The sequence below is a fragment of the Paenibacillus lutrae genome (assembly GCF_009757775.1).
Taxonomy (GTDB): domain Bacteria; phylum Bacillota; class Bacilli; order Paenibacillales; family NBRC-103111; genus Paenibacillus_F; species Paenibacillus_F lutrae.
This window is the reverse complement of sequence record NZ_RHLK01000011.1, coordinates 1-57,671: the sequence shown is the minus strand read 5'-3', so window position 1 is coordinate 57,671 and position 57,671 is coordinate 1. Positions and strand designations below refer to the sequence as shown.

Genomic DNA, 57,671 nt, shown 5'->3' with positions numbered 1-57,671 from the left:
ATTCGTTAGAAGTTTCTGACTGTCCATTACAGGGTCTATCGTTATTCTCATTTCCTTGTTTGCCGCATTAGCCGGAATAGCGATGGTAACCTTATTATGCAGACTCACATTGCCTTTTTTACCTGCAGGAAGCGTCAGTTTGCCATCCTTAGCGGTAACGGTGTTGTCACTTGAGGACGAGGAACCCCCGCTGCCACCGGATGAGGACGAGCCGCCGCCTCCCGATGAGGATGATGACCGTGGCGTTACACTATAGACATCCGTTGATACACTGCTGCCAACGCTATTAATCGCCCTTACCGTAAATGTATAGGTCACGCCATTCGACAAGCCTGTTACCGTAATCGGGCTGGATGCTCCCGTAACCAGGAGATTTCCCGGCATAAAAGCTACCTCATAGGCTGTGATGGGACTCCCGCCATTATCCGCTGGAGCGGTAACGCTAATTATCGCTCCACCGTTGCCTGCAACAGTTGTTACGCCTGAAGGCACACCCGGGACGGTCATGGGTGTTGCGCTCACTTGATTGGAAGCCGCACTGTCTCCTCCTGCATTGACCGCTTTTACCACGAAGTGGTAAGTCGTTCCGTTCGTCAACCCTGTCACATCGTAGCTGTACACCGAGCCGCTTACGGTGGCCACTTCGGTTGCATAGGTTGCGGATGCTACAGTCTGGAATACTTTGTACCCGGTTGAACCGTTCACCGGATTCCAAGCAAGCGATACTTGCGCATTGCCTGACACAGGTGACTGCAATACTGGCGCTCCGGGTATTGGAGCCTGCGGCGTAGCGCTTATAGTACCGGAAGATGCGCTATCCCCTACAATATTCGTTGCAACTACCGTAAAGGTATACGCGGTTCCATTGGACAAGCCTGTTACCGTAATCGGACTTGCCGGCCCGGTAGCCGTGATACCATTGGGATTTAAGTCATCCGGACTTGAAGTTACCGTGTAGCTTGTAATGGCGCTTCCTCCATCGCTAACCGGTGCCGCGAAGCTGATCGTCGCTTGTCCGTCCCCCGCTGCTGCCGTTACGTCTGTCGGGACTCCAGGTACCGACGCCATTACCAGCTTCTGTATGCGATGGTTACTTGAATCGGCCACATACACATTACCGGCGCTATCTACCGCCACGCCCCTTGGATAGTCAAACTCGCCCAAGCCTTTGCCATCTCCGCCGCCGCTCTTTTCCCATGCGGTCCAGACTTCCGTCGCTGCGTCTAACTTCTGTACGCGACTGTTATACGAATCTGCCACATACACATTGCCGTGACTGTCTACCGCCACTCCTTCCGGATTCCGAAATTCACCCAAGCCATCGCCGTTCTTTCCCCATGCGGACCAAACATCCGTTGCCGCTGTCAGCTTTTGTATGCGGTGGTTATCTGAATCGGCTACATACACATTGCCGTGACTGTCTACCGCCACTCCTCTAGGATATCTAAACTCACCCAAGCCACTTCCAGTCTTCCATGCGCTCCATGTACCCGTGGCTGCTGTCAACTTCTGTATACGTTGGTTACCGGTATCCGCCACATATACATTACCATGATGGTCTACCGCCACTCCATTAGGATAATCGAACTCACCTAATCCATTTCCGTTGATGCCCCATGTGGTCCATACTCCGGTCGCTGCATTCAGCTTTTGTATGCGATGGTTATCAGAATCGGCTACATACATATTCCCGCTGTCATCTAAAGCTATACTATTGGGATAATGAAATTCCCCTAATCCGCTTCCACCTCCGCCACCGCTCTTTCCCCATACGGTCCAAGCTCCCGCTGCAGTCAACTTCTGTATACGATGGTTTTCAAGATCGGCCACATATACATTACCCATGCTGTCTACCGCCACTCCACTCGGAAAATTAAACCCGCCCGGAGCAGTACCGAAAACAATTCCCTCGGTCCCCCATTGGTTCCATTGACCCGTTGTCACTGTCAACTTCTGAATACGATAGTTATTTTCATCCGTGACATATACATTGTCGTAGCTGTCTACTGTCAATCCAGTTGGATAACTAAACTCGCCCAGGGCAACTCCTTCCCCGCCGCCGCTTTTTCCCCATGCGGTCCAAATCCCTGTCGATTCGGTCAGCTTCTGTATACGATGATTAGCCACATCTGATACATATACATTCCCGACGCTGTCTACCGTCACTCCACTCGGATACTGAAACTCTCCCAAACCACTGCCGCTTTTTCCCCATTCGGACCAAACTCCGCTCGCTGCGTCTAGCTTCTGTACGCGATGATTTTCATAATCAGCCACATACACATTTCCCATGCTGTTTACCGCTACTCCAGACGGATAATAAAACTCACCCAAACCAGTTCCGCTTTGGCCGCCGCTCTTTCCCCATGCGGACCAAACTCCGCTCGCTGCGTCCAGCTTCTGTATACGATGGTTTTCAGAATCAGCCACATACACATTATCCATGCTGTCTACCGCCATTCCAGCCGGATAATAAAACTCACCCAAACCAGTTCCACTTTGGCCGCCGCTTTTTCCCCATGCGGACCAAACTCCGCTCGCTGCGTCCAGCTTCTGTATGCGATGGTTTACATAATCAGCCACATACACATTTCCCATGCTGTCTACCGCCACTCCAGTCGGATAATAAAACTCACCCAAACCAGTTCCGCTTTGGCCGCCGCTCTTTCCCCACTCGGACCAAACTCCGCTGGCTGCGTCCAGCTTCTGTATGCGGTGGTTTCCGGAATCAGCCACATACATATTACCCAAGCTATCTACCGCGACTGCTCTCGGACCATCAAATCCACCTGCTTTTGAATCTTCAACCGTTCCTATTAAGCCATATTGACTCCACTGCTCTGCTGCTTGTGCCGGAACTGCATGCAGACCCATCGTTATAATCAACACGATCAAGCTAAGTACATACCATTTCCCCATAACTTGCCTTCCATTACTTTGATTCATACGTTCCTCTATCTCCCCTCAATCATCTACCGCCTTAAAAGTTAAACACTAATCCAATTACAACGACGACAATTCTCGCAGATTCTTGTTTCCTTTTGTCAACTTTTGACGCAGTATTCTTACTTTAAAACGATTCCAGCAAAAAAAAAATCCCCCGAAAGGGGGAGTTAAAGCGATAAACAGGGTGATCTTTACCCTGTATCATTTATTCTTTTGCATGCTGCAGCGCTTGAACCCGATTGTTTACTCCAAGCTTTCTGTACACATTTTTGATATGGCTCTTTACGGTTTCAGCGGAGATATTCAGACGGTGGGCGATTTCCTTGTTGGACAATCCACCTCCGATTAACTGCAAAACCCTCGTTTCCTGCTCGGTTAGATTATCTTTAATTGACACTTTCGTTTCCTGCGAAACCTGCATAGCTTGAAGCAACTGCTTTGCATAGGTCATAAAAGACGGGGAAAATTCTGTTGAGCGTCCACCTTGCGGCACCTTCAAATAAGCAGACAGCAGCTCCACCATCACAGCCCCTTCGTCAATAAAGCTGCGAATATATCCCTTTGGCTGCGCCAGCTGCAATGCGGTCTCCAGCGGAACAAGTGCGGCCTCCGTCTGACCTAAGCGCTGATGTGCTGCACTCATCAGAATGAGTACCTTGATACGATCCCGGAGACGATCTTCCCTGTCTAATAAGTGATTTAACCGTTCCAATAGATACAGGGCTTCTTCCATTCGTCCACAGGATACCAGAACCCGGGCTAACGCTAAATGCTCCAGCACATGATACAAGGAAACCTCATCGGTATGCGCCAGACCGCATCTTTGCAACCACTCCAGCGCATAGTCGAATGAGCCTTGCTGCAGAGCCAGACAAGCTTGTTCTGCTTCAATGCTCAACATAAATAAGTCATAGTCGGGGGAGTCGATTTGCAGCTTCACCTGCTTAAGTATCTCTGAGGCCCGGTCGGGATTTCCTAATGCCTGCTGAATTCTTGAAGCGCTAATGGCTACTTGAATCAAAATCCGCGCAAAGGGCTTCATATCCTCGCGTCCAAGAGCCTGACTTACACACAACTCGGCTTCTTCCAGCCGGTTCCACTCGTACAGCAGTTTACTATAAGAAGCATACAGGAGGCCGATGAAAGGATATTTTTCCTTTCCCCCCCAAATTCTAATCCACTTCGACAGGAAAGCCTCGCCTGTATGAAGATCGTTGATATACGCGAAATAATCATCAAACGAATCATAGCCTTGATACCGGTTGCGTCCCATCGTTTGAAAGAAGCTGCCTTCCGGCATAAAACGTTCCACCAACTCAAAATATGTAGAGGTTTGCTCCATGTCCTTTCGAAGATAAGAGGCAACTGAACAGAAGAAGTAAATGTTGCCCATGGCCTCTTTCCACTCGGCTTCGTTCCATTTTCCCTTCATCTCTCGAAAGCGGGTGAGGGCTTGCCCTACTCTGCTGAAAGCCGCATCCCATTCTCCAACTCCCAGCAATACCGAGATATAGAACATTTCAATCATCGGCTTCTCCGCAAAGGCGTCTTCCGGTAAAAGAGAGACCCATCTATGGAGCGCAACGCTTTTCGATTGCACCAGCGCATGGAGATTTTTCTCAATCAATCGAACCGCATCGGCCACCTGCTTGCCTTCCAAATAATGCTCTACGGCTTCTTCGTCGTATCCATGCTTCTCCAACCAGGTGCCCGCGCGAATATGCACTTGTATCCATTGATCCGGATCCGTTCTCAGCAATACTTGTTTCAAGAAATCGGAAAGCAAATGATGATATCGATACCAGCTCCTATGATCATCTAGCGGAACAATAAACAGATTCAATTTCTCCAGTTTTTCCAATTGACTCTGACTGTTTATTTGGCCCGTTACAGCCTGGCATAAGGACTGATTCATCCGGTTTAAAATAGACGTTTCCAATAAGAAAGAGAGCATGGGTCCTGATTGATCATGAAGAACCTCCTCCAACAAATAATTGGAAATATCTTGCTGCCTGCCGCTAAATCGTTGAATCGTTTCGGCTATATTATCACTTTGCTTCAGTGAGATAGCTGCCAGCTGCAGGCCGCTGATCCAACCCTCTGTCTGATGAAAAAGCTCGGTCACTTGCTCTTTGGTGAGCAATAAATCGGTCGTATCCCGAAAAAAAACAAGCCCTTCATCCAATTGAAAACGTAAATCCCGCATGAGGATTCGATGGTATTCCCCCTTTGCCAGAAGCCTGGCAGTAGGTATTGTCAGATCGGTACGGCTGGCGATATAGAGATGAACACGGGGAGGCAGATGATCCAGAAGATATAGGAAAGAATGATGGATTGCAGGAAGTTCAATGAAATGAAAGTCATCAAGAATAATGACCAGTTCCTCGGTTAATTGATTCAGCTCATTCAGCAACGCAGGAATCGTATGTTCCAAAGCGACGGAGAGGCCTTTTTCAAGATAATAGAAGACCGTACGGCCAAAGACAGGAATTCTCGCCTGAATCGAAGCTGTTACCAAGCTCCAAAACTGAATAAAGTCGTTATCCAGCTTATCTAGTGAAACCCAGGCTGTACGTTCACCGCATTGTTTTCCCCATTCGCTTAACGCTGTAGTTTTCCCGTAACCGGCCTGCGCGGAAACAAGCGTTAGTTTACTGTCCATTCCCTCATTCAACATGCGCATTAGTCTCGGCCTAATTACCAATGCTTTGCGCACTTGGGGGATATGAAGCTTTGAGCTTATAATCATTGAATTTCCTCCGCATGGAAACTTCTATAGTTAGTTAGTATGCATATTCGACGATTTTCAACATTTTTCCTTTATTTTAAGAGCCTGGTCCGTTATAGCGCAGCCGGTGTTTTTTTATTTGTAAAAAGAACAGCAAACTTTAACAGCAATGACATCATTTACACAAAAAGGAGTCGATCGCCTGTCCGAAATTAACGTTGCATAAGCTTCTACGGTTGTTGTCAAGGATTTGATGTCAACTAGCGGAGGCCCTGATTATCCCTTTATGGGTTAACAAACAAACCATTCCTCCCGTTAAGAATACACTTCTGTATGAACAAAAAGGAGTGACTGACAACAATGACAATATTCCGAGCTTTCCTAAAGGGAAGAAACGAAGTTCCGCCTGTAAAAACAAATGCTTCTGGAGATGCGTTTTTTCGACTTAACAGGGCCCGCAATCGATTACTCTTTAATCTTGTCATCCGAAATATTAAACAAGTAACTCAGGCTCATATTCACCTGGGGCGAAGAGGGGAGAACGGTCCCATTGTCGCCTTTCTATTTGGACCGTCCAAATTTGGCATTTCCGTTAGACGAGGAGTGATTCGAGGTATTCTAAGCAACAATGATTTAGTCGGACCGCTGGAAGGAAAGACAATCCGCGATCTAGTTCGTGAATTCAGAAGAGGTAACGCCTATGTAAATGTACACACTATACAGAACCCCGACGGAGAAATTCGCGGCCAAATTGTAGATAAATAATATATACTCCAAAAAGACACTGACCTTTTGCGGTCAGTGTCTTTACGTTGGTGGAAACAGGGGGAGCAGTGGTATTATACCAAAAAATATTTTTTGTCGTATGGAGTGTCGTTTGCAGACCATTCGTTATCACGTAAACAATATCGCTTTCTGGAATGAAATGGAATGAACACATGATATCTCTGCAAGCACCGCTGCAAGCCGCGTTGCAAGCGCTGGTTAAACCCGGCCTCTCTATTACCGAATCAGGCATCGGGGAAGGGTGCCGTGGCCAATAACCAACAACAAAGCGGGAGAATGGCCGAATGGTCCATTCTCCCCCTTTGTTGTTAAGTATCAATTAATTGCGATCCATCAAACCGAGCTGAATCCCCAGACGCTTCAAGATGACGACTGCTTGCGCACGGCTCGATTGCTCCTGCGGCGCAAATACACCGTCGGAAACTCCATTCATCAAGCCACTGCTGACAGCAAAAGCAGCAGCATGGATCGCCCATTCGCTGATTGCGTCACTGTCCGTGAACGCTTGCAAGTCACTTGGTTTTCCTTGTGCGGACGGATCATTCACAAAGTCATTGGCGCGTGCGGCGAGAATAGCCAGTTCCTCGCGGCTGATCACTTGATTTGGACGGAACGTGCCGTCCTCGTATCCGTCAACCAGTCCTGCCTTGGCTGCTGCAGCTACCGCTGTCTCAAACCAGTCACCTGAACCCACATCGCTGAAAGAGTCGCTGCCTTGCCCATCGACGAGACCAAGCGTACGGACGAGCAGTGCCGCAAACTCAGCCCGGGTAATCGAGCGATTAGGTGCAAATTCATGATCCGTTACGCCTTTCACGAGCAGCTTGGAGGCGAGCAGGTCGATATCAGCCTGTGCCCAATGGTTTTGCGTATCTTCAAAAGATTTGTCGGCAGTAACAACCGCATAGAGACCGTTGCCGGTCCGCTTGATCGTGACGATCGTCTTCCCGTCCGCCTGCTTGAACCTGGCTGGAACGAACGTCGCCTCCTTCGCGGACGAATCAAACATCACCGCAGTGGCATGGCTTGGTATTTGGCCCGAAACGCTAATCGCAGCCTCCACATACCGGTCTTCAAAATCACGAATCTCCAGGGATCGGCCGCCGGCTTGTACGAAGGTACGGAAATCGTAAGCGTCACTTAGCATTTTTCCATTTTCCGCTTTCACAGCATCCGTGAATGCTGCCGCATCCGCTCCGGTTATCTTCTCAACCGCTACCACGACTTGGAGGTCGTCCGTTTTGGCATCGAGCCGCTTCGCCAGCGAATCGACGTCGAGCATGTCGGCAGGTAACCGGTAACTGACATCGCCTGCTTTTACAATCAATACTGCACCTGTTACCGAATCGGCCACCTTAGCGAGCTCTACTGCAGGAAGCGTGACGAGAGCGATCGGTTTCGTGGCAGGCACGTCGACGATCAACTCTTTGACGCCATGCTTCTTCATAACTTCAATCGCTTGAGAGACCATCTTATTGTCCAGCGTCACTTTCATAGCCGGTTGGCCGTTTGCATCTTTCGTCTCAACGGCCGTCGCAGGCAAGATTACAGCGCCGTCAACCAGCTTCGGCTCCGATGGTGTTCCCCCTCCGGTCCCGCTGCCTGGGGAAGAAGATCCTGAACCGCCCGACGAGCCTGAACTGCTCGGCGTGTAGGTCAGTTGGATCGACTTCTCGTTTGTTTTCATCCCATCGATGTACACGGCGAAAGTGACAGTGTTCCTGCCTTGCTGCAGATTAACGGTGCCGGTGAAATCGCCACTGGCAGCGACCGCAGCGGCGGTATCGTTCAATTTTACAGAGACCTCGGTTCCCGGCCCCAGAAGTTTGACATTCCCTTTGATTTGCGGACTGGCTGTCGTTACTGTCTTTCCGTCATAGTCCAGGAAACCGGAAAGAGCTGCCGACCGAATGTCGTCCCCGACATTGTACGAATTGGCCAAAAGCTGGCGCTTCGTACGTACTCCGTTCTCGTCCAGACCGGAGATAACCATGCCACCCTCTGGAATAGCACTGTTATTGTTTTCGGGGGAGCCCCAGTTCCAATTGATCGCTTGCGATTTGTTGACGACCTTGGTTACTTTACCGGTCGCATCGGCTACAACTTCGACACCAAAGCGGTTTCCGCCGGTCGATGAGCCGAATTCTTCGTTGTAGACGTTCAAATCGCCGGAATTCCGGCTGACGTTATAATAGCTGCCTTCGATAAAAGAAGAAGGATCGCCCGGCTTGCTTATGCCAACCTGATAGTTCTTTACGTACTCTTCGTTGTCGATGGACGCTTTAATGATCGGCCAATTGGCCAGAGAAGCGTCAAACAGCATCAAACCGTTCGAACTGCCCAACGCCGTTTGGAAAATTTCCCGCTGCAGGGCAGGAGATTGCAAGTCTACCAGTGCCATCCCGGCATACAGCGGAACTTCGCCGTTCGTTACGATGGAGTCCAGCGTCAAGTACCGCTGTATTTCCGGCGTCGTGCCGTAGTAGGTTCCAACCATCAGGAAATCCATCGTATCGATATAACCGGTTTGATAATACTCATCCGTATAGAGTGAACCGTTCGGCAGCTTCAGTCTGCTGTCGTAGCGGAAGTTTTTGCTTCCCCAATGGACGCCGTTCAAATAGTAAGACTCGAACCAGGCGCCTACGTAAGCGGACATTTGAATCTCTTTGCCTTTGGATGCCGAGTAGCGGTCAACCAGGGCGCGCGATTCCTCCATAAAGCTGGCTATCGTGCCGGAACGGAACTCCCACCAGTCTTGGATAAGCGGACCGTCCACCCGTTTGCCATTCACATAACGGAAAATATCGTCCGGCCAATTCGTAAGCTTCTTGTTCCGCTGTTGCAGGAACGCTTCGAATTTGGCCTTCGTCACATCGCTGAACTCGGCGGTTTCGTTATCATAACGGCCCCGGTCGTGAATAATACCGTCGACGTTATAGTTTTTCATCACTTCCTCGAACGTTTTCAACTGGTAGTCGCGCACTTCGTCGTTCGCAGGATTCACGAACAGCACCGCCGCGCCGCCCGAAGCTCCAGACAAGCCCTTTTGTCCGTAAGCGCTTTCCCTAAGACGTTTGATTTCTCCGTTATCTTCCGGACGGAATACCCGCTCTTCCCAGTCCAGATGCTGATCAATCACGGCAAAGTCATTTACCGCAATGGAGCCTTCGGCAAATACGTTAAATGCTGCGTGTATCTTCAGCCCGAGTGCATGTCCATGCTCCACGAACAATTCAAGCAAATCGAGATCGGGAGCGCCTCTCCGATCGCTATCCACCATCTCGCTGACATATGGACGCTGAGTCAGATCGTTTTTCTTGTATGAGGCGTAGCCTTCGACCCCTTTGACGTCAAACGCGATATCCGTAACGCCCGCTTCCTTCGCTTGGGTGAGGAAGTGTAAGACGCTTTCGCCCGTCTTGAACTTCTTCGCGTTGGACGCTTGGTCAACCCACAGGATGATTTGCTTTTCCTGTGTGAGGGAAGGTCTGCTAAATACGACGATCGATCTGCGGTCCAGCTCCTTCCCGTTCTTGGACAGAACGGTGTCGATATAATTCGGCCCAGCCGCAAGTGCCGCTGTATGGCGGAACGTACCGTCTGCTTGCAGCGTAACCTCTTGCCCGCCGATCGTCAGGGAAGCCTCGGCCGGATTCGTGATTTTACCGGTAATCGTCGTTTGTGTATCAGCTGTTGTAAGCATCGTGAGGCCGTCCAGTTGCAGTCTTGGGACTGCGCCTGTACCGCTCATCAGGTCAGCTACGGGGACGACATTGCCGTTTTTACGCAGCTTAGCCAAATCGCCAACTTTAAATTTGGTCGCCACATATTTTTTGATATCGTAAGTGCCATAGCTGTTATCTTGGGCCATAAGAACAAAGCCGCCTTGCGGAATTTCGAGTTCGCCCCCTACCCACGAAGGCGTACTATTGCCGTTGGCCGCATTGATCATCTTGGTTACTGTTCCACTCGCATCGACCTGAATAGCCACGTTGCTGGCGGGAATTGGAATTTTCGTGCCGTATTCAGTCGTAAACAGGGCAATGATATTCGGAATCCCTGTCACATCCTTGTCGATGTAGTTAATCGTCTTCTTAGGTCCTTCGACGTTAATCGTTATGTCTACAGGAGGCGCCTCGATCTCAATCAAATCGCCGCTCGTTTGCTGATAGACGATCTCAAGCGGAGTTTCCTGTAGAACATCCGCATTTTTGAGCAGCTTGACAGAAATCTTATTGACTCCTTCCTCCAGCGTCACGGTTTGGCTGAACGTTCCATCCGCTCCGATAGGAGCCGCTACGTCGCCTACTTTCACCGACAGCCCGGTGCCGGCTGTGTAGTTAAGCACCTTTCCTTTCACGTCATGCGCAGCTGAAGTTACCGGTGAAACCGGCTGGGCTTCTACTTGCAGGCTGGGCAGTCCCATAAAATCCGCAGCTGTGATCGGTATGCCGCCGCGCTCGAGGATAATCGTATCGCCCGCTTGGAATGCATTGTACAGCGCCTTACGGAAGTCTTTGCCTAACCAGTCGTTGTCATTAGCTAAAATGACAAACCCGCCCGAAGGGATTTCTACATTTTGACTTGCATCCCACCCATTCGGCTTGTTATTGCTTGAATTAATCCCCCCCTTGGGGCCCACCATTTTGAGCACTACGCCTTGCGAATCCACTTGGACCGCAACATTCGTGCTTTTCACAAACACTTCGTTGCTGTTAGCTGTCACATTGGTGACGGGTGTCCCGCTTGTAAAAAGAGCCAAATAGTTACTTTTCTGCGGGACGTCCACATTGGTGTTGATGTAATTTACTTTCAATTGGAGACTACCGTCCAGCGATACCGCGTATACGTCATCGCTTACGCTTGAGCCCCCGCTGCCACCAGCCGCCTGCGCTGTCGTTTCCCATTTCGGAAACAACATTGCGATCAAACATACGACGAGGAACAAGCTCAATCTTGCCAAATTACTTCGCATTAACATCCACCTTTCCAAATCTATTTTTTTGGAACAAATACATTATAATTGGAAGCGTTTTCAATTTATATGGACAATGGTGACAACTTTTGGTACTCAGGTGACATTTTGGGGGAAATTTCCACTAGGTAAGATTGAGCTAGCGGAGGTTTCGTCCTGCCTATTGTAACTTTATGATGAAAACTTAGGCTGATTGTACCCATCTTACTTGTATTGCCGCAAGGTGTGCAGATTAATGAACAAGCGTCGCGAGCTTTAAGATAATAAATCATATCGACCCTGCGCACGGTGCTGACCTCTGTTAGGGGCAATCCCTCTGTTGCTCCATCTACGCAAAATCGACACTTCTAAGGTGTCTTATTGCTGGAGGCGAGGGGAGGTATTGAAATGTATATCCAACCTGCTTACGATAACAACTCAACGTTGACCACCCTAGCGGTACATTTCAATACCGTGCTCCCTTTCGCATATACACTTCGGTCCGCACGGACCGAACCTGCGGTCTTCTCCCTCAGCCTCCCACAGAACAGCAAAAAGGCCCCAGCCTCTCTCGGCTGGGACCTTCTGCTGTAATCGGTATGGAGGCGAGGGGAGTCGAACCCCTGTCCGAAGATAACGACACATAAGCTTCTACGGGTGTAGTCACGGATTTGATGTCACCCTAGCAAGCGCCCCGTAACAGGCTATCGCTAAGGTCAGCCTGATTGTCTTCTTCAGCTCACCCCAGGCGGAGATGAGACAGCGTAGTCCACTACTTGTTAGCCCCTATTCTAGTCACATGGACGATGCTAGATAGAAGCACGCACACAGTTTCTTAGGCTGCGAAAGCGTAGTTTTGTTGTTGTTTGCCGTTTAATAGGCTTTAGCGTTGATAAAGCGGACGCGTCCCCACTACCCGCTACCCATGCTCGAACTACCCCCGTCGAATCCATAAACGCCCCCGTAATAGAAAAGGAACTGCGGATGCAACGGCTCATCGAGCCGGATGCTGTTTGTTGCTGCTTGCCTTACTCCACTTATTATACCACATCTCACGCAAAAAGCAGGTGAAGATCGTTGGAAGTCCGGAAGACGTTTCCCACTACTGGTATAGTATTTACCTCTTACTTCAAGCTTCGTATTACCTGGCGACTTTCTGCTTCTCCCGCAGCACTCGTTGAATGTCCCGCTGAGCATCGCGTTTGGCCGCGGTATCGCGCTTGTCGTACTGTTTCTTACCTTTACCGAGTCCAATAAGTAGCTTCGCGTATCCGTTGCGAACGTAAATCTTCAGCGGAACCAGTGTGTAGCCTTCCTGCTTGGAAGCACCGATCAGCTTGTTGATCTCCGCTTTCTTCAAAAGCAGCTTTCTCGCTCTTGTCGGATCACTCGGATTGTTACGGTTCCCTTGTTCAAAAGGACTGATGTGCATATTGTGCACGAACGCTTCGGAATTGCGGATCGTTGCGAACGAATCCGAAATATTGGCTTTGCCCATCCGCAGGGATTTAATCTCCGTGCCAGTCAGCACCAGTCCGCACTCGTACGTATCTTCGATAAAATAGTCGTGAGACGCCTTCTTGTTCTGTGCAAGCACCTTACTGTCTGCCTTCTTAGCCACGGTTATCCCTCCAGTCGTTCATGCTATTGTTACCCCATCTGTGCCTTTTTGAAAAAGCGGAGTGTTCTTTATTTTATCAACATCTCCGTTAAAAATCAAGAAACGCCCGGACCATACGGCAATTCAGCATAGAGCTGCTGCCGCATAGGCGGGCGGTTATCTTAATTTAAAGCCTATGGCTGTACTAGGTCAGCAAAAAAAGTCTATTAAATAGCTGAACATTCGGAACGAGGCAGTAGGCGACTATTCAAAGTCCATCCGCCGCCCCTCGTTCCAAGGAACAAGCCGCTTCGTCAGTTCGACAGCCCCGGTCCTATCCCGCCAGCCTACCGGCGGCCGCGAGGGCGTCTGTTCTCCGACGGATCGCGCCCGTCCGGCGTGTGCCGATCTCCGCGCACCGTCTTCGTCAGCGCGTTCACCGACTTCGCCCAGTCGCCGGAATACGGCGCCAGTGGACGCGGAGCGCCGTCGCTGCGGCCTCTGCCCGCGCCTCTGCCAGGCGCAGCATCTCCAGCTGCGCCGCGACCCCGCTTGCGCTGTCCCGGCTCGCCAGCGCCATCACGCGCGGTCTCACCGCCAGTGCTAGACGCAGCTGCATCTCCGCGCAGCGAAATGCCGCGGCCGCCCGCATCGCCAGGCGTGACGCTCTTGCGGCCTCTGCCGCCTTCGCTGCGTGCGGCAACGCTCGTACCGGCGTCACCATTCACGCCGCTTCTGCGGCCCGCTCTCTCACTTGCGCCGGCTTCGCCAGCAGCGCCATCCATGCGTCCTGCGCGGCTGCCCTCCGGGCTCGTGGACTCGCCGACATTGCCCGCTTCAGCCGGTGAACCGCCCTTACGGCGTCTGCTCCGTTTACGGCCTCCGCCTTCGCCAGCCTCCGCACTGCCTTCTCTTCTCTCGCCCTGCTCAACACGGCCTTGATCAGCGCCGCTTTCGAGCCCGCGGTCTTCGCGGTTGTCTGATCCTGCTTCTCCAGCCGCTTGAGCGCCGCCTTTACGGCGTCTGCGCTTGCGTCCGGCGGCTGCGCCTTCCTGCGTCAGACTCTCGTCACCAGGTTCCGCTGTTCTTACCGCCGGCGTAATTACCAGAGGTGCGCCTTCAGCTACTGTGCTTTTCTTCTTCCGCTTGCGGCGTTTACGGCCGCTGCCCTCTTCGGCTGCTGCACCGGCAACTGGAGTATCACTCGGCTTTACAAGCACATCGCGCACGCGTCCGCGGTCTTGTCCGCCCTTGCCGCCTCTTCCGCCGGATACGCGATTCTTAGGGCCGCCGCGTCCGCGGTCTCCGCTTTTCTTGCGGTCCAGCATACTGAACTTATTGGAACGCGGTTTCATATCGACCATTTCAAAGTCGATGGTCCGCTCGTCCATATTCACGCGGCTGACGCGGACTTTAACCTCATCACCGATCCGGTAGATCTTAGATGTACGCTCACCGATAAGCGCATGCTGCATTTCATGATAGTGATAATAATCGTCGGTCAGATCACTCAAACGGATCAGGCCTTCAACCGTGTTCTCCAGCTCCACGAAAATCCCGAAGCTCGTCACGCTCGAAATAATCCCTTCAAAATCCTCACCGACTTTATCGAGCATAAACTCCGCCTTTTTCAAAGCATCCGTCTCACGCTCTGCATCAACGGCGATACGCTCACGCTGAGAGGATTGCTCGGCAATATCGTCCATACGTCCTCTCAGGTACTCCTGGCGCTTATCGGACAGACCTCCGCCGTTCTCAAGCACCTCGCGGATCACCCGGTGAATAATCAGATCGGGATACCGGCGGATTGGAGAAGTGAAGTGGGAGTAGAACTCCGCCGCCAATCCAAAGTGACCCAGACTGTTTGCATCATACCGCGCCTGCTTCATCGAGCGGAGCAGAACCGTGCTGATGACCGTTTCCTCTTTAGCCCCTTTAATCTCCTCAAGCAGAGATTGAAGCGCTCTAGGATGTACGGTATTCCCGCGCCCGCGCACCACATAACCGAAGTTCGTAATGAACTCCATAAAATGCGCCAGCTTCTCCGCATCGGGATCTTCGTGGACCCGGTACAGGAACGGCACTTTCATCCAGTGGAAATGCTCCGCAACAGTTTCGTTCGCCGCCAGCATGAATTCTTCAATAATCATCTCGGCAATCGAGCGCTCCCGCTTGATGATATCGACCGGCGTGCCTTCTTTATCCACGATGATTTTGGATTCCTGGAAGTCAAAGTCAATTGCACCGCGCTGAATCCGTCTATTGCGCAGTTTCATCGCCAGCTCTTCCATGAGACGGAAATCGTCAACCAAGTACCCGTAACGTTCGATCAGCTCCGGATCAGGTGTTTCCTCCGTAAGCAGCTTTCGTACATTATTATAAGTCATACGCTCCGCAGTCCGGATTACACTCGTAAAAACATCATGCCGCACGACGTTCATAGCCGCATCGAATTCCATCTCACACGACATGGTCAGGCGGTCTACCTGCGGATTAAGGGAACAGATCCCGTTGGACAACCGGTGCGGGAGCATCGGAATTACCCGGTCCACCAAATAGACGGAACAGCCGCGGTTATAAGCTTCCTGGTTCAGTGCAGATTCTTCCGTCACATAATAACTGACATCCGCGATATGAACACCAAGGAGATAATTGCCGTTGGGCAGCCGTTCCACGTTAACCGCGTCATCGAGGTCCTTGGCATCTTCGCCGTCAATGGTGACGATCCGCTTACCGCGAAGGTCTCGGCGATTCTGATTGACGATCTCCTCTTCACTGATGGAGTCCGGCACGCTTTCGGCTTCCTCCATCACTTCTTCGCTGAACGCTTCGGGAAGCTGGAACTTGCGGATAATCGACAGGATATCTACACCCGGATCATCCTTGTGCCCCAGAATCTCAATCACTTCGCCCTGCGCCGCTGCGCGGCCCTCCGGATACTGAATGATATTAACGACGACCTTCTGACCGTCAGCCGCACCCATAAAAGCATTCTTCGGAATAAAAATATCCCGCTGCACTCTTTTATCGTCGGGAACGACAAATCCGTAACTTTCGTGATTCTGGAACGTGCCCACGATGCGCGTATTCGCGCGAATAACGACACGTACAACCTCGCCTTCGAGCTTGCCGCCGGCCGCGCCCTTACTCGTGACACGCACAAGAATAATGTCACTGTTCATGGCCGTATTCATGTCATTCGCATGAATGTACACATCCGGATGATCCCTGTCGTCGGGAATCAGGAAACCGAAGCCCTTGGGATGAGCCTGCAGGCGTCCACGGATCAAATTCATCCTCTCCGGCACTCCATACCGCTCATTGCGCGTACGAAGTACATGACCGGATTGCTCCAGGTCGTTCAGCAGTTTCACGAAATCCTTAAATTCCGAAGCGCTGCCGATGCCAAAATGCTTCTCAAGCTCCTGATATGTCATAGGCTTGTACGCATTTTCACGCATAAAATTCAAAATATCCTGCTCTGTTACCATAGTTGTCACCTTCTTATTAGGTTGAGCTCCTCCGTATTCATACCCGATAACGTATCCTTTGAACAGGTTTAGCCGCTGCTGGAAGCGCTGTAGTCGCTTGTGCATCAAGATAATCAGCACTTCCAGAATCCTGTTGCTTCCGCGAAGTTCCGATTCCTGCTGCCGGTTACGGGGCATACAGTGGCTGAAAGCGAGAAGGTGTGTTAACTGCGGCTTGTCTTAGTCCAAAGCTAAGCTAGCCAGCAGGGGTAGGGGGCGGCGCATTTACTTGATTGATTCTACTCTTGCAGCTTTCCGTCTTCGCACAAGAACTTTTACCGGATCTTGTGCTGCTGCCTATTCAGTCAAGCCTACGCTGATCCATAACAGCCGGACGTAAGTTACTAATCAGTATAGCCGGAAAGATCTAAATCATAACCTGTTCATAAACCTCGAACATCCTACTCCTACAGCTTACCACAAATAGGCAGTCGAAAAGAGGCATGAAAAAAACAGCAGGAGTAGCATTCCCCTGCTGTCTGCAATTTATTTGCATGTTGTTCAATTGTTACCCGGCTTTAACTACATATGCAACGAGTACAGTCAAGATGATAAAGATAGCGGCCAGGACGGTAGTGATACGTACTAGAACCAAATCCATGCCTCTTGCCTTCTGCTTGCCGAACAAATGCTCAGCACCACCGCTGATGGCTCCGGAAAGTCCAGCACTTTTACCTTTTTGTAGAAGAACGGTTACGATTAAAGCGATTGAAATTATGATCAACACTACTTTAAGGAAAATGACCAATTCGACACCTCATTAGCAAGTACTTATTTTAGAATATGCATAGAAATTCTATCATATTCAGAGGGATTCTGCAAGATAATGGATGGATTTAGAAGAGTCACTTCGCATCGTTACATAAAAATCAGCCCATCTTTAGGTTTTGCAGGTTATATGGCAGTTAATTAGATAGTCAATAACCGGCAGTTTACTCCCGGTGCTGGGGCACATAAACGGAAGAAGATGGAGACGCTTTCCTTCCGCCTCCGCTCCGGCTTCGCGAGCCTTTGGAACCTCCCAGAAAATACTGGATAGCTGTTTTGGCACACCATAACGAGATCGCCAGAAACAGGACGCCCCAGCCTATCGCAGGTACACCTGTAAACGAAGCCAGATTCGTAGCATCTCCTGCTTGGCCGGGTTTACCGGCAGCCAGCATGGTCAACGTCAACGGCCCGTATACAGACTCCTCCAGACACAGGAAGGCAATGATCAGGTAGTAAGCGTTACGTATAAATCCGCTCGTAAAGGCAAGTACGAGAACATTAAGCAGGATGAAGCCGATCAGCCAGCCCACTCCGAAAGTGTTGCGGACAAACAGGATGAGCGACAGAATCGCGACTCCCGTCATCAGCTGAAGACCCAGTCTTTGCTTGCCGCGGGCATAAGCCCAGAAAAGAAAAACCGCAAACAAGGACGCCGCGATATACCCCGCCATTGAAATGGGAAGGAGTTTCCACGAGGAACTGACCGAGGAGTAAGTAACCCCACTGTGGTCGGCATTGAGCACAATCGCCATGACTTTGCCCGATAAGGCCATCGTCATAGCAGCATGCCCGAACTCGTGAATCATGGTGTCCAGGTTGCGGAAATATTCGGAGAAAGGGATGAATTGAGTCAACAAGGCCGAACCGATTAAGAGCAAAATCGTTTTTACCCAAGCACTCATAGACAGATCCCCTCTCCGACCATACAAGGTTAACAATTAACCTTATGAAAGATTGGCTTACTTGAAGTTTTTCAGGTTGTAGAATGCATCTTTACCCGCGTATTGAGCAACGCCTTCGAGTTGATCTTCGATGCGAAGCAGCTGGTTGTATTTTGCAACGCGGTCCGTACGGGACGGTGCGCCTGTTTTGATTTGGCCGGCGTTCGTAGCAACGGAGATGTCAGCAATCGTGCTGTCTTCGCTTTCACCGGAACGGTGGGAGATAACAGCCGTGTAACCTGCACGTTTTGCCATTTCGATCGCATCGAAAGTCTCTGTCAGCGTACCGATTTGGTTAACTTTGATCAGGATGGAGTTACCGATGTTCTCGTTGATACCTTTGGACAGACGCTCTGTATTCGTAACGAACAGATCGTCGCCAACCAGTTGCACTTTGCCGCCCAGTTTCTCTGTAAGCAGCTTCCAACCTTCCCAATCGTCTTCGGAACAACCGTCTTCGATTGTAAGGATCGGGTATTTATCCGCCCAAGAAGCAAGCAGATCAACGAATTCGGCCGGTGTGAAGGATTTGCCTTCGCCAGCGAGTTCGTATTTGCCGTTCTTGAAGAACTCGGTGGAAGCTACGTCCATACCCAGGAATACGTCTACGCCCGGCTTGTAGCCTGCACGCTCGATAGCTGTGATGATAGTTTGAATTGCTTCTTCGTTGGAACTCAGGTTCGGAGCAAATCCGCCTTCGTCGCCCACAGCCGTGTTCAGGCCTTTATCTTTAAGTACGGATTTAAGGTGGTGGAAAATTTCAGCACCCATACGCAGAGCTTCTTTGAAAGAAGGAGCGCCTACAGGCAGAACCATAAACTCTTGAACGTCAACGTTGTTATCCGCATGCTCGCCACCGTTGATGATGTTCATCATTGGAACCGGAAGCGTCTTCGCATTGAATCCGCCCAGGTAAACATACAAAGGCAGTTCCATTGCTTCAGCCGCAGCGCGGGCAACAGCCATGGACACGGCAAGAATCGCGTTAGCGCCCAGTTTGCCTTTGTTATGCGTTCCGTCAAGCTCGATCATTTTCTTATCGATGGATACTTGATCCAAAGAGTTCAGACCGATAATTTCAGGAGCGATAATGGAATTTACGTTATCAACAGCTTTCAGTACGCCTTTACCGAGGTAACGGCTTTTGTCGCCATCGCGAAGTTCAACAGCTTCGTGGGCACCAGTAGATGCGCCGGAAGGAACAATTGCACGGCCTACTACGCCGGATTCCAGATATACTTCTACTTCAACAGTCGGATTACCGCGGGAGTCCAGCACTTCGCGAGCATAAACGTCAGAAATTATAGTCATTTGATTGAACACTCCTTAACAGGTTATGTGTATGAAAAACTTCGGGAACTCATTCCCTTTAAGGGCAGCGCGCATCTTACCGATCAAAATAAGATGCAGGTTCTAAGATGGAATGGTTCCCGAAAGCTTTTGTTGTAGGGTAAATCACAAGGATTACGGTTTACTTCTTCTCTTCGATAATCGAAAGGCCTGTCATTTCCGGCGGCTGCGGCAGCTCAAGCAGGTGCAGCAGAGTAGGAGCAATGTCAGCCAATACGGCGCCTTCACGCAAAGTCACATCATTCGATGTCACGATAAAAGGAACCGGATTCGTGGTATGTGCAGTGAACGGACGATCCGAATCATCCAGTACGAGGTCCGCATTGCCGTGGTCGGCCGTGATGCAGACAACCCCGCCTTTGGCCAGAATCGCTTCTACGACTTGACCGAGGCATTCGTCTGTCGCTTCAACGGCTTTGATCGTAGGCTCCAGCATGCCGGAGTGGCCTACCATGTCCGGGTTGGCAAAGTTCAGGATGATGACATCCTGCTTGTCCTCATTCACTTCTTTGACTGCGGCCGCAGCAACTTCGTAAGCGCTCATTTCCGGCTTCAAGTCATACGTGGCGACTTTAGGCGATGGAATGAGAATACGTGTCTCACCCGGCAGCTCAACATCCCGTCCTCCACTGAAGAAGAACGTAACGTGCGGATACTTCTCCGTCTCGGCAATACGCAGCTGGCGCATGTTGTTCTGGGCCAGAACTTCACCGAGCGTATTATCGAGATTCTTGGGCTTATACGCGACATAGCCTTCAACCGTTTCACTGAACAATGTCAGACAGACATAGTACAGATCCTGCGGGCACTGCTCGCCGCGGTCGAATCCGCGGAAATCTTTATTCGTAAACACCTGGGACAATTGGATCGCTCGGTCCGGGCGGAAGTTAAAGAACACAACCGCATCCCCCGATTCGACAAGCCCGACAGGCTGGTCATTCTCATTCACAATTACGGCAGGCATGACGAATTCATCGAATACCGACTTCTCGTATGATTCCGTGATAGCTTGCACAGGATCTGTATAACGCGGGCCATCGCCGTACACCATCGCGCGGTAGGATTTCTCCGTCCGCTCCCAGCGTTTGTCTCTGTCCATCGCGTAATAACGGCCCTGTACCGTTGCTACCTTACCGATGCCTACTTCTGCAATCTTCGCCTGCAGCTGCTCCATGTAGTTCTTCGCCGAATCAGGCGCTACATCGCGGCCATCGAGGAATGCGTGGATATAAACCTCGTCCAGGCCTTCGTTTTTGGCCAGCTCAAGGAGAGCAAACAGATGCGCGATATGGCTGTGTACGCCGCCATCCGAGAGCAATCCGTACAAATGCAGATTCTTGTTATTCTGCTTCGCATGACGAACGGCACCGTTCAGCGTCTGGTTGTCAAAAAAGTCACCATCGCGAATCGATTTAGAGATCCGTGTGAGATCTTGATAAACAACTCGTCCGGCACCAATGTTCAGGTGCCCTACTTCAGAGTTACCCATTTGGCCTTCCGGCAAACCTACAGCTTCGCCGCAAGCGGTCAGCGTCGTATGAGGAAACTGGCCCCAATAGCGGTCGTAGTTCGGTTTCTTGGCTTGCGCAACGGCGTTGCCGTGCGCTTCGCCCCGAAGTCCGAAGCCGTCAAGAATAATTAACGCTACGGGTTTAGTTGCCATCTTACTTCGCCCCCTCAACCAGTTGGATATAGGATTCAGGCTCTAAGCTCGCACCGCCAACAAGAGCTCCGTCGATATCAGGCTGTGCCATGTATTCGGCGATGTTGCCCGGCTTCACGCTGCCGCCGTACTGAATGCGTACAGCATCCGCAACGGAGGAATCGTACAGGGAAGCAACCAGCTCACGGATGTAAGCAATGACTTCATTCGCATCTTCCGCAGTGGAAGACTTACCTGTTCCGATGGCCCAGATCGGCTCATACGCAACGATAACTTCTTTGGCCTGATCGGCGCTGAGACCTTTGAAGGCACCTTCCGTTTGAACGCGGCACACTTCTTTGGTTTGACCGGCTTCGCGCTCTTCCAGCTTTTCCCCTACACACAGAATAGGTGTCAGATCATGCTTGAAGGCTGCAAGTACTTTTTTATTCACAATTTCATCAGTCTCGTTAAAATAAGCTCTACGCTCGGAGTGGCCGATGATCACGTGAGTTACACCGAGGTCTTTCAGCATAACGCCGCTGATTTCGCCCGTGAATGCACCATTATCTTCGAAGTGGAGGTTCTGTGCGCCGACTTTGATAGCCGTGCCTTTTACAGCCTCTACCAGTGCTGGCAGATTGGTGTATGGAGCACAGATAATGCTCTCTACGCCTTCTACTTCAGCTTTACCTTTTATATCATTCACGAAGCTGGTCGCTTCGGATACGGTTTTGAACATTTTCCAGTTGCCTGCAATAACGGGTTTTCTCATGATTGGTTGAGCTCCTCTCAATCTTACTTATCGTTAAGTGCGACTACGCCCGGCAGAATTTTGCCTTCCATAAATTCAAGGGAAGCACCGCCGCCTGTCGAGATGTGATCCATTTTGTCAGCCTGGTGGAATTTCTCAGCCGCTGCCGCAGAATCACCGCCACCGATTACGGTGTATGCGGAAGTCTCCGCGCATGCTTGAGTCACTGCACGGGTACCGTGGGAGAATGGCTCAATTTCAAATACGCCCATCGGCCCGTTCCAAACCACCAGTTTGGAGTTCTTGATCACATCCGCGTAGATTTCACGGGTTTTAGGACCGATGTCAATGCCTTCCCAGTCGGCAGGAATGGAATCAACGCTTACGATATTGGTGTTCGCGTTGGCGCTGAAATCATCCGATACGACGATATCTACCGGCAGATGGAAGTTCTTGCCCAGCTTCTTCGCTTTCTCGATAAAACCGAGTGCAAGCTCAAGCTTCTCGTTATCTACCAGGGACTGGCCGATTTCATGGCCTTGCGCCTTGAAGAACGTGTAGGAAAGACCGCCGCCAATGAGAATGTTATCGGCAATTTCAAGCATTTTATTGATAACATCAATCTTATCCTTAACTTTGGAACCGCCAATGATAGCAGTGAACGGACGCTCCGGGTTGTTCAGCGCTTTGCCTAGAACCTCCAGCTCTTTCTCCATAAGAAGACCGGATACAGCCGGCAGCAGATGAGCAATGCCTTCCGTCGATGCATGTGCGCGGTGCGCTGCGCCGAAAGCATCGTTGACGAACAGATCAGCCAGCTGTGCAAACTGCTTAGCCAGTTCCGGATCGTTCTTCTCTTCGCCTGCGTAGAAACGTACATTCTCAAGAAGTAGGACGTCGCCGTCTTTCAGCTCGTTTACTTTCGCTTGAACGGCTTCACCCACAGCTTCGTCCGCCTTTGCAACAGGCTGGCCCAGAAGTTCGGATAGACGGGCCGCAACCGGCGTCAGACGAAGATCTTCATTCACTTGACCTTTAGGACGGCCCAGGTGGCTCGCCAATATTACTCTTGCGCCCTTTTCGATCAGGAATTTAATCGTCGGCAGGGTTTGACGGATACGATTGTCATCCGTAATTTGACCATTCTCGAGAGGCACATTGAAATCTACACGTACAAATACACGTTTACCGGCTACTTCCACATCGCGAACACTTTTCTTGTTCATGAAAATTCCTCCTCATAGCCTTCTGGAAGAAGGCTGGCGTCGTAAGCATCAGCTAAGTTTCCCCTTAAGAAAACGGCGTCGTAAGCATGGGCTAAACCCTCTAAAAGGCTGGCATCGTAAGCATGGATTATCCTTCGTGCGAAGGCTACCATTGTAAGCATCAGCAAAGCTTTTCTCTTAAATACGGAGCTGTTCTCCACTCGGGTAAAGTGAAACCACAGGTACACTTTCACCCCGGGAACGGTAAGCGTCCCTCTTGTCTTGTCCTCTACTAAGCATACCTGTTCCATTACACGTTCTCAAATAATGGCAAGCTTCCGTTCAGGAAAACCTTCTTCGCAAGCCTTTTGGCCAGGCTTTCCTGAGGAAAGCTTCTCTAGCGTAAAGCCGGGAACTTCTGACGATCCGTTTGTAACCCGCAAGCAGTGGGAAGAGGAGAATTTCTTCTCCTCTTCTTCCTTGCTTATTTGGGAATTACAGACCTTTTTTAGCGACGAAAGCAGCCAGGTCAAGAACGCGGTTGGAATAGCCCCACTCGTTATCATACCAGGAAACAACTTTCACCATGTTGTCGCCGACTACCATTGTGCACAGGGAGTCGATTGTGGAAGAAGCCGGATCGCCATTGTAGTCGCTCGATACAAGCGGCTCATCGGAGTAGTTAAGAATGCCTTTAAGCGGGCCGTTAGCAGCTTCTTTCAGTGCATTATTCACATCGTCAACCGTTACGTTTTTGTCCAGTTCAACAACCAGATCCGTTACGGATACGTTAGGTGTAGGAACGCGCATAGCCATACCGTTCAGCTTGCCTTTAAGCTGTGGAAGAACCAGGGAAACAGCTTTGGCAGCACCTGTTGTGGAAGGGATAATGTTCTCAGCTGCCGCACGTGCACGGCGAAGATCCTTGTGTGGCAGGTCAAGTACGGACTGGTCATTCGTGTAAGAGTGAACAGTCGTCATCATGCCTTTAACGATACCAAACTTGTCGTCCAGTACTTTCGCGAAAGGAGCCAGACAGTTAGTTGTACAAGAAGCATTGGAGATTACAGTATGAGCAGACGGATCATACTTGTCTTCATTTACGCCCATAACGATTGTGATATCTTCGTTAGTTGCAGGTGCGGAAATGATAACTTTCTTAGCTCCGCCTTTCAGGTGAGCTTCCGCTTTTTCTTTAGCTGTGAAGATACCTGTGGATTCTACAACGATCTCAGCGCCGTATTCGCCCCAAGGCAGGTTTCCTGGATCGCGCTCAGCAAATACTTTGATAGATTTGCCGTTTACTTTGATCTCACCTTCGCCAGCTTCAACTGTTGCATCTAGTACACCATGAGTCGTGTCATACTTGAGCAAATGTGCAAGCGTGCTTACGTCTGTCAGATCATTGATTGCTACGATTTCTACTTCAGCGTTGTTCAGAGAAGCGCGGAACACGTTACGTCCGATACGACCGAATCCGTTAATACCCACTTTAACCATTGTTGTAATTCCTCCCATAGTGAAATATATATTTCAAGACGTGCCTGTGGCCCGTCAAGATAACGCATGTTTGAGCATTTCCACAGCTGCAGCTTCATCCGTTACCAGAATGTCCTCCTGGCCGTATTTTAAAACCGAAGCGACAGCAGCACCTTTACTTGACCCGCCGGCTACACCGATCACGACTTCACAGTGCTGGATATCCTCCAGCCGGAGTCCGACCGTCGGCATCTTGTGTACAACTCTGCCCTGCGGGTCAAAATAGTATCCGAAGGCTTCTGCAAGAGCACCTTCGCTGCGGAGACTATCAATGGAGTCCGAATCTACCTTGCGCCTTCGCGCCATGACTAAAGCATCTCCGATTCCGTGGATAACGATACGGCAGCTCCGTATAACATCCATCATCTCATGAATATTCGGTTCTTGAATCAGGGATTGATAGGCTTCCTCCCGCAGGTGGTCGGGTACATGAAGCAGCCGGTATTTGCCGCCTGTCTTCTTGGCCATCTTCGAGGCGATCATATTCGCCTGCAGCTCTACGCTTTCACCGAGTCCGCCTCTGGCCGGGACGAACAGGCTGCCTTTGAGCGCACTCGTCGTAGACAAGTGCTCGGCTACCTCCGCCATAGTCGAGCCGCCGGTTACGGCGATGACATCGTGCTTGGTGACGTGCTTGCGCAGCATCAGGGCGGCAGCACGGCCGAGCTCCTTCTTGGCGAACGGGGAAGTGTCCGAATCTCCAGCCACGACGACGACCTGCTCGACACCAAAATGCTCGCGAATCCGTTTCTCCAGCTCGCTGAGTCCGAGCATTTCCTTGATAAGCGGCTGCAGCTTCTCCAGCAGCTCACGCCCTGACTCGCTGATGTGCATCCCTGAAGTTTCTGTCTCGATCAGACCTTGACCTTTAAGAAAATCCACTTCGCTTCGCAGCACCCGCTCTGTCATATCCAGCGCACTGGCCAGCGTTCTGCGGCCTACGCTTCCAAGGAGAAGAATATGCTGGAGAACTCGGTACCTTTTGTTCATAACCTCCAGCATATCCGGCAATAGCTGCTTTTGAATGTCGAGAATGTCTCTCATGTAATACACTCCTAAAAAGCTTACTTGGACTCATTATGTCCCGCGAGTGCATTTTAAGTCCCACATAGATTAAAAAAAACTTGCCTTGCACAACATCATTATACCCAGTTCGTATAAAAGAATCAATGCGTGCAAAGTTTGATTTTTTATGAAGGAAGCCATAAAAAAGAAAATGGGCGTAAAGACTTGCTTTTTCTATACCCCTATCATATAATAACCATTGCTGTTACTTATTGAAACAACATGCGCCCGTGGTCCAATGGATATGACGTAGGCCTCCGGAGCCTGAGATCGAGGTTCGATTCCTCGCGGGCGCGTATAGATAGTTAGGAAAGCCCTTGTCCTCGGACAGGGGCTTTTTTAATTTCACCTGCTCTCCTATGAAGTCCAGAGTGGTCATGAATCCTTGTTAAAACTGACCCATTACATAATGGTACTGACTCCCAACGTCTATCTCTCGCTCAATTTTATTAGAAAATCGGACGAGGATAGTCCATTAATCACGGCAAGGCTGCAAATCAGCGGCTCTCTTCTCTAGGAAAGAACACGCATCAAGATGCCTACGGAAGCGGCAATGACGATACACTGCCCGACCCCGAACATCAATCCTGTAAACAGCCGCAACCTGTTGCTGCTGGTTCTCCATCCCCATTTTTGCGTAAACCCGTCTATCAGCAGGGGCAGGCACAATACCAAGCCTATCCCATATTCACACTCCATTCCGTACAGCAAAAAAAGAGGCAGCGCCAGATAGCCAAGCAAGATTCCCATACATCTGGCGCACAGGGGAAGCTGTACACCGCGCAGGTGAAATGAGCGCGAACTCATCCGGTGGCACGGCATGATTGCGAAGAACTTACTTACAACAGTCACAGTCCAACCCACCCTTGCCGGTTCCATCGCAATCCAGGAAGCTGATTACAGGAATATCACCGCAATAATCACTAGCCGCAATTCGTCCCGACCTTCTCCGATAGTAGATCATTTGCATCACCAAGATGAGAAGACCCGCCGCTATAAGGATGATTCCTGCCGTACTGCCGCTGGAGACTAAAGCAATTCCGGCAATCAACAGGATAAGCCACAGCGTTAGAATAAGAAAATACAAAAGCACTCCTCCTTTTTGATATAAGGGCCTCGAAAGCATCTTACTTTTACTACCATGTATTAACGAGTTGCATTAAAAAATGTTTCGTTTATAGTACTCTGGGGGAAAGGAAAGAGAGCTTTTTCCAAATAAGTTTGACCTTTCTTGACCTTGAGACGTTTTTTCGTTATCATATTTGTAGATACTGAAATTTAACGCAGTTATAGTGGCGTATTATCTAAGGAGGGTTCAAGATGAGTTTTATTCCAATGGTTGTCGAGCCTGATGCAAGAGGAGAACGCGCTTACGATATTTACTCCCGTCTTCTTAAAGACCGTATTATTTTCCTGGGTACACCGGTGAACGATCAGGTTGCCAACGCGATTATCGCTCAACTGCTTTTCCTGGATGCACAGGACCCGGACAAAGATATTCATTTGTATGTAAACAGCCCCGGCGGTTCTATCACAGCTGGAATGGCGATCTATGACACCATGCAGTTCATCAAATCAGATGTCTCTACAATTTGTGTAGGAATGGCTGCTTCTATGGGCGCTTTCCTGCTCGCTGCAGGCGCCAAAGGCAAACGTTATGCGCTGCCTAACTCGGAAGTCATGATTCACCAGCCGCTCGGCGGAGCCGAAGGTCAAGCGACAGATATCGAGATTCGCGCTAGACGCATTCTCAAAATGCGTGAGAACTTGAACAAAATTCTTGCTGAACGTACCGGCCAGCCGCTGGAGCGTATCGACAAGGATACCGACCGCGATTACTTCATGAGCGCCGCAGAAGCCGCCGCTTACGGGCTCATCGACAAGGTCATTGAGAAAACGGACGCAGGCGTCGGCTTGTAAGAATGCTTTCTAGTGGCTTTTGCTTTGACAGCATGCAAGATGGGACTGTCCCAAAAGTCATTTCAAGAAAATCCAGTCCTGCTTTTCACGCGATATTCGGTTAAAAAAGAACCTTCAGATCCACTTTATAGTGGTTTTGAAGGTTCTTTTGCACCTATTATAGGATTGCCCCACTCAGGTTTACCCTTTTGAGACAGCCCCTTTCTCGTTATTCATTGGGCGAATAAGGTAAGTATGAATCAATCCAGATCTTCTAGCGGATAGAAAATGAGATCAACCGGGAATGCAGAGCCTGCCGGAGGCGTAAACTCGATATCCAGAGACTTCTCGTTACCCGTAGTTCGGTGCAGAATCTGCATGCCGTCAAAGGCGGTAATTACGCCGGAGTAAGGAATCGACTGGATCTCGCCGTTGATTTTGATTGGCCCCTTGAAGACGCCTCCGCGTGCAAGCAGCATGATTGCCATCTTGCGAGGCTTATCCGCGTGAATTTTGTACACGACGCCGTAGTTGCCGCCGTTCTTCACGTTCTCCTTGCGCATTACGTCATATCCGTCAACAAACGGGTCTGTCTTCCCGTCTCCTATAATGAGCCTGGACGGTTTGGTGAATGATGTCCCGTCTATATCCCATTTAATCTCCGAGACGTCGAAGGTGCCCCTTACATGGCCGTTAAAAGCAAGATGCTTGCTCTGGCTCAGCGTCTCCGCTGACAATTCTTCTGTCGCAACGAATGAGAACTGGACATCTCCGTCCGTTTCCAAATCGTAGAACAGGTTAACGCCGTAACCCGGGTAAAAGTCAGGAAGCTGACGGTACACCAAAGTATCCTTCGGCGGAATCGTCATTTTCTCGTTGTACGTGTTACCCAGCAGAAAATCGACGGAAGCTTCGCTTCCAATCAGATTAGCATAAACGGAAGGCCATACTTCGCCTTTGTTAGTCGTTTTGACAGTAATAGGCTTGTCCGTCGTATTCGTTGCCAGAATGGCAAAGGTCATCTTCTTATCGGTTCCATTAATGTGATCCACATATAGACGGGATTTACCGCCTACTGTGTCCTGGTACAGGATACCTGGCTCCGTAAACGTCTCCGGACTGTCGCTGACAAGCAGCTTACGACCGGTTACATTAGTCACATCTTTAGTCAATTGCGGCAGGTTGTAGAAATAGGAGGTCAGCGTACTCCAATCCAGTTTGTAGAAACTTCCGATGGATTGGTGGTAGACCGGATATTCCGCTTCGGACAGATAAGGTACATCCTCGACAACGATGTTCTTGGTAAACACCTTGCTTACATTGCCGTTGCGGTCAGATACTTTTAGAGAGACAGGATAAGTCCCTGCTTTGAAAAAAGCATCTTTTTTGCCGGTCCATTCAAATTTAGGAAGACCTTCGGCATCAGGGTCATAGCTGAGATCAATATATTTGATCGTCTCCCCAAGCCGGTACTTCTCCTTGTGTGTAGTGAATTTGGCGACCGGATTAGAATTATTCTTACCAGGGTCATAAATGCCGCCAGGATTCGGTACATGTACAATTTCAACCTTACGGGAATCACCGTAGTACGTGTACTTCGCGCCCATGTAATCCGCTACCCAAGTAAGCTTCACGAGGAGCTTTCCGTTCTTGATGGCAGCAACGGTATCAAATGGAACCTCTTCTCCGTTGATGTAGGCTTTTTTGAGATCACTGCTCAGTACGATTTTGTAGCCCGGCGGCTGCATCGTAATGGTACGGGCGGCATCATCCCAGACAACCGGGAAACCAAAACTGTCGCCAAGAAACTTGGCCGGAACGAACGTCTTGTCCTTAATGATGGTTGCAGGGGATTCCAATTCCATCTGCTCCGAATTAACAAAAGCTTGTTTATTGTCCAGATATAAGACAATCAATGAGGACGAGGTCGATACCGCCTTCGCTTGAGCCGGCAGGATTACTGCTGCGAGCAGCACCATTAACGCGGTCAGAAGCGACACTTCTTTTTTCCATTGAACCATTCTCCTACTCCTTTTCCGTGCTTTTTTCTATAAAAAGACATGACAAATAACCTTTTCCGATCATTCGCCCATTTCTTTAGACGCTTTTGGATTGGAAAAGGTTTCTTATCGTGCCAAAATAAAAAAGCTCCCTTGTCAGGAAGCTGCAGGCCTTATTGATTTTCGAGTTCTTCTTTGCTGACTAGAGATACTAAAGCGTTTACAGCCTGTTCTGCATCCGAACCTTCTGCGCTTATGTAAACTTCAGTTCCAGTACTGATCGCCAAACTCATAATGCCCATGATACTCTTAGCATTAACCTTCTTTTCATCCTTTTCTACGAAAATCTCGGACGAAAATTTATTCGCTTCTTGTACAAACAAAGCAGCGGGTCTGGCGTGAAGACCTGTTTTCAACTTCACCACTACTGGGCGTCTCGACATGGAATGGATTCCCCCTACGTTCTTAATTTGCAGTATATACAGCATCCCCGGCATAATCGCTCGGAGGTTCCCCTTACGGTAAACTTTATGTCGGTTAGGCATCAGGCATGATGATTCTATTCATATCTGTATAGAAGGCCAACGAAACTGGGGATCTTGCGTCCGGCGGCGCTTGTCTATGAAATACCGCGAAAGCCGTAAAATGTGTATTCTGCTTTAGATTATACCATTTTAGAACGAAATACTCTAGAAAAAAGTTCCTAAGGCCCATTGTTATCTGGCTGGCGCTCCATTACGTATCTTCTCGGCCATTTCGTCGATTTTACGGAGGCGGTGATTCACGCCAGATTTACTGACGCTGCCGCGCAGCATATCTCCAACCTCTTTGAGGTTCAGGTCCGGGTGCTTCAGGCGAATTTCAGCAACTTCCCGGAGCTTGTCGGGCAAGCTTTCAAGACCAATTTCTCTCTCGAGGAGCCGGATATTGTCGATTTGTCTTACCGCAGCACCGATCGTTTTGTTCAAATTGGCCGTCTCGCAATTCACGATCCGGTTCACTGAGTTACGCATGTCCTTCATAATCCGCACATCTTCAAAACGGAGCAGTGCCTGATGGGCGCCGATTATGCTCAGGAATTCAATAATTCTCTCGCCTTCCTTGATATAGAAAACGAAGCCCTTCTTGCGCTCTATACATCTGGCATTAAGCTCAAAGCGGTTAGCCAGCTGGCAGAGAGCCTCGCAATGCTCCTGATACATGGAAGCAATCTCAAGGTGATAGGAGGAACCTTCCGGATTGTTTACGGAACCTCCCGCAAGAAACGCACCCCTCAGATAAGCTCTCCGGCAGCAGTTCGACTTCACGATACTCTTGTCGATCCCGGGGGTGAACTGGAATCCTTCGAACACAATATGAAGATCCTGAAGCATCTCTTGGACCTGATTCGGAACCCGGACGATATAGACGTTATTCTTCTTCAGCCGCATCTTCTTACGCACGAGAAGTTCCATATGAATTTTGTACCGCTTCTTAAGAAGCGAGTAAATCCTCCTGGCAATCGCGGCGTTTTCCGTCGAAATATCGAGAACAACACGCTGATTGGTAAGCTGTACAGAGCCATTCATCCGGATAAGCGCCGACAGCTCTGCTTTCTCACAACAGTCATCCGCTTCGATTAACGTTAATTCTTTCTTGGTCTGCGCCGCAAAAGACATGGGGACTCACCTCTTCCTGAGCATCCAGCTTTCTACGATCTGGTAAATATGCTCGCTTAATTTATCCGCATCGTGACGCAGATAGGTCCGGAACAGTACCAGCTTGTCGGCAATGACGTGATAACCCCGCTTCGTCACTTCGTCAAGGTCCAGGTGGACGGCCTTGGCACCCTTCTCGGCGTACTTGTTCTGTACCTGGGGAGGGATCTCCCCGTTATTTACAATGACATAATCGAACAGGTGATGGCCCAGATGCTCGTGTACAGCGGCCAAATGGTCCCCTACAGAGTAACCGTCCGTTTCTCCGGGCTGGGTCATCACGTTACAAATAAACATTTTGACAGCGTTTGATTTCAAAATTTCTTCTGCAATTCCCGGTACCAGCAGGTTCGGCAGTATGCTGGTGTACAAGCTGCCAGGCCCGCACAGAATCGCATCAGCCTCCTGGATCGCTTCGATCGCTTCTTCAAGAGGAGTAACGTCCGAGGGCTCAAGCAGAACCCGGTGGATTTTTCCACCTGCCTTGGGAATCTTCGATTCGCCTTCCACAACGGAGCCGTCCTCCATGATCGCTTTCAGGGAGAACGCCTGCCTGGAAGCGGGAAGCACCCGCCCACGGACGGCGAACACGCGGCTCATCTCGCGTATACCGGTAACGAAGTCGCCGGTAATGTCTTTCATCGCCGCGAGAATCAAATTGCCCAGACTGTGGCCGGCGAGTCCGGTGCCAGCCGAGAACCGGTACTGCAGCATCTCGGAAAGCAGCGGCTCGACATCCGCAAGCGCCGTAAGCACATTGCGGATGTCGCCCGGAGGAGGTATATGAAGCTCCGATCTTAGAATCCCGGAGCTCCCGCCGTCATCCGCCACCGTAACAATAGCCGTTATGTCCAGAGGCTTCTGTTTAAGCCCGCGCAGCATGACAGACAGACCTGTTCCGCCTCCAATGACGACAATCCGCGGAATGTCAGCAGGGGAGTATACTTTAGACATCGTTTCACCCTCTTATGGTCGGTCGCGTTCCGCATCTCGATGATTGACTCTGACGAATTCTGTCTCGCTATTTCCCATAACTTTGCCCAAATACTCTGCAATAGCTACGGACCGATGCTTACCGCCCGTACAACCGATGCCCACAACAACTTGGCTTTTGCCTTCTTTTTTGTATTGGGGAACAAGAAAATGAAGCATATCCAGCAATTTAGCCAGAAACTCCTGCGTTTCATTCCACTTCATCACATAATCATAGACTTCCCCATCCTGGCCTGTGTGAGGTCTGAGCGTATCTATATAATGCGGATTAGGAAGAAAACGTACATCAAAAATCAGATCGGCATCAATGGGAATGCCATACTTAAATCCAAAAGAGATGACATTTATAGATATGCTGTCACGTTCCAGATTGGTGAACCGTGAAGCAATTTTTTGTTTAAGCTGAACCGGTTTGATGGTGCTGGTGTCAATTACCTGCGAAGCAAGCCCCTTCAATTCTTCCAGCAGCTTCCGCTCCATAAGAATACCTTCAAGCGGAGCATCGTTCGGAGCAAGCGGATGACGACGCCGGCTCTCTTTGTAACGTTGAACGAGTGTGGAGTCTGTTGCATCAAGAAACAGAATCTCATAGGTCAACGTATAATCTTCTTTGATCGAACGCAGCGATTCCTGCAGCGCCGTAAAAAACTCACGGCCCCGAAGATCAATTACAAGTGCTACTTTGCCGATTTTACCATGAGATTGCTCAATTAACTCTGCAAATTTGGGAATGAGCACCGGAGGCAAGTTGTCCACGCAGAAAAACCCGAGATCTTCGAGGCTTTGTACAGCGATCGTTTTGCCTGCGCCCGACATCCCGGTAATAATCACAAGCTTGGCAGCCGCATTGCTTTCTTCCATGAGTTCACCTTCCCTCATCCGTTTTAGGGGTACCCTGTAGGGCGGAAGCCGTATCGGACCAAAGATCTAGCGCAAGTTCAAGCCCGCCGCACCTACAACACCGGCATCATTGCCCAGAGTGGCCGGGACCACCTCAACACCGCTATACGCACGTTCAGGCGCTAATTTATGGAACGTTTCACGAATCGGATTAAATAGAATCTCTCCGGCTCTCGAAACGCCCCCGCCGAGAATAAAGCGCTGAGGATTAACCGTAATGGCGACAGCAGCCATAGACTTCCCGATATAAAATGCGGCGCGGTTAACAATCCGGGTGGACACTTCGTCTCCGGCTTTAGCCGCATCAAACACATCTTTGGCTGTGATTGTATCAATCAGAGCTAGACTGGTACGGTCTCCTCGTTCCTTAGCGTCATTGCCCATTCTTACAATACCCGTGGCTGAAGAAACGGTCTCCAGACACCCTGTCTGTCCGCAGTTGCAAGCGATCGCTTCGACATCCGGCACAACCGACATATGGCCTAACTCACCGGCCATTCCGTTGTAACCTTGATAAATCTTGCCGTTTATAATAATGCCTCCGCCGACACCGGTTCCAAGTGTGTAACAGACAAGGTTCGCAATCCCCCGGCCTGCACCGCCCCATGCTTCTCCAAGCGCCGCGACGTTAGCGTCGTTATCTATCGTGACGGTTTTGCCGAGCTTTTCTTCTAGGGTTTTCTTGACTGCGACGTTACGCCAGCCCAGATTTGGAGACAATTCTACAAATCCGTTCGGGATATCCAAGAATCCGGCTATCCCCGCACCTATTCCCGCTACTTGCTCCCATTCATACGCCGAATCGCTAACCAGCTTACGGACGTATTCTTCAATACGATCAAGCACATAGTCAGGACCATGTTCGGTACCGGTTGGGCCTTCAAATGTCTGAACCAGCTTACCTTCTTCGTCGCAGAGGCCTACCTTGATACTGGTGCCCCCTAAATCCACTCCGACATAAATCCGTTGTGTCATGCAATGTCACCTCAGTGAAGAGTTAAATTATTTCCGGTCTCGCACTACTTCGTGCGGCTCCTGTACCCACTATAAGCCAAGGATTTAGGAAGGTCAAGGATCGCAAATTGAAAAAACGTGGAGGGTTCTGAGCCGTTCCACGTCTTCTCATAGGTTGGTGAAATTCTAAATTATAAGGATTTGCTCCAGTCATGAACCATATGTCCATCCAGGAATTTCTCACAGTCCAAAGCAGCCATACATCCGCTTCCGGCAGCTGTAATCGCCTGGCGGTATTTCAAGTCTTGTACATCCCCGCAAGCGAATACACCCGGAATGTTGGTTTCAGTCGTACCCGGTTTCACGAGAATATAGCCCGTTTCGTCGGTCGTAATCTGACCTCCCAGGAAAGCTGTGTTAGGTGTATGTCCGATCGCTACGAAGATGCCATCGGTCTCCAGTACTTCTTCAGCTCCTGTTTCATTGTTACGCACTTTAAGGCCGGTAACACCTTTGTCGCCTGCTACAACTCCAAGCGGAGTGGCATTCAGGTTCCAAGTGATTTTCTCATTCTCACGCGCACGATCCTGCATAATCTTGGAAGCGCGGAGCTCGTTTCTGCGGTGAACCAACTTAACTTCTGATGCGAAACGCGTCAGGAAGTTCGCTTCTTCCATAGCCGAGTCTCCGCCGCCTACGACAATGATCTTCTTCCCGCGGAAGAAGAACCCGTCGCAGGTTGCGCATGTGCTTACGCCGCGGCCGATGTTCTCGCGCTCGCTCTCGATGCCCAGCAGCTTAGCGGAGGCGCCGGTGGAAATGATTAACGATTCCGCCTCGATCTCTCCCATGCCTTCTACAGACAGTTTAAACGGACGCTTAGACATGTCAACGCTATTCACCCATCCGGTTTTAAACTCAGCGCCGAAACGCTCGGCCTGCTTGCGCATATTATCCATAAGTTCCGGTCCCATGATTCCTTCAGGGAAGCCCGGGAAGTTCTCGACTTCGGTAGTTGTGGTTAACTGCCCGCCGGGTTCAGGTCCTTCGATAACCAATGGATTGAGATTAGCGCGTGCCAGGTAGATGGCAGCCGTTAAACCGGCAGGACCGGTTCCCACAACGATTGTTTTATACATAAACGACCTCTCCTCCTTCAAATGAGTCACTCTGCAAAGACGTAGTATGCCAACAGCTTGCAGAATGGCCCGGATTCTATTTTACTGCAATCACTCTCTATTTAAAATAATTCTAATTAAAATCATTCTTGTATGCAAGTTAGTTACTCACTGCCCTTGTTATCCGCACTCCAAAACTTCGGAAGAATGGCGTCCATTTTCTCTTTCAAACCGCATGCTTCATCAATAAGCTTTACGTTCTTACTCACTGTAGACACAGTGGTATGATAGCGGCTGGCCACCTCATGATAGGAAACGGACCGGCGGTGCATTTTGGCAACAAGATATTCAAGCGCGGCCGACCAGCCCTCCACTTTGGTAATACGCGGAACACTCGGATAAACCCGGCTCAAATATTCTACCCACAGCGTCTGCAGGTCATGCTGCTGAATCATATCATAACGCTGGTGCATTTGACGGTGAGCGGTTTCCATTACAACTTGCCATTTCGGCTCCCATTTGGGGAGATCCGTTGTATGAACCGTGCTCTGAATCGTCTTTAACCCGCCATCCAAATGCGCCTCCAGCGGTTCCTCTACACCAATACTGCGCAGGACGAACAAGGCAACCTTCTTCAGGTAATCGTCTTCTTTAGGATCTGCGATAAATTCGGACAGCGCTTCTTTTACTTCATTATCGCCAATGTGTCCGAATGTCTGCAGAACTTGAAGCTTCGTTTCGACATCTCCATGGCGGAGTGCCCAGAAGAATGAACTCCTGACAAGAGGATCTTTGGCTATCTGATCCGGAATGGATTCAGGAGACTGCTCCAGCTGACGGAACTGCTCTTCAAAAGGCAGATGATAGTGATAACTCAGCGACATTGGACGGTCGTCCGAGCGCCGGTTCAACTGTTCCAGATAGAATCTGGCGATGTCCGAACCCGGATCAAGCTTATCCACCTGTTTCCAGAAACTTCTGGCCTCATGAAATCTTCCGATATTGCAAGCAGCCACGGCCGCGTAGTGATACAGGCATGGATCAAGAGACGTCTCGCTGGTCTTGTGAAGACGTCTAAAAAGCTGATACGCTTTCTCATGGTCGCCAAGAATCCCCATTGTCGTAGCCAGCTTAAAGACATGTTCTTGTTGGAACGGAAAAGTCTTGCGAAGGGTTACGGACAGTTCCGCGAGCTCTTCCTTACGCCCCAGGTGTTGGTAGAAAATGGCCAGATTGCACAAGGCATGAAGATTGCCGGGATCTATATCCAGCACTTCCAGAATCGCTTCCAGCGACTTCTGAAAATGACCTGTGTAGTAATAGGCCAACGCCAAATTGTTGCGCGCCGCTAAAAATTCACCGTGTTCCTCGACGATCTGCTCCAAAAGGCGAACCGCTTCCGCGAATTTGCCTTCTTCCAGCAGCAGTCGTGCCTGGTCGTGCTCGTACAATCCCTCCCGGGATTTTATCGTCTTCAGCTTAGTCGGGCGTTCCAGTTCATAGCTGAGGAAATCGAGCATTTCTTCGGCTTCTTCTAAATATTGGCCATTGGAATCATTCTCTAAATATTGAACAAGCGCTTCCTCCGCCAGTTCATGTCGATCCATATTGGCGTAATTGTTAGCCATATAGAAATAACACTCGGTCATAGAGGAATCAATCCGATCCAGAACTTCTTTCAGGATCTCGTTAGATTCCTCGTATTTGCCAAGTTCCGACAGAACGCCTGCCAGATTACAATGGTTGACCGGGTTATCTTGTTCATATTCTACCGCACGCCGAAAGTATTTTAACGCCTTATCATAATGGAAACGATCGAGCGATTGAACCGCTCTTTCGAAAAAGAACGTGGCATCCATGCTGATAGGAATTATTTTTGGTTCCGGCTTTACGGAGACACGCTTTTTCTTTTCCATGAAGTAGGCACCTCCGGTACTTTAAGATCATATGATCCAGTATAGCATAGTCCCCGAGGTTTCAAAAACACGTTTTAAACGCCGCCGTACTTAAACAGCGAGGATAGAGAGCCGCCGTCACTTACGATACGGATCGCATGCGAAAGCAGCGGAGCCACGGACAAGACTTTAAACCGCTCCGGATGTTCTTCCGGAATCGCAAGGGAATCCGTAATAACAACTTCGCGAATATTCGGGTGATCAAGCCGCTGCAGGGCAGGTCCGGAGAACACGGCATGTGTGGCACATACATAAATATCGTTAGCTCCGCGTTCCTTGAGTCCTTCTACTACGTTGACAATAGTCGTTCCGGTATCAATGAGATCTTCGATAATGATCGGCGTACGGCCTTCCACATCTCCGATAACATGAGTAATGACCGCTTCGTTATGAGCCGGGCGCTTCTTGAACATCATAGCGAACGGGGCATCCAGAATATTCGCAAGTCTTTCTGCAGTTGTAGCTCGTCCCGCATCGGGAGATACAATGACCGGATCTACGATATTCTTCTTCGTGATGTAATCACTGATTAAATCCAGAGCCGTCAAATGGTCAACCGGAATATCGAAGAAGCCTTGGATAGCCGGCGCGTGCAGGTCAATCGTAATAAGGCGGTCAGCTCCTGCAGCTCCAACGAGATCCGCGACAAGTTTCGCAGAAATCGGCTCACGGGGAGCAGCTTTTCTCTCTTGACGGGAGTAACCATAGTAAGGCAGAACCAAGTTAATCGTACGTGCAGATGCACGCTTGGCCGCATCCATCATTACCAGCAATTCCATCAGATGCTCGTTGATTGGATGAGAGAAGGTTTGCACCAGGAATACATCGCAGTTACGTACACCTTCTTCATACAAACAATAAATTTCCCCGCTTTTAAACCGGGACAGCTTGATTTTACCAAGCGGTACGTGCAGCTCGTCGCATATTTGCTGTGCCAGCTTCGGGTTTGAAGAGCCGGAGAAAATTTTAATGTTGGAATCCATGGTTACCTCCGATATGTTTTTGATAAATTGGGATCGTACACAGGGTCAATCTGATCAATTTCTTTATTATACCGCTGTGCTTTGCGTATTCATTAATACGCTTACAGCGTCTGAGTAACTAAGCGGAAGGAAAGTTGATCCTTCTTCATCTATAAGGGGGATTTTATACCCCACACCATTATACATGAAACATGTCGAAATTAAAAAGTGCGGCCGCCGCCAATTCATGGGTAATTGTGACTAGTTTATGAACACACAAGCAAAAAAGCGGCATCCGTTCCTCTCCCTGCCAATTAGCAGGTAAGGCTCAGAGACCGCTCTTTTCATTTACTTGGATTTGCTTATATGGCGGCGTCCCAGCTCTGCCAGCACGTCATCAAGAGGCAGCTTGGATTCACGCATAAGCACCATAAGATGGAAGATCAAATCGCTTGTTTCATAACGAAGTTCGTCATGGTCACGGTTTTTAGCTGCGATGATAACTTCTGCCGCTTCTTCGCCGACTTTTTTGAGAATTTTGTCGATTCCTTTCTCAAATAAATAAGTCGTGTAAGCTCCTTCCGGTCTCTCCGCTTCACGCGAAGCGATGACGGATTCCAGTTTCGAGAGGATCGAGAATCTGTCCCCTTCCGATACCGGATTACCGGTGCCGGCGTCCGGGGAACCGCTAATTACGTCAGATTTCTTCACAGCCGCGTCACCCGCCGCCTCAATCTCCTTCGTGAAACAAGTATACGTTCCGTTATGGCAAGCAGGCCCTGTCTGGTTCACAAGCACGAGCAAGGTGTCCGCATCGCAATCATACTTCATCGATACAACCTGCTGGGTGTGTCCCGAAGTTGCCCCTTTGTTCCACAGCTCGCCGCGAGAACGGCTCCAGAACCAGGTCTTGCCTGTATCAACAGTGCGCTGAAGCGAATCAGCGTTCATATAAGCGAGCATTAACACATCTTTGCTTACGGCGTCCTGAACGACAGCGGGTACAAGTCCTTGGGCATCATAACGGATTTGATCTAGCTGCACATTGGTCATCGAATCTCCACTCCTTTATGCTTCAGACTGTCTTTTACGCTTTGTACCGTCAGTTCTTTATAGTGAAAAATCGTAGCGGCGAGACCCGCATCCGCCCCGCCTTTCGTAAACACATCATAAAAGTGCTCTTCGTTCCCTGCGCCGCCTGAGGCAATAACAGGTATTCTCACGGAATCCGTAACCGCCTTGGTCAGCGGCAAATCAAAGCCGTCCTTCGTACCGTCCGCATCCATGCTGGTAAGAAGCAGCTCGCCGGCACCCATGCTTTCCATCTGCTTCACCCACTGCAGGACCTTGATGCCGGAAGCATTACGGCCGCCGTGCGTATAGACTTCCCACTCGCCCCAAGCTTCGTTGTATTTCGCATCGACAGCGACAACGATGCACTGGGAGCCGAACCTGCGGGCTCCGTCCGAAACGAGCTGAGGATTCAGAACCGCAGCTGTATTGATCCCGATTTTATCGGCTCCCGCACGCAGGAGACGCTTCATGTCCTCCGTAGTCGAGATTCCGCCGCCGACCGTAAAGGGAATCGTGATTTCACCCGCTGTCTTCTTAACGACTTCAACCATCGTTGCCCGCCCTTCAACCGAGGCGGAAATATCGAGGAAGACCAGTTCATCCGCACCTTCCCGATCATAGATCGAGGCCAGTTCAACCGGATCGCCGGCGTCTCTCAGATTCACAAAGTTAACTCCCTTGACGACCCGTCCGTCTTTGACGTCTAGACAGGGAACAATCCGTTTAGCCAGCATATGACCTTCCCCTTTCATAAATATTGCGAGTCCATCCAATTCAAGTCAGTTCCCTGACTCTTCTTGCTACTCTTTGACAAGCTCCAGCGCGTCGTTTAACTGGATGCTGCCGGTGTATAGTGCTTTGCCGACAATCGCGCCGCCGACTCCGTTCGTTTGCTCGGCAGCGAGCTTCTGAAGGTCACTTGTCTGGCTAACCCCGCCCGATGCGATTACCGTCTGGCCGGAAACCTGCGCCAGACGGACGATCGCCTCTACATTCGGTCCGCCCATCATACCATCACGGGAAATATCCGTGAAGATGAATGTCCTGGCGCCGTGCTCAGCAAGCTGTACGGCCAGATCTTCCGCCTTTACTGCGGATGTCTCCAGCCAGCCTCGCGTTGCTACCAGACCATCCCGCGCGTCAATGCCAATCGCTACCTTTTCTCCATGCTTAGCAAGGAGTTTCTGAACGAAGGCGCGGTCCTCGATCGCTGCCGTACCGAGAATAACCCTGGATACACCCAGGGATAGCAGACGGTCTACATCTTCTTCGGTACGCAGTCCGCCGCCGACCTGCACCGGTACTTTCACGCTTTTGGCGATCTCGCCGATCAGTTTATCATTAACAGGATGGCCTGCTTTCGCTCCGTCCAGGTCAACCAGATGAATCCACTGTCCGCCTTGCGCTTCCCATTCTTCAGCCACTGCCAGCGGATTTTCGTTATAGATTGTTTCCTGGTTATAATCGCCCTGGACAAGACGAACACATTTGCCGTCCCGTATATCAATTGCCGGGTATATGATAAAAGACATTATATATTCCTCCATCTGTCTAGGCCTTCGGGCCTGCTTGCCTATCCGATTTGCATAAACCGTGTTATCCGTGTACTTTACTCCCGCATAACCGGACAAAATTGTTCAGCAGCCGCATGCCCAGATCTCCGCTTTTCTCCGGATGAAACTGCATGCCATAAATAGAACCACGACCCACGATTGCCGTTACCGGCTGATTATAATCCGTTACGGCCAGCAGGTCCTTATCGTCTTCCGGCTTCACATGATAGGAATGGACGAAATAAACATGCCCTTCTTCCAATCCTTCGAAAAGCGGACTTTGCTGCCGGTACTCCAGCTGGTTCCAACCCATATGAGGCACTTTGTAATCGCCTTGGAAACGAACCACCTTGCCTTGAAGGAGATTAAGACCTTCATGGTCTCCATGCTCCTCGCTGGTTGAGAACAGAAGCTGCATGCCGAGGCAGATCCCCAGCAGCGGTTTGCCCCCGGAAGTGAGCCCGTGCAGCAGCCGGTCCAATTCCAGAGAGCGCAGCTGCTCCATCGCATCGCCAAATGCTCCTACCCCTGGCAGAATCAGACCATCCGCTTCCGCCAGAACTTTCGGATCAGCCGTTACGACAGATGCGCAGCCGAGCCGCTCCACGGCTTTGCTGACACTATGCAGATTACCCATGCCGTAATCGATGATGGCGATCATGCTAGAGAACTCCCTTCGTAGAAGGGACACCCTGAACCCGCGGATCGATGACGGTAGCTTCATCCAGTGCACGTCCAAGCGCCTTAAATACCGCTTCAATCATGTGATGCGTGTTCTGCCCGTAATGAACGATAACATGAAGGGTAATACGCGCTTCCAAAGCGAACTTCCATAAGAATTCTTGAACCAGCTCCGTTGTGAAACTGCCTACCTGCTGAGAAGGATACTCTGCGCGGTATTCAAAATGCGGACGGTTGCTGATGTCGATCACCACTTGAGCAAGCGCCTCGTCCATCGGTACGAATACACTGGCATACCGTTTAATTCCACGCTTGTCTCCAAGTGCCTCTCTCAAAGCCTGTCCCAGGCAGATTCCGATATCTTCCACGGTGTGGTGGTCGTCAATCTCAATATCCCCGCGGGCATTCACCTGCAAATCAAACTGACCGTGCTTCGTAAGCAAATCCAGCATGTGGTTCAGAAAAGGAACATCGGTCGTTAAATCCGTAATACCTGTACCATCCACTCCAAAAGACAGCGTGATATCCGTTTCATTCGTCTTCCGGGCTACACTTGCCGACCGTACGGCAGCTTTTCCCGTTCCTGCTTCTGTCTCGATTCCCATTTCCGCTCCTCCTCTTTCAAACCCGGCTTTTTTTAAAAATGCCCGATCTCGCCGATCTCAGCCCGGTTTCCGATAGTGTTCTTAGGTTCTTATCGTGTCTTACTGCGGGATCCGCAAAGAGATTACTTGCCTTCTTTCTGCAGCCGTACCTCTATCGCCCTGGCGTGCCCTTCAAGCCCTTCATTGCGGGCCAAAGTCATAATCTGCCGGCCATTTGCCAGAAGCGCTTCCTTACTATAAGAAATAACACTTGATTTCTTTATAAAATCATCCACGTTCAGCGGCGAAGAGAATCTTGCCGTTCCGTTGGTAGGCAGGACATGATTCGGGCCGGCGAAATAATCGCCGACGGGCTCGGGACTGTAAGCGCCGAGGAAAATGGCGCCCGCATTCTCGATCCGCGGCAGCACCGCGAACGGGTCCGCGACGAGCAGCTCCGTATGCTCCGGCGCAATCGCGTTGACCACGCGAATACCCTCATCGAGGTCGGCCACGACCACGATGGCGCCCTTCTCCGCCACAGATACGGCGGCGATCGCTTTACGCGGCAGCAAGCTCAGCTGCCGCTCCACCTCGCTGCGCACCTGCTGGGCGAGTGTGCGTGAAGGCGTCACCAGAATAGCCGGTGACAGCTCGTCATGCTCCGCCTGGGCCAGCAGGTCCGCGGCGATGAATTCGGGGTCCGCCGCTTCATCGGCCAGGACCACGATGTCCGTCGGTCCCGCAATCATGTCGATGTCGACAACGCCGAACACCGCGCGTTTGGCGAGAGCGACATATATGTTGCCGGGACCGACGATCTTGTCCGCCGCACGGATCGATTCCGTGCCGTAGGCAAGTGCGGCGACGGCTTGTGCGCCGCCGACGCGGTAGATTTCCCGCACGCCGGCCTCGGCTGCCGCCACCAGGATGTGCGGGTTGATGCCCTCTTCCCCGGCTGTAGCCGGAGGCGTCACCATCACGATCTCAGGAACGCCGGCGACCAGCGCCGGAATTGCGTTCATGAGAACGGAGGACGGGTAGGCCGCCTTGCCGCCGGGGACGTACAATCCGACGCGCTGGAGCGGCCGGATGATCTGGCCCAGCAGGGAGCCGTTGTCCTGCAGGTCCATCCAGGATACGCGTTTCTGCTTCTCATGGAACGCGCGGATATTGGCGGCCGCTTGACGCAGGGCCTCGATAAATTCGGCGTCTACATGATCATAAGCCGCCTCAATCTCCGCTTCACTCACGCGGAGTTCCTGCAAGTCGACACCGTCGAACTCTTTCGACAAGCGCCTCAGTGCCCCGTCGCCCTCGCTGCGGACCGCAGCGATGATCGTTCTTACCGCCTCGTTCTGCTCCGGTGTACCGTAATCGACTTCGCGGTCCAGCTTGAATTCATTCGCAGTAACGATCTTCATACGCCATCATCCTTTCCTGACGGCAGCGCCGTCGATTTTATATAAATCCTTACAGCCCTCGCGGGTTGGATAGCTGAATTATTTTTATATACACCCGTGTATTCCGTTCTCTTATTCCTCTTCAGGCAGGGCGAGGGTTGCTTGCAGAGCATCGCAAAGCTGCTGAATGCGTTCGTTCTTCATCCGGTAGCTGACGCGGTTTGCGATCAGACGGCTTGTAATCGGGAATATTTCCTCATACTCAACCAGTCCGTTCTCGCGCAGTGTCTGGCCCGTCTCCACCATATCCACAATGCGGTCGGCAAGCCCGATCATCGGGGCGAGCTCAATGGATCCGTTCAATTTAATGACCTCAACCTGCTGGCCCTTCTCACGGAAATACTGTGATGCGACACGCGGATATTTGGTGGCGACACGCGGGTTCAGAACCTGCTGCCAGTCTGGCATTGCGATAACCGACATCCGGCAGCGTGCAATCCCAAGGTCAAGAAGTTCATACACATCTCTGTTCTCTTCCATCAGCACGTCTTTGCCGACAACTCCGATATCGGCTACACCGTACTCCACATAGGTAGGCACATCAACCGGTTTTGCCAGAATGAATTCCATCTTCGCTTCCGGGAATGTCACAATCAAGCGGCGTGAATCATCTCCACTGTCCTCCGGCATCGGCAATCCCGCACGTCGGAACAGTTTGAAAGCCTGTTTATAAATACGCCCTTTAGGCATGGCTACTTTGAGCATTTCCTGCATACGTCCTGCCTCCTATACAAAAGGGATAACGTCTGTATACACGACGCCTTCCAGCCGGCTTCGGCCGTCCCCAAGCTTGTCGATATGGCCCGCATCCCATGATGTGTGGTCAGGAATAAGGCGAGTTATAATTTGATTCCCTGATTCTGCCCGCAGTGTCTGAGCATGATGGAGGGCATCACGCCGATGTTCCGCCGTATATATGATAAGCACCCGGCTTGGCTGATACACATCTTTGGTCCCGGCTGCTTCCAGTATCCGATTCGTCTTAAGCGCAAAGCCTGTAGCCGGAGCCGGGCGGCCGAACTGCGCCAGCAGATTGTCATAACGCCCTCCGCTGCACAGCGGAAATCCGAGATCGGCTGCATACCCCTCGAATGTAAGACCGGTGTAGTAGGAGAAGTTACCGATCATTGTTAAATCGATCAGGACATGCTCGCTAACTCCGTAATCTTCAAGCACATTCCATACCTTGCACAGATGGTCAATGGCTGTTTGTGCCGTAGGATCTGCGGTGACGGCCAGCGCCTGCTCACAAATATCCTTGCCTCCACGCAGCCTGAGAATGCTCTCCAGCTCTTGGCGGCGGGATTCATCGATATCAAGCCGGCGGATTGCATTGCGGTAACCCACATAATCTCTGCCGAGCAGAAAACTCTTAAGCTCCACTTGTGCATCCGGGCAATCCTTTAAAGCCTCCCCGAACAATCCATGCAGAAAGCCTACATGTCCCAGTGCAAACTTAAATGTTTGAACACCCGCCGCCTGCAGGCAGGCAATCGCCAGTGCAACGACCTCAGCATCCGCTTCGGCGGAAGCATCCCCGACAAGTTCAACACCTGTCTGAATGAATTCCGAGTCACGGCCCGCTTCTTCTTCCATGGCGCGGAAAACATTGCCGTGATAACACAGTCTTACAGGCAGCCGCTCTTCCCGGAGCAGCGATGCAACCACCCGCGCAATAGGTGCCGTCATATCGGATCGCAGGACAAGTGTCTTGCCGTTGCGATCCAAGAGTTTAAACTGTTTACGGTCTTCGATCGAACTAGCTACACCGACCGTGTCGTAAAATTCCAGCGTGGGCGTAACAATTTGATCGTACCCCCACCGCTCCATACATTCGAGCACGTTAAATTCGACCTGACGGAATCTTGCTACAGATTCCGGGAGCAGATCCTTGAAGCCAGTAGGCTTCTCAAATACTTTCGGTTTAGACATAACTGTCCCTCCTGCTACCGGTGCACTTCTATTTTTCACCGCGCTTTAGTGCGCTACCATACTACCAAAATGAAGTTATTTCGTAAGTTTATCACGGAATATAAGGTCCGTCAATTTCCTTCGTTTCTTTATCTCCGTCTATGCTGACTAGCCGCTCTCCGCCAAGATTGAAAGGGCCTGTTTCCATGTGCCTTATTACTAATTCGTCCTAAATACATATTGTCCTCTCCCCCATAACAAAAAAAGCAGTTCGTCTCCTCTCAGAAGACGAACTGCTTGTATGGACCTGATATTTCCTGCCACTTCTCTCTTCAATGATCCGCTAAAGAATCGGGCACATCCGCCGTGCCCGTTAACCCGTCTGAAGCATTGCTCCTTATGACCCGCATCGGATTGCCCGCAACGAAAGTATGCGGAGGAACATCCTTATGCACGACCGAGCCGGCGCCGACAATTGCATAATCGCCGATCGTTACACCCGGCAGAATCGTGGTATTGGCTCCGACCATCACATGGGAACCGATATTCACCTCGCCCAGACGGTACTCACGAATCAAATATTCGTGCGCCAGGATGGTCGTGTTATACCCAATAATGGTATTAGACCCGACTTTAATTTTCTCAGGGAAAAATACATCCACCATTACCATCAGGGCAAACGCCGAATGTTCCCCTATCTTCATACCAAGCATCCGCCGGTAAATCCAATTCTTCACGGGAAGTGAAGGGCAGTAGCGGCTAATTTGTATCCACACAAAATTTTTGACAGCCTTCCACTTGCTTACCGTCCGGTAAATCTGCCATAGGGCATTCGGCCCTTCGACGGGGTATTTCTCAGTCTTTCTCAAGAGCTTTCCTCCGGAATGCCGAACAGAGTGTACAGATCTCTCATGTCTCCGATAATATGTTCAGGCGAATATTGCTTCAGATACTCTTCGCCCTTCAAAGACCAGCTGACTGCGGCTGCATCGACTCCTGCAGCTTGAGCTGCTTCAATATCATAGTGACTGTCGCCCACCATGATAGCTTGCCCAGGCTCAGACTCCAGTTCCTGCAGAGCCTTGAGTATCCCTTCGGGATCAGGCTTCGGCTGCTCGACATCTTCCACGGTCACGATACTGTGTATGTAAGGCAGCAGCTCACACAATTCAAGACCGAGCATGGTCGTCTTGCGTATTTTGCTCGTGACAACTCCGATTCGGACGCCGTAGGCATGCAGCCGGGCAAGAACCTCTTTTACATGTGGAAAAGGCCGGACTAACTCATCGTGATGCTCCAGATTATAGGTCCTGTACATGAGCAAAAGATCGTTCACCTCGTCCAGGCCGCTGAAAAACTGAAGCTGCTCGACCAGCGGACGGCCCATGTGCGGGATAATATGCTCTCTTGAAAAAGGGCCTGGGGCCCTCCCTTCCAGCGCATGCAGGAATGAACGGATAATCAGTTCATTGGTATCAAGTATCGTACCGTCCAAATCAAACAATACCGTATGCTTCATGTTGTACTCCTTAGAATAGGTTCACTGCCTGCACGATAGGCGCCGAATGACAGGCTTCTGTACATCTTTGCATCTTGCAGCATGCTTGATCGATTCATTTTTATTATTTCCCGGTGTTTGCTGACACTGGTTTGACTGTTTTTCTTTCGATCGGATCGCTGTACTTAGCCAGCCCGGGCACAACCTTACGGCGCACGACAATAATGACGATAGCCGCAAATATAATGAGGAGGGCAAGCAGCTGGGAAATCCGGATGTTCCCCCCATAAGTCATCGCGCCGGCTTCACCGAATAACAGAGACATCGGGGACCATAGGCTGTTCATCAACGATGCAAGCCATTCCGGGCCCGTGAAGTCCAGGCTGTCCGTACGAAGGCCTTCGATATAGAAGCGTCCCAACGAATACCAGATAAAATAGCTCATGAACAATTCGCCCGCACGAAGGAACGGTCTGCGGCGAAGCCAGAACAGGAGCAGCAGGCCTGCCAGATTCCACAGTGATTCGTACAAAAAGGTCGGGTGGTAAAACGTACCCTGAATATTCATCTGATTCACGATCCAGTCCGGCAGATACAGCGTCCCGCGCAGGAATGATTCCTGAACCGGACCGCCGTGGGCTTCCTGGTTGATGAAATTACCCCAGCGGCCGATCATTTGGCCGACAATCAAGCCCGGAGCGCAAATATCCGCAATACGCCAGAAAGATACGCCTTTACGCCGGACATAGAAGAGTGCGCCGATAATAGCGCCGATAAGCGCACCATAGATCGCGATTCCGCCCTCCCAGATTTTAAAAACATCGGCGAAGTTGTTCTTATAGTTCTCCCATTGAAAAGCTACGTAATATATGCGCGCCGCGATAATAGCCGATGGAACCCCGATCAAAAGCAGATCCATAAAAAAATCGGGTTCCATATTGAATCGTTTGCCCTCGCGGATCGCGAGAAGCAGGCCCACAAGCGCAGCGGTGCCGAGTATAATTCCGTACCAGTGCACACTGATAGGTCCCAGTGAAAAAGCGATTGGATTAATCATCTACGATTGTATTCCTCCTATACCTTTCCTAAATAAGACAGACTCTATCCCTGCCGGTCTTAGTCCAGATCATCCAGATCTTCTGCCAGCGTCTCCGTCAATTTGTTTGTAAACTGAAGCGCCGCATTGAATCCCATCCGCTTCAACCGGTAGTTCATCGCCGCCACTTCCACGATTACAGCCAAGTTTCTGCCGGGGCGTACCGGAATCGTAATAAGCGGAACGTCCGTTTCGATAATACGTGTCGTCTCTTCATCCAATCCAAGGCGGTCATACTGCTTATCCTGCTGCCAGGTCTCCAGCCGTGTCACCACCGAGATCTTCTTCACATTACGTACCGCGCCTGCCCCGAAAAGCGTCATGACGTTAATTATGCCTACGCCTCTAATTTCAAGCAAATGACGGATCAGATCCGGTGCGTTCCCATATAAAATGTTATCCGCTGTCTGCCGGATTTCTACCGCGTCGTCCGCAACAAGGCGGTGACCGCGCTTAACGAGCTCAAGAGCCGTCTCGCTTTTACCGATGCCGCTGCCGCCTGTAATCAGCATTCCGACTCCATATACATCGACAAGGACACCATGAATGGTAGTCGAAGGGGCCAGCTTATTCTCAAGAAAATTCGTTATACGGCTTGCTAGAATGGTTGTGGCTACCTGACTGCGCAGAACCGGAAGCTGATGCTTCTTCGCTTCTTCCACTAGCTCTGCCGGAATATCCAGTCCACGGGTTACGATAATGCAGGGAGTTTCTTCACTGGCACAGAGCTGCTGAGCCCGGTGAAGCCGGACTGTCTCATCCAGCGTTTCAAAGAAGGACATCTCTGTCCGGCCAAGCAGTTGAACCCGCTCCTGCGGATGGTAATTAAAATACCCTGCCATTTCTAGACCTGGGCGGTACAGATCATCTACAGGTATGGTCCGTTTCAGACCTTCCTCCCCGCAAATGACCTCCAGGTTGAACTGTTCAACCAGTTCTAAAACTCTCACTTTTTTGCCCATGGTTCATTCCCCTTTGTTTTCCCATTGCTTCCATCGTAATTCAATTGCCGGGTCAAAATCAACCTGCTTCGCTCATTCCTCCTGCAACTTGTTGAAAATAATAAAAAAGCCAGTCGCGATGGACTGGCCTTTATAAATCAGTCTTATCCGTTAAGCAGGATGGACTGTGTGCTTTCTTTGTCGAAGAAGTGAACTTTGTTCATATCCAGAGCAAGTTTAACGTTAGTGCCGTCTTTCAGACCGGAACGTCCGTCAACACGGGCAACTACTGTACCTTCACCGATACCGGCCAGGTGAACTTGCAGTTCGTGACCGAGGTTCTCGGATACTTCGATCAAAGCATTTACAACCGTGTTGGAAGATGCTTCGAGGAATACAGGCTCATCATGGATATCTTCTGGACGAATACCCAGAACAACATCTTTGCCTGCATAGCCTTTGTCGCGAAGTACTTGAGCTTTGCCTTGCGGAATCACAACGTCAACGCCTTTAGCTTTGAAGTGCAGGGAGCCGCCTTCGTCTTTCAGCGAGCCGCTGACAAAGTTCATGGAAGGGGATCCGATAAATCCAGCAACGAACATGTTAACTGGGAAGTTGTAGATCTCTTCCGGTGAAGCTGCTTGCTGAATGATGCCTTTGTCCATAACGACAATCCGGCTTCCCATTGTCATTGCTTCTGTTTGGTCATGGGTTACGTAAATGATCGTAACGCCAAGACGCTTGTGAAGCTTGGAGATTTCAGCACGCATTTGTACACGAAGTTTAGCATCCAAGTTGGAAAGCGGCTCATCCATCAAAAACACTTGCGGTTCACGGACGATTGCGCGGCCCAGGGCAACACGCTGACGCTGACCACCGGAGAGAGCCTTCGGTTTACGGTCAAGAAGGTGTTCAATATCGAGAATTTTAGCCGCTTCACGCACGCGTGCGTCGATATCGGCTTTTTTGAATTTACGGAGTTTAAGACCGAATGCCATGTTCTGGTATACGTTCATGTGCGGGTACAGGGCGTAAGACTGGAACACCATCGCGATGTCGCGGTCTTTCGGTGCTACGTCATTCACAAGACGGTCGCCGATGTACAGTTCGCCTTCGGAGATTTCTTCAAGACCGGCAATCATCCGCAGTGTTGTGGATTTACCGCAACCGGATGCTCCTACTAATACTAGAAATTCTTTATCTTGAATATCAAGATGGAAATCCTTAACGGTTGCTTCATTGTTGCCTGGGTACCTCTTTACGATATGGTTAAGACGAACGCCTGCCATAGTTCATTCCCCCTGGTTCTTGAATTCATTGTATAGGTTCATCTTAGCCTAAAGACCCGGAGATTGACTATGCACAATCTTCACAAAAAACTCACTTTCTTTTTGTTACTTTGTACAATACGATAGCAAGTTTAACCAGAACGGCATCATGGAACGTCCTTACATCAAGACCGGTTTCGTTCTTAAACTTATCCAGACGGTACAAAAGTGTATTCCGGTGAATGTACAATTTCTTGGCCGTTTCACTGACATTGCAATCCAGAGAGAAGAAATGCTCCAGCGTAGACTGCGTTTCCGAATCGAGTGCATAATCCTTTAGCACCTGTTCAAGGAATTGGTGCTTCTCCTGCTCAGGAATTTGGTGAAGGAGCTTCTCCATCTGCAGATGCCACGGCATATGAATATTGCTGGCCATGTTGTATAAGCGGCCCAGCATAATCGTACCGCGCAGCGATACCATCGAACTGAGAAGCGATTGTGCAGGCTGAATCGGATAGTGGACGCCCAGATGGCTTTCACCTACCCATTCACTCGCCAGCATTTCATGCAGACCGGAGGCAAGGGCATCCAGCATCTGCTCCGTGCTTTCCTCCTGGACATCCAGTCTGTCCTCTTGGCTGACATTCAGCAAATTATCCGGAGCGAGAATCAGCCACTCTTTCTCAAGGAGAGGAACCAGGATGATTTCGGTATCAAAAAATGTCTCCAATAGCTTCTTTAATTCCCGGTAGGATACACGGATATTAGGGGAATAATCCCCGTATAGAAGAAAGGGAATTTTATTGGAGTACAGGGACGCCTGGGAGGCGATGGAATCCGGCATCTCTACGTTGCCTTCCGAATCCGCATGCTCCAGGAGCCAGCTCCGAACCGCAGCGAGCTTCTTCTCTTCCTCCAAAAAAAGCATGTTCCGCTGTTTCTTCTCCGGCTGAGAAGATTCGATAATCCATTCGATGAGACTTCGTTCGTTGCCATGAAGCTTATCCTCCGGGATGGAGATAGCCTGAATCTGCTGATCATCCTTCTGAAGAAGGAAATACACATCCTTCTCGATCAGAAAGCTTCCTTTATCTTTAGGCAGCTTTTCGCCGCTTTGCGTCATACGTTCCCACTCTGCCGGTTTTTTCGTAACCAGCCGGACCGGACTTTTGCCGATCGACTCCAATTGTTTCTTCAGCCTTTCCCAATCCATCTAAGTTAGCTCCCTCTGTGTAATATCGAAGCTGCTGCCGTGCTTCCTATTATTGTAACACAGGTAAGAAAGCGATTCACTTCCCGGAAACGAGGCTATATCCCTTTAGCCGTCTATTCATCCACACATCTATATGCCTTGTATGCAAGAGAAAAAGCCCTTCATCGGATAACCGAATCCAGGCTGCTGCAGCGACCGCCATAAGAAGGTCTCATCTTCCCATCAGAACGACAATAATAGACAATAACGAGAACAGAGCCCCAATGAGGTAAAGAAACGATACCGTCTGAGTCTGTGAGAGCCCCCATTTCATCAAACTATGGTGGGTATGAAGTTTATCCGCATGATGGAGTCCATTTCCTTTAAGAAGTCTTCTTGTAAAAACAATGGCCGTATCCATAATCGGGACGCCCAGTGCCAGAACCGGAACGAGAATAGAAACGAAGGTCGCACTTTTAAAAGCGCCGTCAATCGCCACGACCGCAATGGTGTATCCCAGAAAGATAGCGCCTGCATCTCCCATGAAAATTTTGGCGGGATAGAAGTTAAAGGCAAGAAACGCAAGACCCGCTCCGACCAGAATAGCGGCAAGCATGGCGGAATCCTCCTGCCTTTTGACAAGTGCCGCAACAAGCAGAGCTATAGAGGCAATCGTAACAATCCCCGAGGCCAAACCATCTACCCCGTCAATAAAATTAATCATGTTCGTAATGCCAAAAACCCACGCCATCGTACCCAGCCAGACAAACCAGACCGGGAAGAAAACCATCCCCGTGAATTGTAAATTGGAAACACCGATGATTTCGATTCCAAACCACAGGGGAACTGTCGAAACGCCGATATAGATCAATAACCGCGGCCACACTGGAAAATCCAGCCCCCGGGTTTTAAACCAATCATCGGTCAAACCCGTTAACATTAGAATCGTGCCCCCGATGAGAACCGCTTTCGTAAGGTCGCTGTTTCTGCTGAACAACAAAATCGAACCTGCGCAGGCGATATAAATAGCGACTCCACCCAGCAGCGGAATAGGAGCGCTATGTATTTTCCGATTATTAGGGCGATCCACAAATCCAGTGGCTAAAGCAAACTTTCTTAAGACGGGAACCAGCAGCGTGACGACTGCAAAGCTGATCAGTAAAGGAATAAAATATTGCAATAGGCTACCCCCTGCCGGCATTTCACAATTACGGATCAAGCCTCTCGCAAGCTGCCTATGCTTCTCCGCTTTGTTAGCGTCTCCTATTTGAAAAGCCTCCATACTTCTCTCTCACTGGGAATTGAGACGGGTTAATTTCCAACCGCCAACGGTTAAGCTGGCCGTTTCTGGAAAAAATAAATGTTGGAAGGATGCGATATTTGTGAAACTCCAACTGTGCTATGGAACGGAGCAGCTTAATATCTTCTGGCCGGAGGACCGTCCACTTCGTTTGATTACTCCCGCGCTGCCTGATCCCCTCCCGGATGAGGCGATACACAACGCGCTGCGGTCGCCTACCGGATGCCTGCCGCTGCGGCAGCTTGCGGCAGGCAAACGATCAGCCGTCATCCTGATCAGTGACGGCACCAGACTGAGCCCCAGCGAACGTCTTCTTCCGCCGCTGCTGGAAGAGCTGAGCGCAGCGGGCATTCCGGATGACGCGGTCACTGTGCTGGTTGCGCTCGGAACGCACCGGCAGCAGAGTGAAAGTGAGCTGCGGCGGCTGACAGGCGACGATGTCTATGAGCGCGTCCGGGTACTCAACCATTCCTCCAACACGGAGGACTGCGTACACGTTGGCACAACCTCGCGCGGAACTCCGATAGAGCTGAACCGCGCAGTTGTTGAAGCCGGAATGCTGATCATCACCGGCAACATCGAACCCCACCTGCTTGTGGGGTCCTCCGGCGGTGTGAAGGCCTTGATGCCGGGCGCCGCCTCCAGGCGCTGCATAGAAAGGCACCACGCCCTATCCAAGTCTTATAAGGCCGAACCCGGCTGCGTCGATAATCCTCTTCATCGCGATCTGGAGGAGGCGCTCCGTTTCGTACCCGCACCGTTCCTGCTTAACACGGTTGTGGACATGGAGCGCCGGCTCCTTGGTGTATTTGCGGGAGACGTAGCCCTTGCTCACACCGCAGGAGTAAAGCTGGCCAACTCCGCCTTTCTTGTCCGGCGTTCCCGGCTCTATGACGCCGTGATCGTATCGGCAGGCGGTTACCCCAAAGACGCCCAGCTCTATCAGGCTGTCAAAACACTAACCAACGCGGCTGCTTTCGTGAAAAAGGGCGGCCGTATTCTTCTTGTTGCGCGCTGCCAAGAACTGTATGGGCATCCCAAGTTTGCCGAGGCAGTCGAAGATCATCCCGATCGCAAGAAGCTGCTTCAAGAGCTCAGCAAACGATTCGTCCTCGGCGCTCATAAGCTGGAACAGATCCATACGATCCTGCAGGAAAAGCAGGTGTTCTTGTATTCCGATGTACCGGCTCCCCTTGTTGAACTAATCGGCTTCAAACCCGTTGCCTCCCTGGAGGAGACTATTGCCGGCTGGGCCTCAGATGCTGATGCGGACATCGCTTTCATGCCCTATGGCGGGCTTACTTTTAGCAAAACCGAATAATTCCGAGTATGTATGCCGGTTCGCAGCTTGTATAAAAAGGAGACTTCTCTATGGTATGGACGGATTGGACCTTGGACCGCACCCTTGTTTTATTTACTGCTGTCGCTTATCTGCTGGTCGCCCTTCAAGTGACCTTGTCGCATTATCGACAAAATTTCCATCAGAAAGTCATGCTGGCTCCTGTCATCAGTGCCCCCCTCTACTTTGTAGTCGGGATAGCTCTTGTCCTTCTGAATCGCTCCTGGCTTTTCACACTTTTTCATATTTGCATGTGGCTCGGTGTTGTATCCGGTCTATACGGGTTTTATTTGCACGTTAAAGGCGTCGGGAAAAGAGTCGGGAATTATGCTCCGCGCAATTTTCTGACAGGCCCACCGGTCGTTATGCCGCTGCTCTATTCGGCTGTGGGCGTGCTGGGGCTGATCGCCATTTACGGGAGGTGAGCATTCATGAGAAAAATGACGAAATACCCGTCTTTTGATGTAATGGCAGAGCAGGAGCACTGGGATCCTCATACGCAATCGATTGTGAATGACCGGCTGGTGAGGCAGCCCAAGCATCAGGTTCTGAGTCTGGAAGAAGCGGAGCTTCTGCGAAGCTGGTGTTCCCGCCTTGTCGATGATGACCGAGCTGAGATGATCAATTATGTCATTGAACATATAGATACGACCTTGAGCAGCGGCACAGGCGAAGGTCAGCGTAAGCCCGAAGCACCTCATCAACGTGAGCTGATTCTCCAGGGCTTGCATGCAGTAGACAAAATAGCTGAAGGTTTTCATGGACAACCTTTCCACCATCTCCGTGCAATAGAGCAGCAGGAAATCATGAAGAACATCGCTGAAGCCAGACTTTCCCTGATCGGAGAGTGGACAACAACCGTCCAGAATGAGTGGTTCAGTAAACTCCTTAAACTAACGGTGGAAGCATATTATTCCCATCCGGTCGTGTGGTCCGAGATCGGCTATGCCGGTCCAGCCTATCCAAGAGGCTACGTCCGCACCGACAGAGGGCAGCTTGACCCATGGGAGGCGAAACCGGAACTATGAGACACGCTACTTCTCAATCGGCAGTTGCCGATGTCGTTATTGTGGGGGCAGGAGCGGCGGGGGGTGTTTTAGCAAGGGAGCTGAGTGAAGCGGGCCTGGATGTCGTTGTCATCGAAGCGGGTCCGCTGCGCGATCCCCAAAGGGATTTTGCCAGTGATGAGTTATCGATGCAGAGTCTGGGATGGCAGCAAACGAGGCTGGTCGATGGCAGCAATCCGCTTACGATGGGACACAACAATTCAGGGTGGGGAGTCGGCGGAGGCACTCAGCACTTCACGGGCGTCTTTCTCCGCTTTCACGAATCGGATTTCAAAACCCGTTCCATAGACGGTGTCGGTGAAGATTGGCCCCTTCATTACAAAGATCTAGAGCCCTATTACGACAAAATCGAGAAGGACATCGCAGTATCGGGACCACGGCATTTTCCTTGGGGAAACTTTAGTGGACCATACCCCTATCCTGAACGTGATCCGCTGAGCCCGAATGCCTATCTTTTTCAAAAGGGGTGCGAAGAGCTTGGCATAAGGAGCGTCACAGCTCCGCTTGCCATTCTTTCAGCACCTTTCGATGGAAGGCCGCCCTGTATTAACCGCGGCTTCTGTAATCAGGGTTGTATGCCGAATGCCAAGTTCAGCACGCTCATTCACCATTTTCCCAAAGCGGTAAAAGCTGGAGCCACCGTATTAGCCAATTGCATGGTAACGCGCATTGAGACAGATACAGCAGGCCGGGCAGCGGGTGTTGTGTATATTAAAAACGGTACGGAGTATCGGCAAAAAGCCAAATATGTCATTCTCTCTGCCTATGCAGTCGAAACGCCCCGTTTGCTGCTCAACTCAGCTAATCCTCAATTTCCCGATGGGCTGGCTAACAGCAGCGGCTGGGTAGGCAAAGCGCTTATGACCCATAGCAGCCATGATGTGTATGCGAAATTCCAAGAAGAAGTCCGCCTGTACAAAGGGACTCCCGTGCTCGCCACTACACAGGAATTCTATGAGAGCAATCCCAAACGCGGTTTTGCACGAGGGTATACTCTCCATGCTCATGGGACCAGACCTTTGGCTTTCGCGGAGGGGATTACTAAATCCGGAGGGTCCAATCCTGTATGGGGTGCCCTACTGCGCGAGACGATGTTGGATTATAACTATTACGGCCGAGCTACCTTGGTCGGCGAGGTCCTACCGAATGAGAACAACCGTGTAACTTTAGCGGATGAAAAAGATGCAAACGGCATGCCGCGCGCTACGGTTACGTTTAGCTTCGGCGAAAATGATCAAAAGCTTATCCAGCATGCAGTCGAGAACATGCAAGCCATATTACAAGCAGCGGGCGGCAAACCGGAGTTCGTCGTTCCGGATACCGCCCACCTCATGGGAGGATGCCGTATGGGAAATGATCCGAGCCGCTCGGTCGTTAATTCGTTCGGGCAGACGCACGATATCCCGAATTTGTTCGTATGCGATGCCAGCATATTCGTCACTTCGGGTGGAGCCAACCCTACCAATACGGTCATGGCACTTGCAGCACGTACAGCTGACTATATTTTGAATGAGGTTACGAAGTAACAAGGAGAGGGAGACAGAATCCAGAACGAGCAGTTAGCACAATGCGCAGGAATTCGATACTTGGCCGGTGGATGTTTACTCATACAAACCGGTCGTATGAAGTTGATTGGCATTGAAGACAAGAGCAGAGCAAGACCCGGATCTTAGTTCGAGGCTGTGCTTAAATCGATCCAAGAGGCTATCTTGAATGGCCGACGGATCAACGGGCAACGGGCATGTCCTCCTTACACGGGCTGCTCGGATCACACCAGAACTATCGTATTGGGCAAACTACCAGCGATAACCCCTTTTATGAAGGCTGTGTCCCAACTAAGTAGCTTGCTTCTGCTGTTTCCATTAAAATAAGGGGATACGCTAACTAAATGGATACGCTAACTAAAGGAGGGTCTTGTTATGGCTATTGTTGAAATCACGGTTGTTCCCATCGGCACCGCATCTACAAGCTTAAGTGAGTATGTTGCTCATCTTCAAAAAGTACTGGACAACCAGCCTCTGCACTATGAACTAACCCCTATGAGTACCATAATCGAAGGACCATTGGATCAAGTTATGGATGTGGTTCTAAGGCTGCATGAGAGCCCTTTTGAGAACGGCGCGATGCGCGTTTCGACCTCTATTAAAATCGATGACCGCCGAGATAAACAGGCATCTATGGAGCAGAAACTCCAATCCGTCGCGGATAAGTTAGGGCGTATCTAGCCCTGCTTTAGTTGCTCATTTATAGCCAAGAACAACAAAAAAGAGACCTAACAGGTCTCTTTCAGCCTGTAGACAAAGTTCCGTAAGGAGCAGGGTCTACAGGCTTTTTTATCGAATTAGTAAGTAAAACGGTGAGCCGAGGTGTAAAAAATGCTGAGTAAGAGCAATAACGAAGGTCGCTTTCAAG

The 57,671-nt window shown here is 50.5% G+C and carries 46 protein-coding genes, 1 tRNA gene and 1 other RNA gene (1 of these 48 running past the window's edge); 8 read left to right on the top strand and 40 right to left on the bottom strand.

Going from position 1 to position 57,671, the window contains the following annotated elements; genetic code table 11:
* Both EDM21_RS17355 and EDM21_RS17350 read right to left on the bottom strand, forming a co-directional pair.
* Positions 1–2,919: the 5' portion of an S-layer homology domain-containing protein gene (locus tag EDM21_RS17355; RefSeq protein WP_166542072.1), read on the bottom strand. It extends 813 nt beyond the left edge of the window; 2,919 of the gene's 3,732 nt are visible here — the first part of the coding sequence; the start codon lies at positions 2,917–2,919; the stop codon falls past the left edge of the window.
* A gap of 232 nt (positions 2,920–3,151) precedes the next feature.
* A complete protein-coding gene (locus tag EDM21_RS17350; RefSeq protein WP_157337516.1) occupies positions 3,152–5,695 on the bottom strand; it encodes a LuxR C-terminal-related transcriptional regulator in 2,544 nt (847 codons plus the stop codon).
* Between the two features lie 345 nt (positions 5,696–6,040).
* Between EDM21_RS17350 and EDM21_RS17345 the strand changes: the two genes are divergently transcribed.
* Positions 6,041–6,439 (top strand): CHRD domain-containing protein, encoded by a 399-nt coding sequence (locus tag EDM21_RS17345; RefSeq protein ID WP_338044012.1) that lies wholly within the window; start codon positions 6,041–6,043, stop codon positions 6,437–6,439.
* Between the two features lie 340 nt (positions 6,440–6,779).
* On the opposite strand, the gene EDM21_RS17340 is transcribed toward EDM21_RS17345, so the two are convergent.
* From EDM21_RS17340 to EDM21_RS17285, 12 genes are all read right to left on the bottom strand, one after another.
* Positions 6,780–11,438, bottom strand: a complete 4,659-nt coding sequence (locus EDM21_RS17340; protein ID WP_166542071.1) for an S-layer homology domain-containing protein — start codon at positions 11,436–11,438, stop codon at positions 6,780–6,782.
* Positions 11,439–12,014: 576 nt separating this feature from the next.
* Positions 12,015–12,380, bottom strand: a transfer-messenger RNA (tmRNA) gene (ssrA, locus tag EDM21_RS17335).
* A gap of 178 nt (positions 12,381–12,558) precedes the next feature.
* Positions 12,559–13,038, bottom strand: a complete 480-nt coding sequence (gene smpB, locus EDM21_RS17330) for an SsrA-binding protein SmpB (protein WP_068777185.1) — start codon at positions 13,036–13,038, stop codon at positions 12,559–12,561.
* Positions 13,039–13,364: 326 nt separating this feature from the next.
* Positions 13,365–16,508, bottom strand: a complete 3,144-nt coding sequence (gene rnr, locus EDM21_RS17325; protein ID WP_235918257.1) for a ribonuclease R — start codon at positions 16,506–16,508, stop codon at positions 13,365–13,367.
* Between the two features lie 547 nt (positions 16,509–17,055).
* Complete coding sequence (secG, locus tag EDM21_RS17320) at positions 17,056–17,295, bottom strand: preprotein translocase subunit SecG (protein WP_068777186.1); 240 nt, start codon at positions 17,293–17,295, stop codon at positions 17,056–17,058.
* A gap of 184 nt (positions 17,296–17,479) precedes the next feature.
* Positions 17,480–18,220, bottom strand: a complete 741-nt coding sequence (locus EDM21_RS17315) for a M50 family metallopeptidase (RefSeq protein WP_157337510.1) — start codon at positions 18,218–18,220, stop codon at positions 17,480–17,482.
* A gap of 57 nt (positions 18,221–18,277) precedes the next feature.
* The gene (gene eno / locus EDM21_RS17310; RefSeq protein WP_068777188.1) at positions 18,278–19,570 is read right to left on the bottom strand and encodes a phosphopyruvate hydratase; all 1,293 of its coding nucleotides are present in this window, start codon (positions 19,568–19,570) and stop codon (positions 18,278–18,280) included.
* A 160-nt stretch (positions 19,571–19,730) separates the two neighbouring features.
* The gene (gpmI, locus tag EDM21_RS17305) at positions 19,731–21,272 is read right to left on the bottom strand and encodes a 2,3-bisphosphoglycerate-independent phosphoglycerate mutase (RefSeq protein WP_157337508.1); all 1,542 of its coding nucleotides are present in this window, start codon (positions 21,270–21,272) and stop codon (positions 19,731–19,733) included.
* A gap of 1 nt (position 21,273) precedes the next feature.
* A complete protein-coding gene (gene tpiA, locus EDM21_RS17300) occupies positions 21,274–22,026 on the bottom strand; it encodes a triose-phosphate isomerase (protein WP_157337506.1) in 753 nt (250 codons plus the stop codon).
* Positions 22,027–22,049: 23 nt separating this feature from the next.
* On the bottom strand, positions 22,050–23,231 hold the full coding sequence (locus EDM21_RS17295; protein ID WP_068777191.1) for a phosphoglycerate kinase: 1,182 nt from the start codon (positions 23,229–23,231) through the stop codon (positions 22,050–22,052).
* Between the two features lie 474 nt (positions 23,232–23,705).
* Entirely contained in the window at positions 23,706–24,710 is a 1,005-nt protein-coding gene (gap, locus tag EDM21_RS17290) for a type I glyceraldehyde-3-phosphate dehydrogenase (protein ID WP_068777193.1), read from the bottom strand.
* 54 nt (positions 24,711–24,764) lie between these two features.
* Complete coding sequence (locus tag EDM21_RS17285; RefSeq protein ID WP_157337504.1) at positions 24,765–25,793, bottom strand: sugar-binding transcriptional regulator; 1,029 nt, start codon at positions 25,791–25,793, stop codon at positions 24,765–24,767.
* A gap of 245 nt (positions 25,794–26,038) precedes the next feature.
* Here EDM21_RS17285 and EDM21_RS17280 point away from each other — a divergent pair.
* Positions 26,039–26,110 (top strand) — tRNA-Arg (locus EDM21_RS17280).
* Between the two features lie 217 nt (positions 26,111–26,327).
* On the opposite strand, the gene EDM21_RS17275 is transcribed toward EDM21_RS17280, so the two are convergent.
* Together EDM21_RS17275 and EDM21_RS17270 are read right to left on the bottom strand one after the other, a co-directional pair.
* Entirely contained in the window at positions 26,328–26,666 is a 339-nt protein-coding gene (locus EDM21_RS17275) for a DUF2085 domain-containing protein (RefSeq protein WP_338044006.1), read from the bottom strand.
* Positions 26,650–26,901 (bottom strand): hypothetical protein, encoded by a 252-nt coding sequence (locus EDM21_RS17270; protein WP_157337502.1) that lies wholly within the window; start codon positions 26,899–26,901, stop codon positions 26,650–26,652. Before EDM21_RS17270 ends, EDM21_RS17275 begins: the two co-directional genes overlap by 17 nt.
* A gap of 233 nt (positions 26,902–27,134) precedes the next feature.
* On the opposite strand from EDM21_RS17270, the gene clpP reads away from it, so the two are divergent.
* Entirely contained in the window at positions 27,135–27,734 is a 600-nt protein-coding gene (gene clpP, locus EDM21_RS17265) for an ATP-dependent Clp endopeptidase proteolytic subunit ClpP (protein ID WP_157337499.1), read from the top strand.
* Between the two features lie 239 nt (positions 27,735–27,973).
* On the opposite strand, the gene EDM21_RS17260 is transcribed toward clpP, so the two are convergent.
* The 24 genes from EDM21_RS17260 to EDM21_RS17145 all read right to left on the bottom strand — a co-directional run bounded on the left by EDM21_RS17260 (position 27,974) and on the right by EDM21_RS17145 (position 52,733).
* Positions 27,974–29,734 carry a copper amine oxidase N-terminal domain-containing protein gene (locus EDM21_RS17260; RefSeq protein WP_157337497.1) on the bottom strand — a complete coding sequence of 587 codons (1,761 nt, stop codon included), beginning with the start codon at positions 29,732–29,734 and terminating at the stop codon, positions 27,974–27,976.
* A 152-nt stretch (positions 29,735–29,886) separates the two neighbouring features.
* The gene (locus EDM21_RS17255; RefSeq protein ID WP_157337495.1) at positions 29,887–30,156 is read right to left on the bottom strand and encodes an HPr family phosphocarrier protein; all 270 of its coding nucleotides are present in this window, start codon (positions 30,154–30,156) and stop codon (positions 29,887–29,889) included.
* A 273-nt stretch (positions 30,157–30,429) separates the two neighbouring features.
* Positions 30,430–31,371 carry a DNA-binding protein WhiA gene (gene whiA, locus EDM21_RS17250; RefSeq protein ID WP_157337493.1) on the bottom strand — a complete coding sequence of 314 codons (942 nt, stop codon included), beginning with the start codon at positions 31,369–31,371 and terminating at the stop codon, positions 30,430–30,432.
* A gap of 6 nt (positions 31,372–31,377) precedes the next feature.
* Positions 31,378–32,364: a gluconeogenesis factor YvcK family protein gene (locus EDM21_RS17245; RefSeq protein WP_157337491.1), complete on the bottom strand. Its 987-nt coding sequence runs from the start codon at positions 32,362–32,364 to the stop codon at positions 31,378–31,380.
* A gap of 12 nt (positions 32,365–32,376) precedes the next feature.
* On the bottom strand, positions 32,377–33,264 hold the full coding sequence (gene rapZ / locus EDM21_RS17240; RefSeq protein WP_068777200.1) for an RNase adapter RapZ: 888 nt from the start codon (positions 33,262–33,264) through the stop codon (positions 32,377–32,379).
* Between the two features lie 66 nt (positions 33,265–33,330).
* Positions 33,331–34,278, bottom strand: coding sequence for an ROK family glucokinase (locus EDM21_RS17235; RefSeq protein WP_157337489.1), 948 nt, complete (start codon positions 34,276–34,278; stop codon positions 33,331–33,333).
* Positions 34,279–34,448: 170 nt separating this feature from the next.
* On the bottom strand, positions 34,449–35,396 hold the full coding sequence (trxB, locus tag EDM21_RS17230) for a thioredoxin-disulfide reductase (protein ID WP_157337487.1): 948 nt from the start codon (positions 35,394–35,396) through the stop codon (positions 34,449–34,451).
* A 143-nt stretch (positions 35,397–35,539) separates the two neighbouring features.
* A complete protein-coding gene (locus tag EDM21_RS17225; protein WP_157337485.1) occupies positions 35,540–37,291 on the bottom strand; it encodes a tetratricopeptide repeat protein in 1,752 nt (583 codons plus the stop codon).
* A gap of 74 nt (positions 37,292–37,365) precedes the next feature.
* Positions 37,366–38,313 carry a ribose-phosphate diphosphokinase gene (locus EDM21_RS17220; RefSeq protein ID WP_068777204.1) on the bottom strand — a complete coding sequence of 316 codons (948 nt, stop codon included), beginning with the start codon at positions 38,311–38,313 and terminating at the stop codon, positions 37,366–37,368.
* Positions 38,314–38,640: 327 nt separating this feature from the next.
* Positions 38,641–39,345 carry a bifunctional phosphoribosyl-AMP cyclohydrolase/phosphoribosyl-ATP diphosphatase HisIE gene (gene hisIE / locus EDM21_RS17215; RefSeq protein ID WP_157337484.1) on the bottom strand — a complete coding sequence of 235 codons (705 nt, stop codon included), beginning with the start codon at positions 39,343–39,345 and terminating at the stop codon, positions 38,641–38,643.
* Complete coding sequence (gene hisF / locus EDM21_RS17210) at positions 39,342–40,100, bottom strand: imidazole glycerol phosphate synthase subunit HisF (RefSeq protein ID WP_157337482.1); 759 nt, start codon at positions 40,098–40,100, stop codon at positions 39,342–39,344. The genes hisIE and hisF overlap by 4 nt, the downstream gene beginning before the upstream one ends.
* Positions 40,101–40,166: 66 nt before the next feature.
* Positions 40,167–40,901 (bottom strand): 1-(5-phosphoribosyl)-5-[(5-phosphoribosylamino)methylideneamino]imidazole-4-carboxamide isomerase, encoded by a 735-nt coding sequence (hisA, locus tag EDM21_RS17205; RefSeq protein WP_338044011.1) that lies wholly within the window; start codon positions 40,899–40,901, stop codon positions 40,167–40,169.
* A gap of 61 nt (positions 40,902–40,962) precedes the next feature.
* Positions 40,963–41,580 carry an imidazole glycerol phosphate synthase subunit HisH gene (hisH, locus tag EDM21_RS17200; protein ID WP_157337478.1) on the bottom strand — a complete coding sequence of 206 codons (618 nt, stop codon included), beginning with the start codon at positions 41,578–41,580 and terminating at the stop codon, positions 40,963–40,965.
* A gap of 1 nt (position 41,581) precedes the next feature.
* Complete coding sequence (gene hisB, locus EDM21_RS17195) at positions 41,582–42,205, bottom strand: imidazoleglycerol-phosphate dehydratase HisB (RefSeq protein WP_068777209.1); 624 nt, start codon at positions 42,203–42,205, stop codon at positions 41,582–41,584.
* Between the two features lie 122 nt (positions 42,206–42,327).
* Positions 42,328–43,608: a histidinol dehydrogenase gene (hisD, locus tag EDM21_RS17190; RefSeq protein WP_157337476.1), complete on the bottom strand. Its 1,281-nt coding sequence runs from the start codon at positions 43,606–43,608 to the stop codon at positions 42,328–42,330.
* Positions 43,609–43,719: 111 nt separating this feature from the next.
* On the bottom strand, positions 43,720–44,361 hold the full coding sequence (gene hisG, locus EDM21_RS17185; RefSeq protein WP_157337474.1) for an ATP phosphoribosyltransferase: 642 nt from the start codon (positions 44,359–44,361) through the stop codon (positions 43,720–43,722).
* Between the two features lie 12 nt (positions 44,362–44,373).
* Positions 44,374–45,579, bottom strand: a complete 1,206-nt coding sequence (locus EDM21_RS17180; protein WP_157337472.1) for an ATP phosphoribosyltransferase regulatory subunit — start codon at positions 45,577–45,579, stop codon at positions 44,374–44,376.
* 311 nt (positions 45,580–45,890) lie between these two features.
* A complete protein-coding gene (locus EDM21_RS17175) occupies positions 45,891–46,427 on the bottom strand; it encodes an acyltransferase (RefSeq protein ID WP_157337470.1) in 537 nt (178 codons plus the stop codon).
* The gene (ppaX, locus tag EDM21_RS17170; RefSeq protein WP_157337468.1) at positions 46,424–47,077 is read right to left on the bottom strand and encodes a pyrophosphatase PpaX; all 654 of its coding nucleotides are present in this window, start codon (positions 47,075–47,077) and stop codon (positions 46,424–46,426) included. Before ppaX ends, EDM21_RS17175 begins: the two co-directional genes overlap by 4 nt.
* 103 nt (positions 47,078–47,180) lie before the next feature.
* Positions 47,181–48,113, bottom strand: coding sequence for a prolipoprotein diacylglyceryl transferase (gene lgt, locus EDM21_RS17165; RefSeq protein ID WP_157337466.1), 933 nt, complete (start codon positions 48,111–48,113; stop codon positions 47,181–47,183).
* A gap of 59 nt (positions 48,114–48,172) precedes the next feature.
* Entirely contained in the window at positions 48,173–49,114 is a 942-nt protein-coding gene (gene hprK, locus EDM21_RS17160; protein WP_068777216.1) for an HPr(Ser) kinase/phosphatase, read from the bottom strand.
* A 143-nt stretch (positions 49,115–49,257) separates the two neighbouring features.
* Positions 49,258–50,382 (bottom strand): ABC transporter ATP-binding protein, encoded by a 1,125-nt coding sequence (locus EDM21_RS17155; RefSeq protein ID WP_157337464.1) that lies wholly within the window; start codon positions 50,380–50,382, stop codon positions 49,258–49,260.
* Between the two features lie 91 nt (positions 50,383–50,473).
* The gene (locus tag EDM21_RS17150; RefSeq protein ID WP_157337463.1) at positions 50,474–51,574 is read right to left on the bottom strand and encodes a PucR family transcriptional regulator; all 1,101 of its coding nucleotides are present in this window, start codon (positions 51,572–51,574) and stop codon (positions 50,474–50,476) included.
* A 211-nt stretch (positions 51,575–51,785) separates the two neighbouring features.
* Positions 51,786–52,733 (bottom strand): MraY family glycosyltransferase, encoded by a 948-nt coding sequence (locus EDM21_RS17145; RefSeq protein WP_157337461.1) that lies wholly within the window; start codon positions 52,731–52,733, stop codon positions 51,786–51,788.
* Positions 52,734–52,935: 202 nt separating this feature from the next.
* Between EDM21_RS17145 and EDM21_RS17140 the strand changes: the two genes are divergently transcribed.
* The 5 genes from EDM21_RS17140 (at position 52,936) to EDM21_RS17120 (ending at position 57,484) form a co-directional block, all read left to right on the top strand.
* Positions 52,936–54,174, top strand: coding sequence for a lactate racemase domain-containing protein (locus tag EDM21_RS17140; RefSeq protein WP_157337459.1), 1,239 nt, complete (start codon positions 52,936–52,938; stop codon positions 54,172–54,174).
* A gap of 50 nt (positions 54,175–54,224) precedes the next feature.
* Positions 54,225–54,617 (top strand): hypothetical protein, encoded by a 393-nt coding sequence (locus EDM21_RS17135; protein WP_157337457.1) that lies wholly within the window; start codon positions 54,225–54,227, stop codon positions 54,615–54,617.
* Between the two features lie 6 nt (positions 54,618–54,623).
* A complete protein-coding gene (locus EDM21_RS17130) occupies positions 54,624–55,220 on the top strand; it encodes a gluconate 2-dehydrogenase subunit 3 family protein (RefSeq protein ID WP_157337455.1) in 597 nt (198 codons plus the stop codon).
* On the top strand, positions 55,217–56,785 hold the full coding sequence (locus EDM21_RS17125; protein WP_157337452.1) for a GMC family oxidoreductase: 1,569 nt from the start codon (positions 55,217–55,219) through the stop codon (positions 56,783–56,785). Before EDM21_RS17130 ends, EDM21_RS17125 begins: the two co-directional genes overlap by 4 nt.
* Before the next feature lie 393 nt (positions 56,786–57,178).
* A complete protein-coding gene (locus tag EDM21_RS17120) occupies positions 57,179–57,484 on the top strand; it encodes an MTH1187 family thiamine-binding protein (protein WP_157337450.1) in 306 nt (101 codons plus the stop codon).
* Positions 57,485–57,671 lie beyond the last annotated feature (187 nt).

Coding starts and splice junctions, on each gene's coding strand:
- EDM21_RS17260 (WP_157337497.1), bottom strand. CDS start 29,734: ATGGTTCAATGGAAAAAAGAAGTGTCGCTTCTGACCGCGTTAATGGTG.
- EDM21_RS17315 (WP_157337510.1), bottom strand. CDS start 18,220: ATGAGTGCTTGGGTAAAAACGATTTTGCTCTTAATCGGTTCGGCCTTG.
- gap (WP_068777193.1), bottom strand. CDS start 24,710: ATGGTTAAAGTGGGTATTAACGGATTCGGTCGTATCGGACGTAACGTG.
- hisH (WP_157337478.1), bottom strand. CDS start 41,580: ATGATCGCCATCATCGATTACGGCATGGGTAATCTGCATAGTGTCAGC.
- EDM21_RS17220 (WP_068777204.1), bottom strand. CDS start 38,313: ATGGATTCCAACATTAAAATTTTCTCCGGCTCTTCAAACCCGAAGCTG.
- eno (WP_068777188.1), bottom strand. CDS start 19,570: ATGACTATAATTTCTGACGTTTATGCTCGCGAAGTGCTGGACTCCCGC.
- clpP (WP_157337499.1), top strand. CDS start 27,135: ATGAGTTTTATTCCAATGGTTGTCGAGCCTGATGCAAGAGGAGAACGC.
- EDM21_RS17130 (WP_157337455.1), top strand. CDS start 54,624: ATGAGAAAAATGACGAAATACCCGTCTTTTGATGTAATGGCAGAGCAG.
- EDM21_RS17135 (WP_157337457.1), top strand. CDS start 54,225: ATGGTATGGACGGATTGGACCTTGGACCGCACCCTTGTTTTATTTACT.
- EDM21_RS17150 (WP_157337463.1), bottom strand. CDS start 51,574: ATGGATTGGGAAAGGCTGAAGAAACAATTGGAGTCGATCGGCAAAAGT.
- gpmI (WP_157337508.1), bottom strand. CDS start 21,272: ATGGCAACTAAACCCGTAGCGTTAATTATTCTTGACGGCTTCGGACTT.
- hisG (WP_157337474.1), bottom strand. CDS start 44,361: ATGCAGGAAATGCTCAAAGTAGCCATGCCTAAAGGGCGTATTTATAAA.
- EDM21_RS17255 (WP_157337495.1), bottom strand. CDS start 30,156: ATGTCGAGACGCCCAGTAGTGGTGAAGTTGAAAACAGGTCTTCACGCC.
- hisD (WP_157337476.1), bottom strand. CDS start 43,608: ATGAAGATCGTTACTGCGAATGAATTCAAGCTGGACCGCGAAGTCGAT.
- hprK (WP_068777216.1), bottom strand. CDS start 49,114: ATGGGCAAAAAAGTGAGAGTTTTAGAACTGGTTGAACAGTTCAACCTG.
- lgt (WP_157337466.1), bottom strand. CDS start 48,113: ATGATTAATCCAATCGCTTTTTCACTGGGACCTATCAGTGTGCACTGG.
- EDM21_RS17350 (WP_157337516.1), bottom strand. CDS start 5,695: ATGATTATAAGCTCAAAGCTTCATATCCCCCAAGTGCGCAAAGCATTG.
- EDM21_RS17120 (WP_157337450.1), top strand. CDS start 57,179: ATGGCTATTGTTGAAATCACGGTTGTTCCCATCGGCACCGCATCTACA.
- EDM21_RS17125 (WP_157337452.1), top strand. CDS start 55,217: ATGAGACACGCTACTTCTCAATCGGCAGTTGCCGATGTCGTTATTGTG.
- EDM21_RS17155 (WP_157337464.1), bottom strand. CDS start 50,382: ATGGCAGGCGTTCGTCTTAACCATATCGTAAAGAGGTACCCAGGCAAC.
- hisIE (WP_157337484.1), bottom strand. CDS start 39,345: ATGACCAATGTGCAGCTAGATCAAATCCGTTATGATGCCCAAGGACTT.
- rnr (WP_235918257.1), bottom strand. CDS start 16,508: ATGGTAACAGAGCAGGATATTTTGAATTTTATGCGTGAAAATGCGTAC.
- EDM21_RS17340 (WP_166542071.1), bottom strand. CDS start 11,438: ATGCGAAGTAATTTGGCAAGATTGAGCTTGTTCCTCGTCGTATGTTTG.
- EDM21_RS17225 (WP_157337485.1), bottom strand. CDS start 37,291: ATGGAAAAGAAAAAGCGTGTCTCCGTAAAGCCGGAACCAAAAATAATT.
- EDM21_RS17295 (WP_068777191.1), bottom strand. CDS start 23,231: ATGAACAAGAAAAGTGTTCGCGATGTGGAAGTAGCCGGTAAACGTGTA.
- ppaX (WP_157337468.1), bottom strand. CDS start 47,077: ATGAAGCATACGGTATTGTTTGATTTGGACGGTACGATACTTGATACC.
- trxB (WP_157337487.1), bottom strand. CDS start 35,396: ATGTATAAAACAATCGTTGTGGGAACCGGTCCTGCCGGTTTAACGGCT.
- hisB (WP_068777209.1), bottom strand. CDS start 42,205: ATGGGAATCGAGACAGAAGCAGGAACGGGAAAAGCTGCCGTACGGTCG.
- EDM21_RS17245 (WP_157337491.1), bottom strand. CDS start 32,364: ATGTCTAAAGTATACTCCCCTGCTGACATTCCGCGGATTGTCGTCATT.
- whiA (WP_157337493.1), bottom strand. CDS start 31,371: ATGTCTTTTGCGGCGCAGACCAAGAAAGAATTAACGTTAATCGAAGCG.
- rapZ (WP_068777200.1), bottom strand. CDS start 33,264: ATGGAAGAAAGCAATGCGGCTGCCAAGCTTGTGATTATTACCGGGATG.
- EDM21_RS17235 (WP_157337489.1), bottom strand. CDS start 34,278: ATGACACAACGGATTTATGTCGGAGTGGATTTAGGGGGCACCAGTATC.
- tpiA (WP_157337506.1), bottom strand. CDS start 22,026: ATGAGAAAACCCGTTATTGCAGGCAACTGGAAAATGTTCAAAACCGTA.
- EDM21_RS17180 (WP_157337472.1), bottom strand. CDS start 45,579: ATGTCTAAACCGAAAGTATTTGAGAAGCCTACTGGCTTCAAGGATCTG.
- hisF (WP_157337482.1), bottom strand. CDS start 40,100: ATGCTGGCTAAACGGATTGTTCCCTGTCTAGACGTCAAAGACGGACGG.
- EDM21_RS17285 (WP_157337504.1), bottom strand. CDS start 25,793: ATGAGAGACATTCTCGACATTCAAAAGCAGCTATTGCCGGATATGCTG.